At 49.7% G+C, this 57,671-nt stretch carries 59 protein-coding genes and 1 pseudogene (1 of these 60 running past the window's edge); 12 read left to right on the top strand and 48 right to left on the bottom strand.

Annotation, left to right across the window (positions count from 1 at the left end):
- From flhB to flgB, 37 genes are all read right to left on the bottom strand, one after another.
- On the bottom strand, positions 1-810 hold the 5' portion of the coding sequence (gene flhB / locus BLW68_RS00295) for a flagellar biosynthesis protein FlhB (RefSeq protein WP_092788989.1). Its footprint begins 342 nt before the window's first position; 810 of the gene's 1,152 nt are visible here — the first part of the coding sequence; its start codon is at positions 808-810; the stop codon falls past the left edge of the window.
- 3 nt (positions 811-813) lie between these two features.
- Positions 814-1,593, bottom strand: coding sequence for a flagellar biosynthetic protein FliR (gene fliR, locus BLW68_RS00290; RefSeq protein WP_092788987.1), 780 nt, complete (start codon positions 1,591-1,593; stop codon positions 814-816).
- Positions 1,590-1,859: a flagellar biosynthetic protein FliQ gene (locus tag BLW68_RS00285; protein ID WP_092788985.1), complete on the bottom strand. Its 270-nt coding sequence runs from the start codon at positions 1,857-1,859 to the stop codon at positions 1,590-1,592. Before BLW68_RS00285 ends, fliR begins: the two co-directional genes overlap by 4 nt.
- 13 nt (positions 1,860-1,872) lie before the next feature.
- Positions 1,873-2,622: a flagellar type III secretion system pore protein FliP gene (gene fliP, locus BLW68_RS00280; protein ID WP_092788983.1), complete on the bottom strand. Its 750-nt coding sequence runs from the start codon at positions 2,620-2,622 to the stop codon at positions 1,873-1,875.
- On the bottom strand, positions 2,615-2,977 hold the full coding sequence (locus BLW68_RS00275; protein ID WP_092788981.1) for a FliM/FliN family flagellar motor switch protein: 363 nt from the start codon (positions 2,975-2,977) through the stop codon (positions 2,615-2,617). The genes fliP and BLW68_RS00275 overlap by 8 nt, the downstream gene beginning before the upstream one ends.
- A complete protein-coding gene (locus BLW68_RS00270; protein ID WP_177172112.1) occupies positions 2,974-3,849 on the bottom strand; it encodes a FliM/FliN family flagellar motor switch protein in 876 nt (291 codons plus the stop codon). The genes BLW68_RS00275 and BLW68_RS00270 overlap by 4 nt, the downstream gene beginning before the upstream one ends.
- Position 3,850: 1 nt before the next feature.
- On the bottom strand, positions 3,851-4,270 hold the full coding sequence (locus tag BLW68_RS00265) for a PilZ domain-containing protein (protein WP_092788977.1): 420 nt from the start codon (positions 4,268-4,270) through the stop codon (positions 3,851-3,853).
- Positions 4,257-5,264, bottom strand: coding sequence for a flagellar motor protein MotB (locus BLW68_RS00260; protein WP_177172111.1), 1,008 nt, complete (start codon positions 5,262-5,264; stop codon positions 4,257-4,259). Before BLW68_RS00260 ends, BLW68_RS00265 begins: the two co-directional genes overlap by 14 nt.
- On the bottom strand, positions 5,264-6,121 hold the full coding sequence (gene motA, locus BLW68_RS00255) for a flagellar motor stator protein MotA (RefSeq protein WP_092788973.1): 858 nt from the start codon (positions 6,119-6,121) through the stop codon (positions 5,264-5,266). Before motA ends, BLW68_RS00260 begins: the two co-directional genes overlap by 1 nt.
- 19 nt (positions 6,122-6,140) lie before the next feature.
- Positions 6,141-6,860: a FliA/WhiG family RNA polymerase sigma factor gene (locus BLW68_RS00250; RefSeq protein WP_092788971.1), complete on the bottom strand. Its 720-nt coding sequence runs from the start codon at positions 6,858-6,860 to the stop codon at positions 6,141-6,143.
- 9 nt (positions 6,861-6,869) lie between these two features.
- The gene (locus BLW68_RS00245) at positions 6,870-7,295 is read right to left on the bottom strand and encodes a flagellar basal body-associated FliL family protein (RefSeq protein ID WP_092788969.1); all 426 of its coding nucleotides are present in this window, start codon (positions 7,293-7,295) and stop codon (positions 6,870-6,872) included.
- Positions 7,296-7,309: 14 nt separating this feature from the next.
- The gene (locus BLW68_RS00240; RefSeq protein ID WP_092788967.1) at positions 7,310-8,509 is read right to left on the bottom strand and encodes a flagellar hook-length control protein FliK; all 1,200 of its coding nucleotides are present in this window, start codon (positions 8,507-8,509) and stop codon (positions 7,310-7,312) included.
- On the bottom strand, positions 8,506-8,832 hold the full coding sequence (locus BLW68_RS00235) for a hypothetical protein (RefSeq protein WP_092788965.1): 327 nt from the start codon (positions 8,830-8,832) through the stop codon (positions 8,506-8,508). Before BLW68_RS00235 ends, BLW68_RS00240 begins: the two co-directional genes overlap by 4 nt.
- Before the next feature lie 254 nt (positions 8,833-9,086).
- Complete coding sequence (gene fliS, locus BLW68_RS00230) at positions 9,087-9,479, bottom strand: flagellar export chaperone FliS (RefSeq protein ID WP_092788963.1); 393 nt, start codon at positions 9,477-9,479, stop codon at positions 9,087-9,089.
- A 17-nt stretch (positions 9,480-9,496) separates the two neighbouring features.
- Positions 9,497-10,792, bottom strand: coding sequence for a flagellar filament capping protein FliD (gene fliD / locus BLW68_RS00225; protein ID WP_092788961.1), 1,296 nt, complete (start codon positions 10,790-10,792; stop codon positions 9,497-9,499).
- Between the two features lie 93 nt (positions 10,793-10,885).
- The gene (locus BLW68_RS00220) at positions 10,886-11,719 is read right to left on the bottom strand and encodes a flagellin N-terminal helical domain-containing protein (protein ID WP_092788959.1); all 834 of its coding nucleotides are present in this window, start codon (positions 11,717-11,719) and stop codon (positions 10,886-10,888) included.
- Positions 11,720-11,816: 97 nt separating this feature from the next.
- Positions 11,817-12,782 carry a vWA domain-containing protein gene (locus tag BLW68_RS00215; protein ID WP_092788957.1) on the bottom strand — a complete coding sequence of 322 codons (966 nt, stop codon included), beginning with the start codon at positions 12,780-12,782 and terminating at the stop codon, positions 11,817-11,819.
- Positions 12,782-13,840, bottom strand: a complete 1,059-nt coding sequence (locus BLW68_RS00210) for a VWA domain-containing protein (RefSeq protein ID WP_092788955.1) — start codon at positions 13,838-13,840, stop codon at positions 12,782-12,784. The genes BLW68_RS00215 and BLW68_RS00210 overlap by 1 nt, the downstream gene beginning before the upstream one ends.
- Before the next feature lie 10 nt (positions 13,841-13,850).
- A complete protein-coding gene (locus tag BLW68_RS00205) occupies positions 13,851-14,621 on the bottom strand; it encodes a MotA/TolQ/ExbB proton channel family protein (protein WP_092788953.1) in 771 nt (256 codons plus the stop codon).
- A gap of 157 nt (positions 14,622-14,778) precedes the next feature.
- Positions 14,779-16,758: a PEGA domain-containing protein gene (locus BLW68_RS00200; RefSeq protein ID WP_092788951.1), complete on the bottom strand. Its 1,980-nt coding sequence runs from the start codon at positions 16,756-16,758 to the stop codon at positions 14,779-14,781.
- A 12-nt stretch (positions 16,759-16,770) separates the two neighbouring features.
- Positions 16,771-18,213: a hypothetical protein gene (locus BLW68_RS00195; protein ID WP_092788949.1), complete on the bottom strand. Its 1,443-nt coding sequence runs from the start codon at positions 18,211-18,213 to the stop codon at positions 16,771-16,773.
- Positions 18,214-18,245: 32 nt separating this feature from the next.
- Positions 18,246-19,532: a hypothetical protein gene (locus tag BLW68_RS00190; protein WP_218141264.1), complete on the bottom strand. Its 1,287-nt coding sequence runs from the start codon at positions 19,530-19,532 to the stop codon at positions 18,246-18,248.
- A gap of 19 nt (positions 19,533-19,551) precedes the next feature.
- A complete protein-coding gene (locus tag BLW68_RS00185) occupies positions 19,552-20,103 on the bottom strand; it encodes a hypothetical protein (RefSeq protein WP_092788947.1) in 552 nt (183 codons plus the stop codon).
- A 139-nt stretch (positions 20,104-20,242) separates the two neighbouring features.
- Positions 20,243-20,509, bottom strand: a complete 267-nt coding sequence (locus BLW68_RS00180; protein ID WP_092788945.1) for a hypothetical protein — start codon at positions 20,507-20,509, stop codon at positions 20,243-20,245.
- The gene (locus BLW68_RS00175; protein ID WP_092788944.1) at positions 20,509-21,816 is read right to left on the bottom strand and encodes a motility associated factor glycosyltransferase family protein; all 1,308 of its coding nucleotides are present in this window, start codon (positions 21,814-21,816) and stop codon (positions 20,509-20,511) included. The genes BLW68_RS00180 and BLW68_RS00175 overlap by 1 nt, the downstream gene beginning before the upstream one ends.
- Positions 21,817-21,823: 7 nt before the next feature.
- Positions 21,824-22,849, bottom strand: a complete 1,026-nt coding sequence (locus tag BLW68_RS00170; RefSeq protein ID WP_092788942.1) for a hypothetical protein — start codon at positions 22,847-22,849, stop codon at positions 21,824-21,826.
- A 13-nt stretch (positions 22,850-22,862) separates the two neighbouring features.
- Positions 22,863-23,759, bottom strand: a complete 897-nt coding sequence (gene flgL / locus BLW68_RS00165) for a flagellar hook-associated protein FlgL (protein ID WP_092788940.1) — start codon at positions 23,757-23,759, stop codon at positions 22,863-22,865.
- 10 nt (positions 23,760-23,769) lie between these two features.
- On the bottom strand, positions 23,770-25,092 hold the full coding sequence (gene flgK / locus BLW68_RS00160; RefSeq protein WP_092788938.1) for a flagellar hook-associated protein FlgK: 1,323 nt from the start codon (positions 25,090-25,092) through the stop codon (positions 23,770-23,772).
- Positions 25,089-25,550, bottom strand: a complete 462-nt coding sequence (locus BLW68_RS00155; protein WP_092788937.1) for a rod-binding protein — start codon at positions 25,548-25,550, stop codon at positions 25,089-25,091. The genes flgK and BLW68_RS00155 overlap by 4 nt, the downstream gene beginning before the upstream one ends.
- Positions 25,551-26,645 carry a flagellar basal body P-ring protein FlgI gene (locus BLW68_RS00150; protein WP_092788935.1) on the bottom strand — a complete coding sequence of 365 codons (1,095 nt, stop codon included), beginning with the start codon at positions 26,643-26,645 and terminating at the stop codon, positions 25,551-25,553.
- Positions 26,646-26,655: 10 nt separating this feature from the next.
- Positions 26,656-27,321 carry a flagellar basal body L-ring protein FlgH gene (gene flgH / locus BLW68_RS00145; protein ID WP_092788933.1) on the bottom strand — a complete coding sequence of 222 codons (666 nt, stop codon included), beginning with the start codon at positions 27,319-27,321 and terminating at the stop codon, positions 26,656-26,658.
- 4 nt (positions 27,322-27,325) lie between these two features.
- Complete coding sequence (gene flgG, locus BLW68_RS00140) at positions 27,326-28,111, bottom strand: flagellar basal-body rod protein FlgG (protein ID WP_092788931.1); 786 nt, start codon at positions 28,109-28,111, stop codon at positions 27,326-27,328.
- A 12-nt stretch (positions 28,112-28,123) separates the two neighbouring features.
- Positions 28,124-28,858: a flagellar basal body rod protein FlgF gene (locus tag BLW68_RS00135; RefSeq protein ID WP_092788929.1), complete on the bottom strand. Its 735-nt coding sequence runs from the start codon at positions 28,856-28,858 to the stop codon at positions 28,124-28,126.
- A 12-nt stretch (positions 28,859-28,870) separates the two neighbouring features.
- Positions 28,871-30,214 carry a flagellar hook-basal body complex protein gene (locus BLW68_RS00130; RefSeq protein ID WP_092788927.1) on the bottom strand — a complete coding sequence of 448 codons (1,344 nt, stop codon included), beginning with the start codon at positions 30,212-30,214 and terminating at the stop codon, positions 28,871-28,873.
- A gap of 12 nt (positions 30,215-30,226) precedes the next feature.
- Positions 30,227-30,898: a flagellar hook assembly protein FlgD gene (locus BLW68_RS00125; protein ID WP_218141263.1), complete on the bottom strand. Its 672-nt coding sequence runs from the start codon at positions 30,896-30,898 to the stop codon at positions 30,227-30,229.
- A 12-nt stretch (positions 30,899-30,910) separates the two neighbouring features.
- Entirely contained in the window at positions 30,911-31,327 is a 417-nt protein-coding gene (gene flgC / locus BLW68_RS00120) for a flagellar basal body rod protein FlgC (protein WP_068227603.1), read from the bottom strand.
- 2 nt (positions 31,328-31,329) lie between these two features.
- The gene (gene flgB, locus BLW68_RS00115; protein WP_092788925.1) at positions 31,330-31,698 is read right to left on the bottom strand and encodes a flagellar basal body rod protein FlgB; all 369 of its coding nucleotides are present in this window, start codon (positions 31,696-31,698) and stop codon (positions 31,330-31,332) included.
- Between the two features lie 99 nt (positions 31,699-31,797).
- Between flgB and flgA the strand changes: the two genes are divergently transcribed.
- From flgA to BLW68_RS00080, 7 genes are all read left to right on the top strand, one after another.
- Entirely contained in the window at positions 31,798-32,568 is a 771-nt protein-coding gene (flgA, locus tag BLW68_RS00110; protein ID WP_177172110.1) for a flagellar basal body P-ring formation chaperone FlgA, read from the top strand.
- 63 nt (positions 32,569-32,631) lie between these two features.
- Positions 32,632-32,922: a flagellar biosynthesis anti-sigma factor FlgM gene (gene flgM, locus BLW68_RS00105; RefSeq protein ID WP_092788921.1), complete on the top strand. Its 291-nt coding sequence runs from the start codon at positions 32,632-32,634 to the stop codon at positions 32,920-32,922.
- On the top strand, positions 32,919-33,350 hold the full coding sequence (flgN, locus tag BLW68_RS00100) for a flagellar export chaperone FlgN (protein WP_092788919.1): 432 nt from the start codon (positions 32,919-32,921) through the stop codon (positions 33,348-33,350). The genes flgM and flgN overlap by 4 nt, the downstream gene beginning before the upstream one ends.
- Before the next feature lie 34 nt (positions 33,351-33,384).
- Positions 33,385-33,831, top strand: a complete 447-nt coding sequence (locus BLW68_RS00095) for a bactofilin family protein (RefSeq protein ID WP_092788918.1) — start codon at positions 33,385-33,387, stop codon at positions 33,829-33,831.
- Between the two features lie 44 nt (positions 33,832-33,875).
- Positions 33,876-35,075, top strand: coding sequence for a GGDEF domain-containing protein (locus BLW68_RS00090; RefSeq protein ID WP_092788916.1), 1,200 nt, complete (start codon positions 33,876-33,878; stop codon positions 35,073-35,075).
- 100 nt (positions 35,076-35,175) lie between these two features.
- Positions 35,176-35,793 carry a TetR family transcriptional regulator gene (locus BLW68_RS00085; protein WP_092788914.1) on the top strand — a complete coding sequence of 206 codons (618 nt, stop codon included), beginning with the start codon at positions 35,176-35,178 and terminating at the stop codon, positions 35,791-35,793.
- A 175-nt stretch (positions 35,794-35,968) separates the two neighbouring features.
- Positions 35,969-38,656 (top strand): Ig-like domain-containing protein, encoded by a 2,688-nt coding sequence (locus BLW68_RS00080; protein ID WP_092788912.1) that lies wholly within the window; start codon positions 35,969-35,971, stop codon positions 38,654-38,656.
- A gap of 100 nt (positions 38,657-38,756) precedes the next feature.
- Here BLW68_RS00080 and BLW68_RS00075 read toward each other — a convergent pair whose 3' ends face one another.
- The 5 genes from BLW68_RS00075 to BLW68_RS00055 all read right to left on the bottom strand — a co-directional run bounded on the left by BLW68_RS00075 (position 38,757) and on the right by BLW68_RS00055 (position 45,022).
- Positions 38,757-41,906: an efflux RND transporter permease subunit gene (locus tag BLW68_RS00075; protein ID WP_092788910.1), complete on the bottom strand. Its 3,150-nt coding sequence runs from the start codon at positions 41,904-41,906 to the stop codon at positions 38,757-38,759.
- A gap of 15 nt (positions 41,907-41,921) precedes the next feature.
- Positions 41,922-43,076, bottom strand: coding sequence for an efflux RND transporter periplasmic adaptor subunit (locus tag BLW68_RS00070; protein ID WP_092788908.1), 1,155 nt, complete (start codon positions 43,074-43,076; stop codon positions 41,922-41,924).
- A gap of 250 nt (positions 43,077-43,326) precedes the next feature.
- Positions 43,327-43,728, bottom strand: coding sequence for a hypothetical protein (locus BLW68_RS00065; RefSeq protein ID WP_092788906.1), 402 nt, complete (start codon positions 43,726-43,728; stop codon positions 43,327-43,329).
- Positions 43,729-44,058: 330 nt separating this feature from the next.
- Positions 44,059-44,541, bottom strand: a complete 483-nt coding sequence (locus BLW68_RS00060) for a YqhA family protein (RefSeq protein WP_092788904.1) — start codon at positions 44,539-44,541, stop codon at positions 44,059-44,061.
- A gap of 298 nt (positions 44,542-44,839) precedes the next feature.
- Positions 44,840-45,022: a hypothetical protein gene (locus BLW68_RS00055; RefSeq protein ID WP_092788902.1), complete on the bottom strand. Its 183-nt coding sequence runs from the start codon at positions 45,020-45,022 to the stop codon at positions 44,840-44,842.
- A 191-nt stretch (positions 45,023-45,213) separates the two neighbouring features.
- On the opposite strand from BLW68_RS00055, the gene BLW68_RS00050 reads away from it, so the two are divergent.
- The 3 genes from BLW68_RS00050 to BLW68_RS00040 all read left to right on the top strand — a co-directional run bounded on the left by BLW68_RS00050 (position 45,214) and on the right by BLW68_RS00040 (position 46,652).
- The gene (locus BLW68_RS00050; RefSeq protein ID WP_092788900.1) at positions 45,214-46,008 is read left to right on the top strand and encodes a hypothetical protein; all 795 of its coding nucleotides are present in this window, start codon (positions 45,214-45,216) and stop codon (positions 46,006-46,008) included.
- A 110-nt stretch (positions 46,009-46,118) separates the two neighbouring features.
- Positions 46,119-46,358 (top strand): type II toxin-antitoxin system ParD family antitoxin, encoded by a 240-nt coding sequence (locus BLW68_RS00045; protein WP_092788898.1) that lies wholly within the window; start codon positions 46,119-46,121, stop codon positions 46,356-46,358.
- 3 nt (positions 46,359-46,361) lie between these two features.
- Positions 46,362-46,652 carry a type II toxin-antitoxin system RelE/ParE family toxin gene (locus BLW68_RS00040; protein WP_092788896.1) on the top strand — a complete coding sequence of 97 codons (291 nt, stop codon included), beginning with the start codon at positions 46,362-46,364 and terminating at the stop codon, positions 46,650-46,652.
- Here the strand turns inward: BLW68_RS00040 and BLW68_RS00035 are convergent.
- From BLW68_RS00035 to BLW68_RS00015, 5 genes are all read right to left on the bottom strand, one after another.
- The gene (locus BLW68_RS00035; protein WP_092788894.1) at positions 46,638-47,264 is read right to left on the bottom strand and encodes a hydrolase TatD; all 627 of its coding nucleotides are present in this window, start codon (positions 47,262-47,264) and stop codon (positions 46,638-46,640) included. The two genes, BLW68_RS00040 and BLW68_RS00035, sit on opposite strands and share 15 nt — an antisense overlap.
- Before the next feature lie 130 nt (positions 47,265-47,394).
- Positions 47,395-49,419, bottom strand: coding sequence for a S9 family peptidase (locus tag BLW68_RS00030; RefSeq protein ID WP_092788892.1), 2,025 nt, complete (start codon positions 49,417-49,419; stop codon positions 47,395-47,397).
- A gap of 667 nt (positions 49,420-50,086) precedes the next feature.
- Positions 50,087-53,392 (bottom strand): DEAD/DEAH box helicase, encoded by a 3,306-nt coding sequence (locus BLW68_RS00025; RefSeq protein WP_092788891.1) that lies wholly within the window; start codon positions 53,390-53,392, stop codon positions 50,087-50,089.
- 408 nt (positions 53,393-53,800) lie between these two features.
- Entirely contained in the window at positions 53,801-54,547 is a 747-nt protein-coding gene (locus tag BLW68_RS00020) for a metallophosphoesterase (protein WP_092789847.1), read from the bottom strand.
- Positions 54,548-54,808: 261 nt separating this feature from the next.
- A complete protein-coding gene (locus BLW68_RS00015) occupies positions 54,809-56,389 on the bottom strand; it encodes a hypothetical protein (RefSeq protein WP_143039906.1) in 1,581 nt (526 codons plus the stop codon).
- A 241-nt stretch (positions 56,390-56,630) separates the two neighbouring features.
- Here BLW68_RS00015 and vapB point away from each other — a divergent pair, with 241 nt between their 5' ends.
- Entirely contained in the window at positions 56,631-56,885 is a 255-nt protein-coding gene (vapB, locus tag BLW68_RS00010; RefSeq protein WP_245728237.1) for a type II toxin-antitoxin system VapB family antitoxin, read from the top strand.
- A gap of 61 nt (positions 56,886-56,946) precedes the next feature.
- Positions 56,947-57,510: a 3'-5' exonuclease gene (locus BLW68_RS00005; protein ID WP_092788887.1), complete on the top strand. Its 564-nt coding sequence runs from the start codon at positions 56,947-56,949 to the stop codon at positions 57,508-57,510.
- A 31-nt stretch (positions 57,511-57,541) separates the two neighbouring features.
- Here BLW68_RS00005 and BLW68_RS20900 read toward each other — a convergent pair.
- Positions 57,542-57,671 (bottom strand): annotated as a pseudogene (locus tag BLW68_RS20900) (IS3 family transposase); the annotation flags it as partial.

Here is a 57,671-nt window from a genome sequence, read left to right as displayed (position 1 = left end):
GTTCATCACGATAACATCCGCTTTGGGCACCCGCTCTTCAATTTTGCGGTTCGCCATCTGAAACTGGATCTGGCGGATACGGCCTTTGATCTCCGGGCTGCCGTCAGAGGATTTACGCTCTTCTTTTACTTCCTGCTTGGTCATCTTGATCTTGGAGGAAATAGTGTACTGCTGATAGGGTACATCTATCGCCGCAACCAGCAGCAACAAAGTGACCGTAATCATCAGGCTCAGTGATAACAGGCCAAACCCTTCCTGCAATGCGGTTGTCAGATCCAGCCGCTGTAAAAACAGCAGACGGGTCCATAATTGGCTGAGAAAGCCATATAGACAACCGCCCAACAACAGTACTTTAATGATTGATTTGGCCAGCTCTACCAACGCGTTCATGCTGAACATCCGCGCCAAGCCGGTTAGCGGATTTAACTTATTAAACTTAGGCCCAAGCAGGCTGCCGGAAAAGATAAAGCCACCGGGCATGGCCCCAATAATCCACATCGCCAGAAACAACAACAATAAGAACGGCATCAGGGCACCAAGCATATCTAAAAACGCCTGGCCTATTGCCAAAGGCATCAACTTATTATTTGCCAGCATTTCCTTATTCAGCTGCATGCTGTTGTGCATTAGCTGCATAAACAATGTAAACAATAACTGAGCAAACCACAGTAAACCCGCTACCCCCAACATCAACAGCACAGCAGTGTTCAACTCTTTTGAGCGAGCAACCTGGCCATCTTTACGGGCTTTTTTCAGCCGTTTCTCGGTGGGTTGTTCGGTTTTTTCCTGGGCGCTGTTTTGTTCACTCATGGCTTACTCCATCAGTAAACGCATGCTGTCCAGCACATGGCTGGTCAGCGCAGAAAACTGCACACCGGTTTGGCTTAAAGTTAAAAATACACAAACAAACCCCAGCAGCAGCGTCATCGGAAAGCCCAGTACAAACAGATTTAATGATGGCGCAGAGCGCGTAGCCACACCAAAGGTCAGGTTAACCAGCAGCATGGCAATTACCGCCGGTAAGGCTACCAGCAAAGCCGCACCGAACATCCAACCAAACAACTGCAGCAACACGGTAATATTCAGCTGATACAGGCCGCTGCCCACCGGCCACAGGGTAAAACTGTCAATCAGTACTGCCAGCGTCAGTAAATGGCCATTTAAAGAGAAGAACAACAGGGCTGACATCACCCAGAACAAATGCCCCAGCAAAGAGGTAGAGTCACCGCTGCCGGGGTCCATCATCATCGCCATCGACAAACCCATCTGCATCGACAGCATCAGCCCGGTCAGGGCCAGCACTTCAAACAAAATACGCACGGCCAGCCCCATCATAATGCCAAAGCCAATTTGCTCGAAGGTGATAACAATCGCATCCAGCGAAAAGGGGTCAACCTGCGGCATGGCTGGCAATGTGGGGCCAACCAGAAAGCTTAAAAACATCGCCAGCAAAATACGCGCCCGCGGCGTAACAGCGGGGTTGTCAAATACCGGCATCGCCCACAAGAGTGCTGACAAGCGGACAAAAGGCCACCAAACGGTGCCAATCCAGCTCATCAGTTCGCCACTTGTCAGCGAAATTAACGAATTCACCCAAATACTCCGGGGATAATCTGTGCCAGATTAGCAAACCACGCCAGCAGGGTTTTAATCAGCCAGTGGCCGGCAAATACCACCATTAACAGCGTGAGTAGCATACGCGGTAAAAACGTCAGTGTTTGCTCCTGAATAGACGTCGCCGCCTGAAACACCGCTACAACAATACCCAGAATAAGCCCCGGCACAATCAGCACCAGCAGCATCTGAATAATGGTATACACTGCCTGAGCAATAAGCTCAGTAGCCTGTTCCGGACTCATAGCCTGGCTCCCGTCATGGCGCCGCTCCGAACGTGGCAGCTAAAGTACCGGCCACCATAGACCAGCCATCTGCCAGCACAAAAATCATTAACTTAAACGGCAGGCTGATAATAAGCGGTGACAGCATCATCATACCCATCGACATCAGCACACTGGCCACCACCAGGTCGATAATCAGAAACGGAATAAACAGCATAAAACCTATCTGAAACGCTGTGGTCAGTTCACTGAGCACAAAGGCTGGCATTAATACTTCCAGCGGCACATCTGCCGCAGCCATAGTGGTGGGTTCTTTGGCAATTAACAGCACCTGATGCAACTCGTTTTCACGTGTTTGCGCCAGCATAAACTGCCGTAGTGGTTGCTCTGCACGCGCCAGCGCCTGCTCCAGCGTCATTTCTTCTGCCTGATAGGGTTTAAAGGCATTTTGATACACGTCTTGCCACACCGGGCGCATAATCAGCAGTGTCAGCATCAAAGAAATACCAATCAGCACACGGTTAGGCGGGCTTTGCTGTAAACCCAGCGCCTGGCGTAATATGGCCAGCACAATCACAATACGGGTAAATGAAGTGAGTACCATCAGCATGCCGGGGATCAGGCTTAATGCGGTCATCAGCAGCATAATCTGCAGTTTTACGCTGTAATCCTGACCGCCATCGGTGTCGCGTACCGATAAAAGTGTTAAATCATTTGCCATTGCCGTACCGCTTAGCAGCATAGCTGCCAGCAGTATTAACAAGGTCAGCAGTGGCTTACTCATGATGCTCAGGTGCCGCCTTGCGGTTAACAAACTTAAGGCCATATTTGCCATCAACCATCACTACCTCGGCTTTGGCAAACAACACACCGTTTACTTTTACATCCAGCGCTTCGCCTACGGCTTTGTCCAGCGGCAGCACATCGCCGACACTGGCCCGGCTAAGCTCACCGAGTGTAACTTCGGCACTGGCAACTTCTAAAGTGACAGTCAGCGGCACATCACGGAACATCGACAAACCATCAGCCGGCACACTGGCACCGTCAGTACCCTGCTCGAAGATATCGTCCATTTCCATCATATCCAGCCCGGCCAAAGCCGCATCCAGACCTTTGCTGTTATTCAGGTTTTCGTTCATGCTTGTTTCTCTTTATTAACGATATCAGTAATCTGGAATACCAGGCTGTTGGCTTCTTCTGCCACTTTGCCCAGAAATAATGCTGTCTGGTTAAGCTGTAATGTCATAGCACTGCCAAATTCGATCGGCAGTACGGCACCATCCAGACAGGCCTGCAACTGGCGCAGGCTAACTTTCTTACGCACCATCTCAACCCGGCACTGCACCGGAACCTGTGGCCAGTGTGTTATATCTACCGCACTGGCACTGATAGCACTGTGGTATTGCGGGGCGATAAAGAACTCCAGCGGCAACCATAAGAACCAGCTAATCACATCGCTGCCAAGCAACAAGCGCACCTTTAGCGGCAGGTACTGAAACCGGGCCGGTTCCATTTGCTGTTTTACGGCACTGGCCGGTAATGCTGATTGCTCTTTGAACAATAACTGCTGCATAGCCTGTAACTGACGCTGGGCAATACGGCTGCAAATGCGCAGCTCTGAGGCGCTTAATTCGGTTTTTTCTTCTCCGGGCAGCACTTTGCTAAGCTGGCCGCCAAGCGATAAATCAGCCAGATGGTGTACGCTGATATAATCCAGCGCCAGATAACAATTGGTATCAGTTGGCACCAACACCGGACACTGTAATAACAGCCGCCCCGGCTCTGCCAGCCAGCTGTCAAGCGCACTACCCTGGCATAAAGTCAGTTCAATATTAAATTCGACATCGGTCAGCAATTTGCTCAGTTCTGTCTCTACCGCCTGCGCTAAATCAGGTAAGCGTTGTTTAGCCTGTTTGCTGGCTGCGCTGAAACGGCGTTGGTCCAGTGTCAGCGCAAATGGCTGGCACCGGGCGGCCTGGTCAGCCTGGACCAGCAAAGTGGGAGTTTTCATCTTATTCATCTGCAGTTACGTTATCCGTCGCACCGGCATCGCGTGATGCCCGGTAGGCTTTTTTACTTAAGCGGCGCAGTAAATTCAGCCGCTGTTCGCGCTTGGCGTCCAGCCAGCTGATACCAAGAAACACTAATTTGTCGCTGACCTGACGGCGGTATACCACCTCAGCTTTAATCTTAAACTGGTTGTCATATTCAACCATGACGATATCCGGTACCGTTTTTGCCAGCGGCGCCAGTAAACCGGCGCCCCCCAGACTCATGTCCTTTACCACTGCCTGACAGATCTGGCTGCCAAATAAGCCGCTCTGCCACAGCTTTACCGCTATACCTTTGGATTGAATAGCCACAGGCTGACTCTGGGCGCTAAAGTACCAGCGTAAATATTTGCGCGAAGCCTCAGGTTTAGTTGCTACCATCGGTTATCCTTATTCCTGAACGGCCAACGGGTTGATTGCGCTGTGCTTCTTGTGCTGCCTGTTGTACGGCGTTGTTCTGGTTATCGGGGGAGAACAACTGGTTTAATTCCGCTTCGGCGGCACTGGTTAAGATCAGCAATTCAATGCGCCGGTTAGCGCTGTCGCCCTGATCTTGCTCGTTTAGCGGCCGGGTAGCCGAAAATGCGGCCACCTGAGCTACCCGTTCAACCGGCATGCCACCGGCGGCCAACACCTGGCGGGCCTGCAAAGCACGGTCACCCGACAATTCCCAGTTACTGTACTGGCTGCCGCTAAAGGCGGTGTTGTCGGTATGGCCGGAAATAATCAGCTTGTTTTGTACTTTTTTAAACACCGGGCCCAGGCTGAGCAGCAAGTCTTCAAAAAACGGTGTCATACGCATCTGGCCGCGGATAAACATCTGCTGCTTTTTGTTATCGCGAATAATAACCCGCAAGCCCGACGGCACGATGTCCAGTTGGATATGCTCCTGCGCCATCAGCTCGGCTGCGACCTGTTCAAAGGCTTGCAGTAACAGGCTCAGTTCTGCCGGGCTGTCGAACTGGCCATCAATCAGTGAATTTAGCTTATCGCCCTTACCTGCCAGTGGCCTGTCGTCACCTGAGGGCACCTGCAGATACTCTGACATGCCAGGCAACGGGTTATCCGGCGGCAAAGTGTTGGCAGAATTCTGATCTACCACTGAGGGTGTGCCGCCTAAATCGACCGGAAACGGGCTATTACCCGGTTCAAACGGCGCCGGGCTGCCTTCGAAAATAGAATGGGTGCGCATATAGTTGGCAATTTCGGCGCGCTCTTTCATATTGGAGACTTCTAAAATCCACAACACCATAAAGAATGCCATCATCGCCAGCGTAAAATCGGCAAAGGCGACTTTCCAGGCACCGCCAGATTTGCTTTTAGCGGCGCTGCGCTGACTGCGCTTAATAATAACCGGCGAGCTGGAGCTGTTCATCAGGCGGCCTTATCGTTAATCCACTGTTCCATCGTGGTAAACGATGGCTTCTGCTCTTCGTTAATCATGCGGCGGCCAGAATCGGTTGCCACTATCGCCACATGGCCTTTGGCATGAGCCACCAAAATAGCGCGCACACACTCAAGCAGTGCAACCTGCTTTTTCACGTATTGCTCCATAGCAGAACTTAGCGGGGCCATCAGACAGTAGCAGCCAAAAATACCAATAAAGGTACCCACCAGTGCAGCCGCAACGTGATAACCAATGTTGCTAAGCGGGCCATCCAGATGCTGCATGGTAATAATAATACCGCCCACCGCGGCCAGAATACCAAAGCCCGGCATTGCTTCAGCAATAGTGGCCATCGCGGCCGAAGGCTTTAATTTTTGCTGTTCAATGGTATAAATTTCCTGCTCCAGCAGGCTGTCAAAGTCATGCGCGTTTAGTTTGCCCATGCTCATCAGACGCAGGTTGTCGCAGACAAACACCACCAGTGCTTCATGTTCCAGCACCAGTGGATAGGCAAGAAAAACCGAACTGGTCTGCGGGTTTTCGACATGCTCGTCCAGCTCACGTAAACCTTTACTTTTGGCCAGATCCAACAACGAATACATTAATAACAACAGCTCACGGTACAGCGCACTGCTGTCTTTGTGCTTTATAAACTGCGACTTTAACTGCGACCACATTTCTTTTAACACATAGCCGGAATTACCCACTACCAGAGCACCGAAACCGGCACCAAAAATAATAAGAAATTCAGCGGGTTGCCACAATGTTGCCACATTACCACCGGCGAACATATAACCACCGACAACGGCTCCCAGTACGATAATAAAACCTACTATTTTTTGCATTGTTCTGCTTCCTGTACCTTTACCATTGCGCCAGCTTTTTGCTGAGCATTTCCACCGATTGTTTATGTAACTGGCAAACCCTGGACTCGGTTAACTCCAATACCAGTGCAATCTCTTTCATATTCAACTCATGGCTGTAATACAGCTGTAGCAACAATTTATTGCGCTCAGGCAGCGATGCCATGGCCTTTGTCAGTGACAGCTTAAGCTCGAACTGGCTTAAACTGCTGCTGCCAAGCTGAGCCTCAGCCTGTTGCTCCAGCAATAAATCCAGGCTTTCCATCGCTTCGGCCTGGCCAACATATTGCAGTTCAAGCAAGGTTTTTTGATCAATATCCAGCGCCTGACACAGCTCCTCATCAGTGGGAACCCGCCCCAGTTGCCGGGTAAGTTCACGGTTTTTATCCCGCAACTGATGCGACTGCTGACGCAACTGACGCGGCCGCCAGTCGGTACGGCGAAACTCATCCAGCATGGCGCCCCGCACACGTTTGAAGGCGTAAGACTCAAACTGTTCGTCAACATCACGGCCATAACGGCGCAGTGCACTTAGCAGGCCCATCAGACCAATTTGCTGTAAGTCGTCTTTATCTACCATACTGCCAACCAGGCTGCGTAAATGCGCCGCTGCCCGTTTTACCAGATAGCCGTAACGGTTTAGCAAGGCACTTTCCTGCGCCGGGCTGAACTTAAAACTGCTCGGTTGTTCCGGATCAGACCATTGGGTTGTTGCCAGCATAAAACGGCCTTACTGAATAAACACGTTAGTAACCAGTACCTGTTCAATCTGATAACTGAACTTGTTCTGGCGCAGGGTCTGGTTAAATTTATCCAACAGCGTAGCTTGCACCTGTGGAATATCTTTAAAAGCGTCTTTCACGTCGGCATGGCTGATATTGCTAAAATGTGCCACCAGCGTATTACGTAGTAACGGCGAAGCATCAGACAACTGGGTCATTACCTGGCTGTCATGGCTAAGCAATGTCAGTTCAAGCACCAGATAACGCGAATGCTGTGCATTGTCGACACTGATAACAAAGCGGTCCAGCGGGTAAAACAGTGGCTTGCTCTGCTCTGCAATCTGGCTTTGCTGTTGCCCAGACCAAAAGTAAGCTGCACCACCACCAACGGCCAGCAGTAACACCGCTGCAATCACTAACACTAAAGCTTTCATGTCTTACTATTCTCCTATACCAGTCGGTTAAGCCAGCCAGTGGTTAGCTGCGCAGACGTTGAGCTGCTTAACTCTGTAACGTCGTCGGCAAAATGGGCAGCAATTTGCTCAGGCGCAGCATCTTGCTGGCCGCTCTGCTGTTGTGATTGTTGGCGTACATCGATATCAAGCAGTTGTTCGCTGCCCAGCCGCTGAGCCAGTTGCTGACGCAATTGATCTAAATTTTGCTGCATGGCTTCACGCATCTGATTATTGCTTGCATACAACTGCACTGTAGTGCGGTCGCCATCAACACTGACACTCAGCTCAATTAACCCCAGCTGCGGCGGATCCAACCGGATCTGTGCGCGCTGTATTTGCTGGCCCAGCTGTAAATTGATTTTGTCGGACAATAAATACACCAGCTTCTGGCCCCACTGGCTGCTTTGTAAGCCCAGTTGGTCAGCCTTCCACTGAAACGCCGGTTCTGCTGATGCTGTGCTGGCAGGGGGCTGCGCGGCCGCTATACCGCTAACTGCAGCAGCATCACTGTTATGCGGGCGTACCAGCTCAGTTGCCTGGCGGATAAAGTGCTGCAAAGACATTGGCGTAATGGGTAAGGCCGTATCTGCGCCTGGCAGCGACGCGCTTTTTATGTTGCTATAGGCACTGCTGCTATTTAGCACGGCAGCCTTATAGTCTGTGTCAGTGAAGCCTGCCAACCCCACAACAGTTTGCTGCATCGCTTCTGTGCGCAGTGAGTTTAGTACCGGCAGCGGCAAAAAATTAAGTGCAGATAATAGCGATGGGTTCAGCACTATATCGGCAGTATCTTCAGTCAGCACTGGCGTGTCAGCTATGATGTTTGCGTCTGTCTCAGCCACATTAGCTTGCAAGGTATCTGTTGGCGCACTGATGTCAGCCGCAGGGCTGGTTGTTGCCACAGCTGCCGCGATTATTTGCGACAGTATGCTGGCATCAATTTGCATTTCAACTGGCACCAGCGGCCTATCCGCAGTGTTCGTTCCTGTGGTATCTGTGCTGCCAGCCTGCGGTAGCTGTGCCATCAGCTCGGTATAGCCGTTTAGAGATGGCGCTGTGTCTGGCTGATTTAACATAAACACTGAGCTATCAGCCCCCTGCTCAGCGCTTTCACCAAGGCTGTGATTCGGTAACACCCCGGCAGCTGTGCCGCTGGCGTTAGCGCCTGGCTGGCCTACCTGTAACTGGCTCATAACCCTTCACCTTCGATGGTTTGTTTATATGCCAGCACACCCGGCCGGTTTTGATTAAATTGTTTCATCTGTGTCTCAGTGCGGTGCAGTTCTTCTTTAGCCAGCGTTAACACCTGCTGATAACTCTGCTGCAATACGCCAAGCTGGGTTGAAAATTGCTCGCGCGCTCCGGCAAGGTCTAACTGCTGGATCAACGCCATTAACTGGCGATCCAGATTGCGCAATAGCGGCCAATTTTGCGCCTTTGCTGCCAGCAGTAAATTCTGCTGCAGCTTTAATAGCTGTTTTGCCACATCAACTGCATGTAAATGGTTTAACGGCACATTCAGCCCCTGTTCAACTTTGCTAAGCAGAATGATTTAGCAACTGTCAGGCCACAATTCAAATTAATGATTTATAAGTGTTTTTAAGAAGGCGCTGATAAAAAGCGGAAGTAATACTTCCGCAGATCGGAAGCAAGCCACTACCGCTTGCCGCCAGCTTCCGGTAAAAGCGGGGCGAAAAAAAACCGCAGCCAAAGCAGCGGTTTTTCGATAACTCAAAGAGTGCAGCAGCGCCACAATACGCTATACATCTGTCAGGCAGCGCTTTGCGACAGGCCTTGCCAGCCTTCTTGCAGGTTGGTCATGATCACCCGCACGGTATCCAGTGAGGTTAAATCGTTTTTCAGGCTGGCATTAAGCAGTGCCTGGCCGCAGTGCTGATATAGCTTTTGCATATTAGCTGCCACTTCACCACCGTTTTGCTGGTCCAGCGATGCATCCAGCCCGCCAAGAATTTTTAGCATGCGCTCAATACCGGCGGCTTTTTTATCAAAACGTTTTGCCTGAATATGGCCTTCGGTGCGCGATAGTTCGTCAAGAAAACCATCAAATAACATCAGCACCAGCTTGTGAATATCAGCCCCGGCAGCTTTGCCCTCTACTGCCGTACTTTTATAAGCCTGATAACCATTGCCAAAATCTAACATAAGCTGTCTCTCACTAGTTAAAACTGCCCCATAGAGCTTTCAAGTTGCGCTATGGTAATTTGCATCTGGGTAAACTGACTCAGATAGCGCTTGAAGGTTAATTCCATGGAATAATCATGCCGCTTTTGTTTTTCGGTGATTAAATCCAGGCTGGCCTGCAGCGTTTTTTGCTTACCACCCAGTAAACCACCATAACTTTTGCTGTAGGGTTCTACCGTTTTTTCCAGCTTTGCCAGTACACCGGTATCTGAGGTTAGCATGGCTTCCAGTGCTGCCGGATCATCTGCCAGTGCTTTTTCAAACCGGTCGCTGTTAATACTCAACTTACCGTTGCGGTCAAATTCCAGGCCCACGCTGTACAGTGTTTTACCGCCAATTTCGCCCTGAAACGCCGCGCGAAGCTGGCTTTGTACACTGCGCGCCATACTGTCATTTTTCAGGTTGGTGTCGCCGGTAATACTGCTGACAATACCATTGTAGCCATCAATAAACTTTTGCAGGTTATCTTTAATCGCCTGCTGATCCTGGCCGATTTTGATATTTACCGGGCTATCACCGGCCGCTTGTGCTTTAACCAGATCAATAGTTACACCTTCAATCACATCGGTTAGGCTGTTGCTGGCGCTGGTCACGCTAATAGCAGTATCGCTACCTAAACGCACTATGGCGTCCTGAGCTTTTTTTAATTCCTGCTTTGCCGCCAGGGCCGCAGTAATATCAGCTCCTGCAGCATCTAACCCAGCGGTAAAGCCCAGCGTCAGCTCATTGGCTGCACCGCTTTCATCGCTGGAGATCACTAAAAAGGTTTCATTGCCGCTGCGCATTAACGTAGCGCTGACGCCGGGGTTATCGGCATGGCTGTTAATTGCCTTGGCCAGATCAGCCAGTTTGGCATTGGCAGGTAACCCAGCCATGTCGACAGAAAAACTGCTACCACCCAAATCAATATTAAACTCACCGTCTGTCGCCAGCGCGGCTGTAGGGTCAAATGACATGGCCAGTTGGTGGTTTTGCGCCAGTTGCTGAACAAAAATATCGTAACTGCCTGCCACGGCTTTACCACTGGCTTTAACGGCTAAAGTCGACTCGCTGCTGCTACTGGCAGTGTTGGCCAGCAGGCTGCTGTCAGCTTTGCGAAAATCTTTCAGCTGGGTTAAAAAGCTACCCATAGAGGTTTGTAATTTTTTAATGGCATTAAGCTGGGCGGTAAACTGTTTTGACTTAGCCGACAGTAAATTATCTTTACCGGCGCGGTCAATTTGCGTGTACTGGCGGGCCAGAGTCTGGGGATCAATACTTAAATAAGACGCCATAGTGTATACCTTCTGCCACCAACTAATGCCTGAAAAATACCCCGCCAGCTAAAGCCGGCAGGGTTATACCGCTATTGTTACACTGGCAGCGTATTAACGCAGCAGTGAACCAATCATTTGTGTTGTGCTGTTAGAGGCACTCAGTACAGAAATACCTGAGTTCATCAGTAACTGCTGTTTAGTCATATTTGAGGTTTCTTTGGCGAAATCTGCATCCATCAGCTGAGAAGCAGAAGCCGACGTGTTTTCAACCATATTGGTTAAGTTGTTGATAGTATGATCCAGACGATTCATAGTCGCACCCAGGCTAGCACGGGCTGCACCGACAGTGTCAATTATTGTATCAATTTCAGCCATAGTAGTTACTGAAGAAGCCTGATCCGCTAAACCGGTAAGTGCACCGATTGCAGTATCAACATCACCAATTTCAGCAGAAATATCAACGTTCATTACTTCCGCAGCTGAAGAACCGATTTGTAAGTCGATTGCTGCAGCAAACTTACCGCCGGTTAACAGCGTTGTACCTGAACCGTAAGAAGTATTGGTCATGATATTGGTTAACTCTTCTGACAGTGCATCAAACTCTGCGCTCATTGCAGTGTATTCAGAAGTGTTGTTCGTGCCGTTGGCGCCTTGCGTTGCCAGTTCTTTCATACGGTAAGCAATGTTGGTCATCTCTTCAAACGCGCCTTCAGCGGTTTGCAGCATAGAGTTAGCATTGTTAGCGTTATAAATAGCCGCTTCCTGGCCACGTACCTGGGCATTTAAGCGGTTAGCAATTTGTAAACCTGCTGCGTCATCTTTAGCAGAGTTAATGCGAAAGCCAGAACCTAAACGCTCTAACGCTACTGATAAATCGTTATTGGTCCGACTCAGTTGGTTTTGGATCGATTTTGACGCTGCATTGGATTGAATTGATAAAGCCATCGTGAAATCTCCTGTGATTGATGCTCAGAGAGTTAAAGCGACAGCGGTACAACGGAACTAAAATTTTTTTAAAAGAATTTTTGGTGCGCCGGTAAAACTAAAATGCCAGGCCGACAAAAGCGCCACGGTTGCGCTTAGCTACCGCCTGCATAAAAGCGGCAAATTGTGCGGCATCGCCACCAGCTGGCCGGTAAAAACCGATACCATGAATACGAAAACGCGGATTACCGGCCGGGTCGGCATTTTTGCTGGTAATAGTGCCAACAATAGCATCCAGGCTGGATGAGCGGTAATCATCACCAAATACATACAGGCTAACTTTGCCCTTTGTTTTGCTGTACAAGTCCAGCGCACGTAAAATACCCACTTCCGGCGCACTGCCACCGCCGGTAAAGCGTTTCATCCGATCCATGGCGCGCTGGCGCATGCTGGTTGAATCACTCAGCCATTGCCCTTCCTGGCCGGGATACAAAAAGGTGCCGTCGGCCGCGATCACCTGAAAACCTTTCATTTGCGGGTGATTAACTAAAATATCATTCACGACATTAATCACCTGCTGCCATTTATTGCCTGCCACCATAGAACCAGAGTTATCGATAACAAAGACTACATAATCGGCATCGGTCGGAATACCGCCCACTTCGTCTGACGGTTTATCGGTGGATTTAGGCACATTGAGCATCGCTGTGGCCTGGCGCAGTTCATTACGCAATGAGCTGGCCTGATCCTGCAATTGTTGTAATGTCTGCTGCGCACGGGGAATGGAAGACTCCAGCGATTTCAGCTGTTCAGTTACAGAGGCTGAACGGGCCTGAGCGGCAGCAAGTTGCTGCTGTTTGTCTGACACCGCGCCTTTTAGCAGCTCAACGTTAAGCTGGGCCGCTAATACCTGTTCGACCATAGTGCTTAAATTGTCAGGCCCAAGTTCAGTATCGCTTTCGCCGTTTTTAGCCAGCAATACCAGTAGCACCACTGCGCCAAAAGCACAGGAGATAATATCAAGAAACGACAGGGTAAAAATTTCCACCGGAGGCCGTTTGATCCTGCGCTTGCTCTGCCGCATTAAGGCCACTCCTTTGCCGGGGCTAAAAAGGTACCCTGTGTTACCTGAGACCAGCTCCAGTACATAGCCGACGCATAAGGATCACCTTCAATCGGCAGCAAAATCACATTCATCCGCAGCCCCTGGCCAGCGCGTTTAACGGTTTCAACCAACAGCTCCTGCCGGCATTGTGACGAAATTGACTTTTTACTGGTTAGCAAACCGCGGCAACGCACGCCAAGGCCGTCACCCAGTGTTGGTAAGCCATCGGTTATTAAATACACATCGGTGACCCCCGGATGTAACTCGCGCAGCTTTTGCAGGCCAATTTGCAAATTGGTACCGCCGCTGGGCACCAGTTTGCCAATATCGCGCACTATGGCGTTCATTGAGTCGGATACCTGAGCAGAGCTGGCCGGGCGTTGACCTAACATAATGGCGTCTTCAGAAAAAGCCACTACGGTTACTTTTGCGTTCTTTGGCAAACGGGCCAGCAGCCACTGCGCTGCGCGCCGGCTACGTTGCCATTTGGGTAGTGCCAGCTTCTGGTTGTCCGGTAATGCCATATAGCGCAGCACTTCAAGCAGGTTTTCACCCATCATCGACGCTGACTTATCCAGCAAAATGCCAATTTCCTGGCCTTCTACCTTCAGGCCGGTAATATAATTTTGCTGGCCGCTGCCGCTTAGCTGCACATTGGCATCAGGTACCGGTAACCGGGCTATGGCGGCCAGTTGTTTTTCCAGATCGGCTACTACCGCCAGCTCGGTGGAAATTTGTTGTAGTAGTTTGCTTTGGTCGCTGCTGGTATCGCTTTGCGACAGCTTAACATCCTGCTGGCTGGATGATTCCAGTGCAATTTTGTTGCTCAGCTCATCAATCGACTTCTGCAGTTGTTCGCGTTGCTGTTGGGCGGCGTTTAACTCCTGCTGCAGCTTATTAGTTTCGTCGGTAGGCTCCGGCACAAAGGCGTTAAAATCGACCAGAATTAAAATCAGAATAACAGCGCCCAGCCCGCATGCCATCACATCCAGAAATGACATATTAAAACCATCTTCAGCGCGCCGCTTTAGTTTCATAGCGTACTAATCAGTTATGCAAATGCGCTAACAGGTGTTTCTCACAGGACTGTTGTGTATTTAACACCATCGTATCCTGCCTGCCATTAAGGATGTGCATAAAATACATTAAAATCAGTGAAATAAATAACGCCACCAGCGTTGAGTTAAAGGCAACCCCCAGCGATGCTGTCATACCGGCGATGTCGCCGGCCAGCGCTTTATCTGCCTGCGCCAGTGCCTGGCCAATACCACGCACAGTACCGACAAAGCCGATACTGGGAATGGCCCAGATAATATAGCGCACCATACTGTTACCGCTTTCCAGCTGTGCAGCCAGGCTTTCTACTGAGGATTCAATAGCGTCGGCAGCGTGCTGCACATTGCGGGTATTTTTAAAACGCCGGATACAGTTGATCCAGGTCGCCATGGCCGGGTTATCTTTGTACGACGAGGCTTCCAGCTCTGACAGCGCCAGCTCGACATCCAGCGGCAGGCTTTTATCATAGTCACGCAGAAAGTCGCGGGTATACAGGGTTTCTTCATCTAACAGACGCCACAACTTGTATCCCATCAGAAACAAGCAAAACAGCAACAACGAAAAACACACCTGCTGCTCCATATCTTTTACAATAACCCAGACAGAAAACAAGCCGCTGCTGCCCTCGGCAGCCAGAATAGCCGCCGCAGTGGGCCGCACTATACCTTCATAAAACAAATGCACCAGAGTGAAGCACCCCGCCAGCACCAACACACTGGTAAGGATGCCGGGGTTCATGGCGGCAGAATCTTTGTTACGCATAAATGTGCAGCTCCGCTCGTCAGATATTAATAGGGAAATCCTGTGGCGCATCCAGTGACACAAAATAAGCCGCCGCGGATCCTGCCACTGCCAGTAGCACTAAGGCCAGTATGATGCGCTTTTTCATAGTTAACTCCTGCTATTGATACTATTAATACTATTGATAGCGGGCAATACGAAAACCAACATCGTCTTGCGGCCTGTTGCCTTCGTTACGGATACTGGCTCTGAGCTCCTTCAGGCGACCAGACTTATACGACGCCCCTTTTATCACATGCCCCTGGCCACTGGCAGCGCCGCGATAATCAGTATACTGCCTGGTAGTATCGGGTGCGGTTACCGCGTAAGCATCATGCACCCATTCGCGTACATTGCCGTCCAGATCATAAAAACCAGCCCGATCAGCGCGGAAGCTGCCTACCGGCGCTTTACCGGCAAAGCCATCGTTATAATCGCGGAAAAAGAAAGTTTGCTGGCCCTGTACCGACTTATCGGCAAAGTTACCCTGCTTATCGCGCAACCTATCTTCGCTGCCCCACACATAAGTCGTTCTGGCGGCGCGCCGGTTGTGCTTGGCAATAAACTCCCATTCGGCTTCGGTTAACAGCCGGTAGCCTGGGCTATCGGCGTTAATGCCCACCACCCTGTCGCCTTGCAGGTTATAAAACGCTGCCAGCCCTTCCTGCACGCTTAACCAGTTGCTGAATTTAACGGCGTCCAACCAGGATACCTGGGTTACTGGCAGGGCTGAGCCGCCGGTTTGCCCTTTAAAAGCACCATACTGTGCTTCTGTGATCTCATGGGCCGACACCCAGATATTACGGCTGAAATTAACATTAAGCGGGTGCTCATTGCGGCCCCGATCTGCCTCGTTGGCCGGTGAGCCCATGGTAAAAGCTTTAAGTTGTACTTCAATAAGATTAATGCCCAGTGTTTGGGCAAATAATGGTTTACCTTCACGGCGGCGGGCGTCGAATTCTGTCAGCATGTCGGCTTGTACGGTTTGCGTTTGCCGCTGGCTGGGCGTAACAGTTCGGCTGACGGTACGGTAACCGGTTTTACGAAATTCAACATTCTGCGCTAATGCCTGCAACGACAAGGTTAGCGGAGTTTGCCCTACCATCTTGCCATTAATCAGTACATCGGCCGTATGATTAGCACTAAAACGCACCTGGCCCATTTCTGCTTTCAGCTCAAAATTCAGTGTACGTTGCTCAGCCGGTTTTAGCGTAACGTTTTGCGATTGCGCCAGGTAACCGGCTTTTTCATAGCGCACGGTATAAGCTTTACCGGCATCAATACTGGCCGGGCTACTGGCCGGTTTACCATTTAAAAGCAGTACGCCGTCTTGTGGCGTAGTGGCTATGGTGAGTACAGCTTGCAGTGGCTGTAAAAAATAATCCCGTGCCGCTTTGGGCTGACGATAGCTTATGTCGATAGTATCCTGCACCGGCTCGTAGCCCTCCAGGTTAACCTGCACCTGATAGCTGCCACCGTTTTGCGGTAAAATTAACGGTGTTTTACCGACAACCTGACCATTTACCGTAACGCTTGCCCCTGCCGGGCGCGACGCCAGTGTCAGTTCCCCCTGCACCGGCGTTAATGTCAGCGTTTGGGCAATATCATCGGCAATAGCGGCTGTCAGTGTCAGGCTTTGCGGCTGAAAATACGGCTGTTCTGCACTAATTTGATACTCACCCGGCGCAAAACGGCCTGTAAGCATAGGGCCCTGGCTGTACAACTGGCCATTGACTGTCCAGCTGATATCCGCCACTGCTGGCACGGTGTCCAGCTTAATACTGGCAGGCATTGGCTGTAGCGTAACACTGAGGTTGCTTTGCTCACTGCTTAACACCAGCCGTTGCAACGGCTCAAATTTATCGGCACTGATCACAATTTCAGCGCGCGGGCCCAACATATAGAGTTTATTTTCAATAAAAAAGCCGCTGCCCGACGCTACCGCAAAACGCTGGGTTTGCGCGGCCTCTGCCGGGTGCACCGTTACGGTAAAACCTTTTAATAAAAACAGCCAGGCCAGATAGCTGGCCATAACCAGAGCCAACAGCACAATACTACTGAGCACGATCCATTTGCGCTTGCGTTTATCTGATGCGATAGACGTATCAATCCGACTCACTGCTTATTCCTCTCAGATCCGGGTTTTGCATTGTAGCTGTACAGCAGGCATAGCCGGGCTAACTTCAACGCTGATAATTTCAGTACGATAGCCTTTACAGCTGCCTTCAAACTGATAAGTGCCTGGTAGCAGGTTAATGGTTTTTTCTTTTACTTCACCGACATGGCCCACACCAAGCACCCGGATACTGGTGCGGCCATCGCTTTTTACCAGCACAGCCACCGGTTGCGCCTGGGCCTGCAGCAAGCTTTGTAACTGGTTAAGCTGCTGTGCCAGCTTGTCGCTTTGCGTTATTAACGGCTGGGCTGCCGCTATTGCTTCATTGGCGCGCTGGCGGATATTGGCATCAGTAAGGCGTTGTGGACTGGCTAAAAATGACTGCAACCGCTGCCCGGCCTGAATAATCTGATTAGCGTTTTGCAACGCCTGCTGCAACACCGGGTTATCGGCGTTTAACTTCAGGCCATTTTCTGCCAGCATTTTTACTGTCGGCCATTCATCAACCTCAATAAATACCTGAATTTGCTGCTCTGCCTGCGCGGCAGCACCGGCTTTTTCGGCGCTATCGAGCCGGCGCTGCAAATTCACTAATTCTGAGCGGCTGCTATCAATGCTGCGCGCCCGGGCTAATGCCTGGCGGGCAGTGGCGTAATCGGCCTGATCCAATGCGGCAACGGCCTGCGCCACAACATCAGCAAATGATTGTTGCTGCGCTTGCTGGTTTAACGCAGCCAAACGTTGCTGCGCCTGTTGCTCTGCCGGATCTAACCGGCGAATGCTCTCCAGCAATGTTTTTTGCTTACTGACATTGTTTTCCAGCTGCGCTACCCGTACCTGTTGCCACAGTTCCTGCACTTGCGTTGCCACATCCAGCCGCTGCTGCAACTGTAATGCCGGCGCATATAACGGGTTTACTGCCAGTGCCCGGCTGTTATTAAGTTGGGCCACTGGCAGATCGGTATTGGCAAAAGCGGCACTGGCCGTTTGATAAGCTGTTTCATAAGCCTGGGTATAGTTTTGTTGCAACGCGCTGCTTTGCTGCTGAATATCGCGCAGCAAGGTGCCGGTTTCGCTGTAAAGCTGCTGGCCATACAAGCGGTAAGCTTGCTGCATGTTTTGCACTAAGGTATTTACCGCAGCGCTTTGCCAGGCAACAAGATACGGATCAGCTGCCAGCTGATTAACCTGATTATTGGTGTCTGACAGCAGCTGCTGTAACGCTTTGCGGGCTTGTTCATCCGGTATGCCTGACGCAGCAGGCCCGGACGTTGCAGATAACGGAGCGCCCGGTGCAGCACCAGCGACCGGAGCCGAAGCCGAAGCGGCAAACCAGTTTAACGCCAGCCACACTACAACCAATAGCAATAACACGGCAAAAAAGCCGGTTATTACTTTGATATAAAACGCCTTTTGTGACTGTTTATCGTGGTTTATTACATCATCTAACGCTGCCACATCCGGTTCCTTGCCTGAAGCTTAAGACATCTTTACAGCTGCTGATTTGGTGTTGCTTCTATCTGATAAATCTCTAACAGCTTTTGTCTTAACTGGGTGTATTGCTCAGTAGCCGTACCTTTAAGCTCAATACTCTGCTCGTTCAGTTCCACCACCTGGGGTGTTACCTTAATATCCAGGCTTTGCCCCATTTCACTGAGCACATCGCGCTGTGCACTCAGCTCGCGGTTTGTTTGTATTGCCTGGCTAAGGCTGTAAATTGCTGCTGCCCCCGCAGCAATAGCACCTACTTCACCGATAGCAGAATTAGAGTTCTTCACCAGCATAATGCCCAGCACGGCACTGCCGGCAGCTACCAGTTGCTGGGTAGCGCGTTCGGCTTTTTTCTTCCTGATATCAGCAGCAATCGGCAGGGTTTCGCGCTGATATTTGCGATAGGCTTCGTCTGATTCGGCATAAAAGGCTTCATAGCTGTCTTGCAGTTGGTCAATAAACTGCTCATCTTTTGCCTGCAGTAGGTTTACCCGTTGCAGCATAGGATCGTTTGCGGCTGGTACGCCGTTCAGATCATATACGGTTTGCCGGGAGGTAAAGCCTTTTCTTTTGCTGACAATATAAGGTGCAAAGGCTTCCTGACTGTACATAGCGGCATAGCGCAAGTCAGACACCTGCTGAATTTTCTTTTTGTCTGCCTCTGATTTTTTAATCAGCAAGTCGTAAACGTAAGCGGCAATATCGTTAAATACCGGCGAGTAAGGGTTTTGATCTTTACGCAGCGCATCGCGGTAAAAGGCTTCACCTACCTGATGCTCAAAGGTCTTTTCTCCCCAGATATCGTTAGTAGCATCCATCACCCGTACGCTGATGCGCACCGTTTCGGTATCAGAATAATTTATTTTGCCAAGTACATACACATCGGCAGAAACTGACGCATCCGGCGTAACATTGATCGAACCAAATACTTTGGTCGCTGCCAGTGCTTTTTTGGTGTCAATGGCAAAGCGGTTTGCTTCCAGCCGCCGTACCTGTGGCCAGATATCTTCTTCAGCCACTTTTTTGTCATTAATATTGCCTTTGGCATCCAGCGGAATGCCCGGGTCAAATACCGGCACGGCCACATTCAGATAAATAGCCGACTGATACTTAAACTCACGCTCTGTCTTACCCAGCTCCGCTGTTTTTGGCTGGCCGCCAATAGCAGGGCCTACGCTGCTAACATTAGTCTGGGTAGACTGACAACCACTAATTGCCAGAGCCAGCAGGGCGCAGGCAGCCGCCAGCCAGTGTTTATGGTGTTGCAAAAGAGAACGAGGTTGCATTGCCAGCTCCATTTCTAAATTATTCACAGCCATATTGTGTCATCAAAGCGCTGAAATGTTTTTTCTCAGTGTCAGTCGTCGCGCCCGCCAGGCCTTGTTTCACCGTGTCACACACTGCAGAGTTACCTTGCTGGGCTTTGCCTTTTTGTGTTGCTTTTGACGGTGAGCTTTCAGACTCTTTAGCACTATCAGCATTTTGTGTCTGTTCAGTACCGTCTGACTGCGCGGCCTGTTCATTAGTGCCAGCGGCGGCATCAGCCACGCTGCCAGCTCCGGCGCCTGCGGCACTGATCCGCCCGGCACCGCTGTTTATTGCCTCAGCCATACATTTTTCACTTTGATTCAGATTGGCGGCAAAATCGGCGTCCATGCGCTCCAGTAGCTCGGCTTTGGTCAGCTCGCTGCCATCAATATCTTTAAAATTAATCATTGAGCAATCGCCATATGATGTTACAGCTCCGGCTGAAGGTGCTGGCGGCTGAGTTTGCTGGGCACAGGCTGGAAGTGTCAATGACATTAACGAGAAGCTGAACAACCATAATGGGCCGCGGAAAATAGTTTCGCTGGGCATCCTTTACTCCTTACCGGCAAGGCTGAATGTATCACATTGTCGGTTGCATCTCAGGCTGGCAGACAACAATACAAGACAGCAGGTTAGCTCTGTATTATTACCCTATATTAGGGTTAATTTTACTTGTTGACCAGCGAAATCAGGCTGAGGAGCCTGCCAGCAGTTCCTGCAGCTCGTACTCAAGATAATCTGCCAGACCTGACCAGTCGCGGTTTTGCTGGCACTGCAGCACTGCCGTTAACAATTGCTGTAACTGAGCGATCTGTTGTGGTGTGGCGCTGGCAAACAACGTAATAAGTTGCCCGGCAAGGTCTGCCAGTTCAAGTGCCGGTTGCGTGGTTATACCAAGCCGGAACTGCAGCGCCAGCGTTTTGGCGTGCTGCCCGCATTGAGCAACAGTGGGCATTAGGTTGTAAGCTCCGTATGGTATTGCGTGCCGGCAATTACCGCACCGGCTTTCGAGGTGTTAAAAAACCTGACTGCAGATTGTTTGCTGATATAACGCTCTAAGCCGGTCAGGTAAGTAAGCAAATTGCGTAAGGTGGGTACTTTTTCGCCAAAACCATTAATAACCTGTTCGGTTGCAGCCTGATACCCGGGCCCTAAAGCACCGTTTTGCCAGCTGGCATGAGTTTTATTATGGCTAAAGGCAAAGTCAGCACCAAACAACAGCACACGCTTTGCGCCCATTTTTACAGCCAAATCTACCGCGGGGTGTATTACACTGCCATGGCTGAATAACGCTGCGGCAGCTAATTGTTTGCGTACCGGGTCGAAAACCGCACCGTCGCTCAAGGCTACGTAACGTTTGCCTGGGAAATGTTGTAACAATTCGGGGTTCGCCAGCGGGAAATACACCAAACTACTGGCCGGTGTTAAGCTGCTGCAGGGCAAATGCTGTAATGTGATTTTATGGTCGCGGCTGACAATAATATCCGGCCGGATATCCTGCGACAGCAAAGCTGCTACTGCAGTATCTACGCAAATAAGCACAGGTGCATTATGCTGTTGCTGCGCTTGCTTGATAAAGCCGTAATGTTGCTCCAGCGAAGGGCCGGCACCGATCACATAAACGTCTTTCTCTGGCGCTAATGAGTTAAACAATGCCTGCACCGGCAGGTCGTGTTGCCAGAATGGCTGGTTTTGCTGCAAACGCGGCAAAAAAGCACTGATGTCCTGCTTTAAGCGCTGCGCGGCGTAACCGGCTTCCAGCTCGCTGTACAAGCGATCACGAATTTTCATACTGCCATCACTGGCCAATACTAACTCAGAGGGCAACACGGCAAATGGCAGCTGAATATCGCTCTGGCTGGCCGCCAGCTGTAACGTTACCCGGCTGTCACTGAGCCAGTGCCGCTGATCAAGTAATTGCAGCACCAGCGCAAAAATATATTCATTTAAGATACACACATTCAGCTGTTGCAGCCGTTCGCGGCTAAGCAACTGTTGCTGCATATCGCCAAGGCCGGTACCGTACAGGGTAATATGCGGATAATGTCGCGGCAATTTACTGATTTGTTGTAAGGCTTCCTGCTGCCGGTTATGACGGCTGGTTAGCTGAATACCGTTAATCAGCAGGGTATTATCCTGCCCTTCTATCAGTTGTACTGCCGGGCGGTGTTGTTCAGCGGCAGCCTGTTGTAAAACATCTGCCAGTGTGGGCCAGCGGCTGGCAATTACGCGCATATTTTGCGCAAAACAGTCGTTAATCATTACTCTGTCAACCCAAACCAAACTCAACCAGGCTACGGGTAATATTGGCTTGTGACATCACTACCGACACCGCACTTTTACTGCCACCTTGCATTGCAATACGCAGTTGCTGGCTTAGCGCATTCAGTTCAGTGTTATCATTCTGGCTTTGCGAAATAGCCACCAGTTGCGCCTGCAACGCGGCACGCTGTGCCTGTACCTTACCCAGCGCATCTTTTAATTGTTGCTGCGCCAGCTGAATTTGCTGGCTATAGGCCTGTACATTGTCGGCTGTTGTCGCCGCTTTACCCAACTGAGCCAGTGTGCTGTCGGCAGCCTGCAGTTTTACACTTACCGGATTACCTGCGGCAACACGCACGCCCTGGCCACTAATTAGCCAGGGCTCCTGCAATTTACGGGCATCGCGCGCTTCGGCAGAGAAATACAGCTGTTGCAGATTATCACTACCAACGCTGATTTGCTGACGGGCAAAGGCTTGCTGCACTGTGTGCAGATTTTGCTCTGCGCTTTGCCCAGCCGGTAAGCTGATACTGACAGCACTGCCGCTGCGGCCCAGCAAAATACTAACCTGCTCGTTTTGGCGCCGCTCTGACAGTAAATCTATGCTGTGGCTCAGGCTGGCTTTTACCGGTGCAGGTTGAGCACTGGCCGGGGTTAAATCGGCATTAAGGCCTGAACTACTGTGCGAGAGTTTTTGTTCCAGCTGGGCTAACTGCTGTTGTGCCTGCTGCTGTTGTTGCGCTGATAACTTGCTGTTACCCGGTGCATTCAGCTGCCGGCGCAGGTTTTCCAGCGACTGATATGCCTGGCGGATATTGCGCTCGGTTTGATCAGTCTGGCTAAGCTGTTTACTGACATCTGCTGCCAGCGCCCATTTGCTTAAAACCTGTATCTGCCGCGATTGCCGCGATGCCGGAACCGTGCGGCCAGCATCGTCAGCACTAACAGCCTTGATCACAGCAGCGCGATCAGCCGCATTTAACGGCGTTAGCGCACTGTTACTGACCTTATCAACCGCACCGGATAGCTGCATAGCTGCGCCTTACTTAAACATAGGAAAACAAGGTAAGCCTGGAGACGCTGGAATATACTTTCAGCGACGACTCATAAGACGCCATCGCCTGATTCATTTTGACGTAGGCTTCCGGGTAGTCTACTTCTTTAATGTCATCACGCAGTGTCTCGGTAAATAGTGCTATATCATCATTACCCAGTGCCATTTCGTCCAGCGAGGCTAAAGTCCCACCAATGCGGGTGATCTCACCGCTTACCGTAGCCAGAAAGCTACTGATATGGCCCAGCATATCGCGGGACTCGTCACCCACACCGCCAGCCGGCGCCGTGCTGATTAAATCCAGATAAGTTTGCATTTGATTTAAGAAATTTACGCCTGGGTCCAACGCGCTGCCAACAATATTGCCCGGCACACTGGAGTTATCTGACACCGCAATCTGACGCACGCGGTTGTCGCCGTTGTACTGATATACGCCCAGTGCATCGCGCTCAAACGGTTTAACGTCAGTTAAACTGCCTGAAAAGTAATAATTGCCGTTGCCATCTTTGGCATTAAGTAAATCGACAATAGCCGGCATTAACACCGCCAATTCCTGGCTAAAGGCTTCCAGCTCGGCCTGACCCATAGAACCGTCTGCCGCAGTGGTGACGATTTCCTGCACTGAAGACAGCGTATTTACAATGCTGCTTAACTGAGTTTCCTGCTGGCCCAGATTAAAATGCACAGCATTCATATTCGATTTGTACTGATCCAGTTTCGTCAGCTCGCTGTTTAATGTTAACAGCATCACCGAACCTAAGGGGTCATCTGACGGCTTTTGTATCCGCTGATTGGTGGCCAGCTGGGTAGATAACTTACTGTACTCGGCAGTAGACTGCTGAATATTGCGAATCGTGGTTAAATGATACTGATTGCTGCTAACGCGCATAGCCACTGCCTCAGAAGATATTAATCAGGGTTTTAAATAATTGATCAGCAGTGCTGATCACCCGGGCATTAGCGTCATATAGCTGCTGGTAATACATCAGGTTAGCGGCTTCTTCGTCCAGGTTTACGCCACTCACGCTGTCACGTGCAGCCACGGCGTTATTGTTCAGCACCTGGGCCGTTTTCACGCTGCTTTGCACCTGCTTGCTTTGAATAGCCAGATCACCGATTAACGTATCGTAACCTGCTGTGCCACCATTTAGTGACGCCACCAGATTAGCAATGTTGCCGTTGTCGCCACGGCCACCGGCCGGGTTGCCCAAACCGTCGTTACCGATAAAGGCCAGGCCATCCGGTTGCAAATCAGGGTTTACACTAATCGTGCCCAGTACATCAGCCGGGTTGTACAAAAACAACGGTTCACCCGGCTGGCCGTTTAAATCGAAGCCTTCTGACAGTGCCGTGTTCACGGAGTCGGCAATGTTCGTAACAATTTGTTCCAGTTGTAGTTTGCTCGGTTGCAGCACATTGACATCTACATTCAGTAAACCGCCGATGCGGCCACCGACAAACTCATTCAGGCCAAAGTTCTGGCCGTTAAAGCTAACATTAACCGCAGTGCCATTTACGCTGACCAGCGAAGATTTAGAGCCCACCACCAGCGGCGCACCGTTTTTACTGCTGATATTAATATTGCCATCGCCCGGATCGACAATATCTACGCCCATATAACCTGATAATTCGGTTACTAACACTTCACGGGCATCAGCCAGTTCAGCGGTAGGTTGCCCCAGCGCCTGCGCTTTGCTGATTTTGCTATTTAGTTCAGCAACTTGTTGTAATAACGAGCTGCTGTTGTCTGCCAGGTTGCTTAATTCTTTGCTGAGTTTGTCTTGCTGATCCGATAAGGCACCGTTAATTTGCGACAGGTCTTGTACCAGAGCCTGGGATGATGACAACACCTGCTGACGGTAAGCGTTAGAATCAGGCGCAGACATTGCCGCGTTAAAAGCAGCACTGATACCGGCAACGGCATCATTGAGGTTAAGCGATTCGGTGCCGAGAATTTGTTCCAGATACCCCAGATAGCTTTGAAAACCTTCGTAATAGCTTAAATCTGAACTGGTGCGCCAAATATCGTCATTAAGAAAATCATTGACGATGCGATCTACCTTAGTAACCTTAACGCCGTTTAAACCGCCGGCGGCAGTTTCCAGATACACCGTTTGCCGGCTATATCCTTTTACGGCAGCATTAGCCACGTTCTGGCCTACCACGTTTAGTGCATTGTTAGCCGCATTAAGGCCAGACACACCGTTTAAAAGCATACTCATAAGCTGGGTTTCCCGCCGCTGTCAGCCTGCCATAATGGCTGGCTAAATCCGCTGTTACTGTATTCCGGCGCAACCAGACTCAGCGCCGCCTTATCAGGTAAAGCGACGGCTTCGGCCAGTTGCTTAAATTTATTTTCGGTTTGCGCCAGGCCATCTCCCAACTGCCGCACTATGGCTTCAGCCAGACCAAGCTGCTGCTTGGCGGCCAGGTTCTGTGCCAGCTGGGCATCGTGCATATCGCGAAACGTTTGTGCCTCACTGCTGCCAAACAGGCCGTTGTCACCGGCAATAGCGTCGGTGCCGGCATGCATGTTTTTCAGCACCAGCTGTAAAAATATCGCTTCAAACTGCTCTGCCGCTTTACTCAGCCGGGCAGCCGGGTCCTGATTGCTATCTATGCCTGCGGCAGCGCGCGGATCTATCGCCAGACCCTGGCCAGTTAAGGAGGTTATATTCATTCAGATCACCAGCAAATCAGCGTCCAGTGCACCGGCATTATCCAGTGCAATCAGGATCGACATCAGTTCTGCCGGAGTTGCCCCCAGCGCGTTAATTGCCTGCACTATAGCGTCCAGCGAGCTACCTTCCGGCCACAGCATCATATTGGCAGTGCGCTCCTGCACATTCACTTCACTGTTTTGTACCGGCGTTGTCGTGCCACCACTAAAAGGTAATGGCTGGCTTACGCCCTGTTGCTCGCTGATAGTAATAGTTAAACTGCCATGGCTGACTGCCGCGCGTTTTACCCGCACGATATCGTTCATTACCACAGTGCCGGTGCGGCTGTTAAACACCACGCGTGGCCGCTGGCTGCCTTCTTCTACATCGATGTCCTGCAACATCGACATAAAGGTAATGCGGCTGTTGGCGTCTACCGGCGCGCTGACCACCAGCTTGCCTTTGTGCTCTGCTCTGGCCACGTCGGGCCCAAACACCTGATTAATGGCCGTAACAACATTGCGCGCGGTCTGATAATTGGGTTGCTTCAGGTTAAGCACGACCTGGGCGGCAGGGTCATATAATTGCTGCACGCTGCGCTCAACAATGGCGCCGGACGGAATAATACCGGCGGTGGGCACATTAACAGTAACCGACGAGCCATTCTGGCCGGTGGCATTTAAGCCACCCACCACCAGATTACCCTGCGCCAGTGCATATACTTTGCCATCAACCCCACGCAGCGGTGTCAGCATTAAGCTGCCACCATGCAGGCTTTTGGCATCACCCAGCGACATAATAGTTACGTCCATGGTTTGCCCGGGGCTGGCATTGGCGGGCAACGTAGCGGTAACAGCAACCGCCGCCACGTTTTTTGACTTCGGTAAGCTGCTTTCATCCAGCTGCACACCAAATTGTTTCAGCATATTATTTAATGACTGGGCGGCAAACCTGACTTGCGCCTTGTCACCTGAGCCCGGCAAACCTACCACCAGACCATAGCCCACCAGCTGGTTATCGCGCACGCCCTGAATATCGACCAGATCCAGCAGTGGCCTGGCTTGTAACAACAGGGGCCACAACAGCAACAGCACGGCACTTATACAATGTTTCATAACACCTCAGTTAAAACGGGTTAAGAAAGCGGTTAAACAAACGGGTAAACCAACCGGCCTGGCTGGCACTGGCTAAATCCCCTTTGCCGGAATAACTGATGCGGGCATCAGCAATACGCTGCGACGATATGCGGTTGGTAACATCAATATCTTCCGGCCGCACCAGCCCCTGCAGGCGGATATATTCATCGCCCTGGTTCAGCTTGATCCATTTTTCGCCACGGATTGCCAGAGCGCCGTTGGGCAATACATCGGTTACCCGCACAGTAATAGAGCCGCGCAGGAAGTTTTGCTGGCTGGCTGCACTTTCACCATCAAACTGTGAACGTGAATTCAGCTGCATCGCCAGCTCTGAGGTATTTAAGTTACCTATCAGCGGCACACCAACATTAATACCGGTGCTTTTATCTATACTGGCATCGGCACTTTTGCTCGACTGAGTACGCTCATTCAGCTCCACGGTCAGAATATCGCCTACCCTGTAGGCGCGTTTATCTTCGTACAGAGTGAACATATAGCGGTCGCTGTACAGGCTGCCATGTTGCTGGCCTGGCAGCGGTTCATCACCACTACGCTGTGCCACCACCTGTTCCCAGTCGGCTTCATGTACCAGCGGCGGCTGGCTGGCGCAGGCGCTTAGCAATAAGATGATGATTAAGGCGCTGCAGGTTTTCATAGGCTTACAGGCTCTGGTTAATAAAGCGCAGCATTTCATCGGCCGCCGACACTACTTTGGCGTTCATTTCATAGGCGCGCTGCACTGCTATCATGCTGACCATTTCATCAACCACGCTAACGTTAGAGCCTTCAATGGTGTGTTGTTGCAAAGCACCCAGTGCGTCTTCTCCCGGCACGCCTTCTACTGCTTCACCAGAGGCCGCAGTGGCGCGGAATAAATTGCCACCCAGCGCTTCCAAACCAGCGGGGTTAACAAAGTTAACCGTTAAAATCTGGCCCAGATCTACCGGATCAGCCTGGCCGGCAACTACAGCCGTAACAGTACCGTCGCGGCCTATGGTTACGCTGGTGGAGTTCTCTGGTATAGCAATATTTTGCAGCAGTGGCAGGCCGTTGGCGTTTACGATCAATGAATCGGCGTTCAGCTGAAACTGGCCGCTGCGGCTATACAGTATTTCACCGTCCGGGTTTTCAATCTGGAAAAAGCCCTGCCCGGCAATAGCGATATCCAGCGGGTTGTCGCTTTTCTCGAAGCTGCCTTCGGTAAAAATTTTCTGCGTGCCGTTAATACGCACACCGGTACCCACCTGAATACCTGACGGCACCTGGTTTAGCTCATCAGCCTGAGTGCCCGGCTGGCGTTGTACCTGGTAAAATAAATCTTCAAACACTACGCGGTCTTTCTTAAAGCCAGCGGTACTGACGTTAGCCAGGTTGTTGGAGATGGTTGTCATGCGCATATCCTGCGCGGCTAAACCGGTTTTACTAACCCATAAGGCAGAATTCATGTGCTGCTCCTGTTAACTGTTGCCACTAACCAGCTTGTTACCGGCCACTGCCAGTTCATCAGCGGTTTTCATCATGCGGATATTCATTTCAAACTGGCGGCTGATATTCATGGTGTTTACCATCTCTTCCACCGCATTAACATTGGCGCCTTCCAGCACGCCGGTACGCAGGGTAATAGCTAAATCTGCCGGCAGTTGTTCCTGCTGCTGCGGCCGCAACAGACCGTCCAGACCTTTTACCAGGGTGTCATCACCGACACTGACCATTTTTAACCGGCCTTCCTGCGCAATAACACCACCGCCTATTGGCAGCAGATTAATGGTGCCGTCTGCACTAATGTCGATATCACCAAACTCCGGCAGCACTATGTCGCCCTGCTCACCCTGCACGGCATAGCCGTTTAGCATTAAGCGGCCGTCGGCATCTACCTGCAGGTTACCGGCACGGGTATAGGCTTCGTTGCCGTTGGCATCGGCTATGGCCAAAAAGCCGCCATCGCTCAGTACAATATCCAGATCACGGCCGGTTTGTTGTACCGGGCCGTTGGCCAGGTTGGTAAACACCGGCAGTAACTGCGCCTGATAACGGGTGCGAAAACCGTCACCGGCAATCATCATTGCCTGCGCCTGCTCAATATCTGCTTTAAAACCCGGCGTATTAACATTGGCCAGATTGTTGGCACTAACGCGCAGGGCTGTCTGGTTAAGTTCGGCACCCGATACAGCGGTATAAATTAAGCGTTCCATAACGGCTTACCTTTAGGTGGCGTTAAACAGCACTTGCATCATCTGATCGGCAGTGCTGATGGTTTTGGCATTAGCCTGGTAGTTTTGCTGAAACGCCATTAAATCAACCAACTGCTCGCTGATATCGACGTTAGAGCCAACATAGGCACCCGATAACAAAGCACCAAAACTGCCGGCATCCGGTGTGCCATACAGGGCTGCGCCAGATTCATTAGTGGCATACCAAACGGTTTTATTACCGGTTTCCAAACCGTTAATATTGGCAAAGTTAGCCAACACTACCTGGCCTTGCAGCTTGGTTTCACCATTGGTAAAAGTGGCAAATACTTCGCCGGTTTCGGCTATTGCTACTCCGGCAAATTCACCGGCGGTAAAACCGTTAGCGTCGTTTTTATAAATATTAAAGCCGCTGCCAAATTGGGTGCTTTTGGCCAGATCAACAGTAAGAGCCATTGGGTCTGCGCCGGTAGGTGTGAAGTTAATCACTATCTCTCTTAAGTTGTATGGGTCCTGCACATTGTTATCAGGTTGTGCAGGTGGTGGCGGCACAGGGAAATTGGTTAAAGGCGCTAACTGGCCATCAGTACCAAAACTCATGTTTACTACAGCAATATCGTTAATAACATTGTTATCTTTATCTAAACCATTAATACCAACCGCAATATCAAGAGCGCCGTTATTTGCGCCTAACTGAGCAGCAGTTAGAGGATTACCGTCAACGTAATATGTCACCTGCCAATCATTGCCGCCAAGATGGTTAAAATATTGCGTGAGAGTATGGCTATTCCCCAACGAGTCAAAAAGCTCTGTTGATTGCGAGTAATTGTATGCGCCGCCGGCTGTAGGGTCGAATACACCACCGATAGGGATTATGTCACTTGCGCCACTCAGGTTCAGTGAAAAATCAACTCTGTCAGAAGCCTCGGCCGGAATATTCGCCGCTTCAATTTTTAAATCGGTTAGCACACCGGGTACCAGGTTGCCATTGGCATCGATACCATAGCCCTGCAACCGGTTGCCGCTGGTGTTAACAATATTCTGATCTTTATCCAGATCAAAGCGGCCGGCCTGGGTGTAAGCCATACGGCCGTTTTCAGCAACCACAAAAAAACCTTTACCGGTAATGGCTAAATCCAGCGCTGAACCGGTGTTTACCACCCCGCCTTCACGGGTAAAGTTTTCTTTAATATCACTAACATCTACCCCGCCACGCTGGCCGCCGTTATACACTGAGGCAAATTCAGCACTGCCACTTTTAAAACCGGCAGTACCAGAGTTGGCAATGTTATGGCTGGTAATTTCCAGCGCTTTTTGCGTGGTTTTTAACCCACTTAAACCGATATTAAACATAGACATAATACTGATTCCTTAACTGTTGCTGCCAAAGGCCAGCTGATTGGTATCTAACAGAGCGTGGTTACCCAGGCCGTTGACTTGCAAAATAATGTCGTCTTTATTGCTACCGACAGACACCCGCTCAACCTCGCCACTTAACAAAGTAGTCAGCGGTTTTGGCTGTCCGTTAATATAGGCATCGGCCTGCACGTAGTAACCACCGGCGGCCTGTTCATCAAAGGCAAACCGCAAGGTACCAATGCCACTGTACGGCAGCGTTTGCTGTTGCATTAATTTACCTTCAGCGTTATACAGCCGAAGCTCGATGCTGTCGGCTTCAACACCCAGATTAAGCGCACCTTTTACCTGGCCCGCCTGCTCCAGCACTATGGTTTCAGCAGCAACATCAACCTGAGTGCCGATTAATGCTGTTGCCTGTAATGCCTGCTGGCTGCTTTGCAGTGCCAAGTTTTTACCGGAATCTATTTTCAGGCTTTGCAGGCTTTCAACATTGGCAAACTCAGCCAGCTGGCTGACATATTGCGTGCCGTCCATCGGATCCAACGGGTTCTGGTGGCTGATTTGCGCTACCAGCAACTCCAGAAACATGGTGGATAACCCCTCTGCGCCGGTAGTACCGTTTTTTGCTATCGTACTGTCATTAGTGGTATTAGTACCGGCACCCAGGCCGCTGATTGCACTCACGCTATTACTCCTTTACTGGCCAAGGCGCAGCACACTTTGCTGCATACTGGATACCCGGCCCATAACTTCTACCGAGGTTTGATAACTACGCGATGCAGACATCATGTCAGCCATTTCTTCCAGCACATTAACGTTGGAATAAAACACATAGCCGTCCTGATTCGCCAACGGGTTATTCGGCTCATAGCGCTGCTCTACCGGCCGGCTGGACGTGGTAACCCCCAACATTTGTACTTCGGCAGACAAACTCTGGCTGTCAGCAGTTTGTTTATATAAGGCAGCAAATACCGGTTTTAACGCCCTGAATGCGCCGGCTTCAGTGGCAGAAGCGGTATCGGCATTGGCTAAATTTGAGGCAATGGTATCCAGGCGCATTACCTGAGCCCGCATTGCACTGCCACTGACGTCATAAATGCTGTTAAATGACATGCTTACTCTCCTTTAATCGCTTTTTGCAGGCCACTGATTTTCATATTCATAAAGGTGAGGCTGGTTTGAAAATCCATACTGTTGGCGGCGAAATTAGCCTGCTCAATATTCAGCTCGGCCGTGTTGCCATCAGCAGACGCCTGATACGGCGTGCGGTACAGTAACTGATGGCCGCTCTGTGCTACCTGATACGGCTTGTTCATGCCGTTGCTCATGTTGTAAGCCACATCCTGCATAATTTGCTTGTAGTTGATATCCCGTGCTTTAAAACCGGGCGTATCGACATTGGCCAGATTGCCTGCAATAATTTCAGCTCTGTCCAGGCGTAGTTGTAATGAAAACGGGTGTACACCAAGCGCTTTATCAAACATATTCAGGTTGCTCTCTTTACACAGGTTACCTTTGCTTACCCTGGGTTTTACAAGCTCTGTGCCACAATTAAAAAGCGATATGTATCAATGAATTGCTATATGAATACGCCAGAATCAGCGCCAAAAGCGGAAGTAACACTTCCGCAGCGGAAGCGGGTGGTTTTTCCTGCAGCCTGCGGCATAATGGCGCTGTTACTGCTAATTGTCTGGCCTGCGCAGGCCTTGCCTGGGCCTACGCCCGAGCAACAGCTTAAACAGCATATTCAGCAAGAGCTGCAACAGTACTTACGCCAGTTGGGGGTAAAAGCCCGCCAGCAGGATATTCAGCTTAATTTGCCCTCGGCGCTAAGTGACAGCCGCTGCGACAACCTTGATATCAGCCGCCGTCAGCAAACCGAGCCGCCGCTGGGCCGGGTGAGTTACAGCTTAAGTTGCACCTCGCCGCAGCGCTGGCAAAGCCGGGCTGTAGCGCAGGTAAAACTGTTTTTACCGCTGGTGGTGGCCAGCCGCACACTGGAGCGTGATGAAGTACTAACAGCTGATATGCTTAGCCTGCAGGAGTTGGATATCAGTAGCCTACGCCATGGCCTGGAGTTTGACCCCGGCACACTGCTGGGCATGACAGTAAAGCGTCGTATCAGTGCGGGCAGCCCGGTTAGCCGCCATTTATTACAGGCGGCTTATCTGGTGCAAAAAGGCGCGCAGATCACCGTGCAGTACCGCGGCGATGGCTTCGCTGTCGCCATCACCGCTATCGCGCTTAGTGATGGCCAGCTGGGCGAGCGGATCAGCGTGCAAAATGTCAGTTCCGGTAAAGTGATCGACGCTATCGTAACCGGAGAAAATAATGCTGAAACCACGCAGAAATAAATTAAAGTTTCGCTATTATCACGCCGCTTTATCTAATCAGAGCCAAATTGTGGAACTTACAGTATGCAAATAGATCCGAAAAACCCGCTGCAGATAAACCCGGTAAACCGGCTGGGGCAGGAAAAACACAGCACAGAGCAGGCAAAAACCCCGGTGGCAGGTAAAACTGAAGCTGGCGTCAGTCAGGTGAGCGCCTTCAGCCGTTCACTGGAACAAACGTTTCAGGGCCTGGCAGATAAAGACAGTGTAGATATGGCCAAAGTGCAGCAACTTAAACAGGCTATTGCCAACGGCGAGTTGCAACTGGATGAAGACACACTGGTTAGCGCTATGCTGGAAATGCACAAACGATGAGCGCCCAGCTGCTGAAACAATTTATCAGCAGCCTGCAACAGGATGTGCAGCGGCTGGATCAGCTGAATCAGTTGCTGGAACAACAGTATGAACTGATGAGCCAACGCGAAAGTGCCCAACTGCAGCAGTTGAACCAGCAGTCACTGCAACTGATGACAGCGCTCGAGCTTAGCCACAATGAACGCGATACTCTGCTACAACAGTTTGGTTTACAAAATAACCGCGACGGCATGCGCCAGTTGGTTAGCCGGTTACCGGCACCGGTGCAACACGGCACCCGCCAGTTACTGCAGGAACTGACGTTAAAAGCCCGCTTATGCCACGCCCAGAATGAAAAAAGCGGTAAATTACTGGCCAGCCAGCGCCAGCTAATGCAAAAACTCACCGGGATGCACAATCGCACCAGCTATCCCGCCATGCCGCTGTAACCGCAGCCAGCACTTGCTACAGGAAGCCAAGATTATGTTTTCAGCTAAAACTCCGCAAGACAAAGCCGTTACTAAACATGCCACCTTGCTTTCTCAGGGTTGTGAATTACAAGGTGATCTGGTGCTGGACTGCAATATGCAGATCGACGGCCAGTTGCTGGGTAATATCCGCAGTAGTCATGCAGTAACCATTAGCCAGCCAGGCCGGGTGCAAGGCAAAATCTACGCCAGTCACCTTATTATTAAAGGCCGTGCTGAGGGCGAGTTTTACGCCGAACAGGTAGAAATTCTGCAATCTGGCGTACTAAGTGGTACCATTTACAGCGATAATCTGAGCATTGAAACAGGTGGCCGTTTTGTTGGCGAAGTGCAGGCGGCAGACGCCGGCAAAAAAACCGGCAGCAATAAGTCGGTATTGCCGCTGCGCGATGCAAGAGGCAAAGTAATGGGTATGGCCACTGCTCAGCATGGCACCAATTAACGCCGCTTATTAATGCTGGCGATTAACTATCACTGAGGTTTTAGGTGCATTTGTTTGTTCTGTTACCGCTGCTGCTGATCCTGTTACTGCAATGGCAGTTTGCGCCGCTGGCCTCAGCCATTAGCGCCCAGTTTCCTCACATTGTTGCTGCCATGATATTGCTAACCGCCACGCTGGCCAGCCTGATGCGGCAATGGCACTGGTTATACAGCCTCAGCTTGCTTGGCAGCCATTATTATGTGGTGCAGCAAGCACTACAACGCCCGTTAACCGACCCTGCTACTGCGGCCCTTAGTTTTACCCTGCCGCTGTTGTTCACCGTACTGATGCTGTTACTGCAACTGCAGCAAAAACCACAATTACTTACCCCACGCGGAGTATTACTACTACTGCTGATGCTACTGGTACCACCGCTACTGCTATTGTTACCACTGGCCGATTGGCTGGCGTTGTTACCCCTGCCGGCAGCCTTTTTTCAGCCGGTATCAGCACAATTTTTGCTTAGTTGGGGCCAGTTATGGTGGGTGGCGGTTATCGCTGCCTGTTGGTTAGGGTTACTCAATTTTTACGCTGCCAACAGCCAGCGCTGGGGCCAGTTTGCTGCCTGGCTGGCAGTGATGCTGTTTTATCTGTTGATCCAGCAACCACAGATGTCGGGCTGGATGACACTGGCAGCCAGTTTAAGTTTGCTGCTTAGCCTGGCCAGCCAGATGCTGCAACTGGCCTATATTGACGAGCTAACCCAGTTACCGCAGCGGCGCGCCCTGCTAAACCATTTAAGCCGCCTTGGCCGGCGCAGCGCTGTTACTATGCTGGATGTTGATCACTTTAAAAAATTTAACGACACCTACGGCCACGATGTTGGCGATCAGGTATTAAAACTACTGGGTTCCTTACTTGGTAGCGAACGCGGCCTTAGTGCTTACCGCTACGGCGGCGAAGAGTTTACGCTGGTATTCCGTCACAATAATAAAGATACCCTGGCAGAAAAGCTGGAACAGGTACGCGCTAAAGTCGCAGAGTACCCACTGGTGATACGCCAGCAAACCCGGCCGCAAGACAGTAAGCAAGGCAAACAACAGCGCGGCAATACGCCGGGCAGTAAAACCGTACATGTCACCATCAGCTTAGGCTGCGCTATCCGCAACCCCGGCGAAACCACAGAACAACTGCTAAAACGCGCCGACGAAGCACTATACAGCGCCAAAAAAGCCGGCCGTAATAGAGTGGCGTTTGCACGCTAAGATCCGAAAGCCCTGTTACCACATTAGGTTAGGCCTTAACCGGCAAAATATGGTAAAATTGCAGCTGTATTAAGCAGATAACAGGGTTAAAAGACAACAAATGGCAAGACGTACCAAGGCCGAAGCCGAAAGCACCCGGGCAGCTATTTTAGATGCTGCAGAAGTGTTATTTTTTCAGCACGGTGTATCGCGTACAACGTTAGAGAAAATCGCCGTAGCCGCCAATGTAACCCGTGGCGCAATTTACTGGCATTTTCAGAACAAAGCCGATTTATTCAATGCCATGCTGGAACGGGTACGTTTACCGTTTCAAACTCTGCTAACAGAAATAGATAACAATCCTGGTGATAATCCTTTCAATCAAATCCGTGATTTAATGATTAACGGCCTGAAGCTTATTGCCTCAAGTGATCAACACCACCGGGTGCTGACAATTGTGTTTCACCGCTGTGAATACATTGATGAATTAAACCCGGCGGTAAATAAGCAGGACGAGCTGGATGAACAAGCCGTTGCTGTAATGCAGCGGGCTTTTGAACGCGCCGCTCAGGCAGATTTACTACGTGATGGTATCTGCCCCTATCTGGCGGCAACAGCTTTGCATATGTATATGGGCGGCATTATCAGTAACTTCTTACTGCGGCCGCAACAATGCGACTTACATCAACATGCCGGCGCACTGGTAGATGCCATGCTGCAGGGCCTGAAAAAACCTTGATTATTGATTAATTAAGTATTTTGACCTCTATTTACTTCATATTATCCGGTTGATAAGATTCTGTAGGTTTTGTGTCCACAGAACTAAACAAAGGATTGTCCTCCCGAATAAATTACGGCAACAGCGTTTTGCTGTGACTATCCCATTATTATTCCCTTTTCAGGAAGCACTATTAATGCATAAAACTTTTTGGGCCAGCTTACTGCTGGCTGTGCTGTCTGTGCAGGCAGATCAAGTTGTAACACCGCAGTATGTCAGCAGCAATTATCTGCCGTCAGAAGAATATCTAAGCCAGCCGATTAGCCTGCAAATTGATACTCAGTTGAAAGAGGGCATTTTGGCCTATGCAGATAAGATTGCACAGGGTGATAAAGTGACTGTAGTCAGCAGTGCGCTGGGTATTGCCATATATACAGTGAACAATGGCCAGTATCAGTTGGTGCACGAAGTATCTAATACTGAACTTGGTTTGGAGGCGGGTTTTTATATCAATGAGTTACAGGTATCCCCCACAGACAATTGGGTGTTAGGCAGGGCCTACGGTATTGCGATCTCGTTACCGTTAAATGAAGAATATCAGCCTGTTGTTACAGCTATTAGCAGAATTAATATTGACTACGGTAGTAGTATTATACTGCGTAACGGCTTGGCGGTAGTAAATAACGGTTACGAAGTTAACACTTACAGCGTCGCAGCAGACAATGGCCGCCTGACTCCTTTGACTACGTTGCAACTGCCGCAATATGCCGATCATATTGCGCTTAGTGGTAACACCCTGCTGGTTGCCAGTTCAAGTTGGCAAAACGCACATGAGAATCTGGCAGTTTATCGGTTGCAAAATGGTCAATGGCAATATGTCAGCGGGCATAACATGTCACACAATATCAATAGCGATCAATATGTTGGATACTTAACTGTAAACCCGAGCGGCCAAAGTATTGTCTATGGCGGTAACAACTTTAGTTATGTATTAAGCTATGACCCGGTAAATCTGCAACTGAGCGAGGTATTAAGTGGTAATAATCTGTTTAACAACTTTTTTTCTGAACTGAACTTTGTTGGCGATAACAATATATTGTTGAGGAATAACAACACTCTTGGGTTGTATAAAGCCAATAACTTACAGCAAGTAGCCAGCGTGAACTTAAACAACCTCACCACCGGGGTAAGAGCGGTTTTAGGCCGCGAGCAAACCGTTACGGTGTTAAATGACACCGGCTTACTACAGCTTAATACAAATACTTTGACAGTTTCTGCCAGCGTACGGCCAGGCGAACAGGATGTAGTGCTGGGATTCAGTGACCCTGCCAGTTTACTGGTACTGAATGATGACTACCTGCTAAAGCACGATAATCGGATGCTCAGACTGTACAAACTTAATGAGCAAGGTATGCCTGAACTAATGCAATCCAGCACTCAGTTGGAATTGCTTGGGCATGATAGTTACTATTATAGTAACAGCGCACACAATCTGGGTGATGGATTATTTGCGATATTCCAAAGTAACTACTACTCATTGCTAAAACTTGACTCTCAAAACCACAAATTGCAGTTGCTAAGCAGTGGCGTCCTGGCCGACCGTAACGGTTACCCGTTTTATATTAATTCACACAACTTGGTCAACGTGGGCCTATATCTGACTATCGCAAGAAACGACACACTGAGCCTGCTGCGACTTGAGCAAAATAACCAGTTCAGAATCGTCCACACTGTAGCCAACGGCGTATCAGGTGTGTCGGGTATTGCAGACATCCAGATGCTGATGGTGGTAGGAGATAATATTTATACTGTCGATCAGCAACAACAGATTATCAGCCATTTTGTTATTGCAAATAACACCTTACAACAAAAGCAACTTTTTACAGGTTTCTCTCTCCCTGCCCTGGACAGCTATTACGCTCGTAATAATCTGCTGACATTACAAAGCAATAATTATCTACAAAACTATCGCGTAGGTAATACCGGAGAGCTGACATTACTATCGAATCAATATCTGCAAGCAAACTTCCAGCGCTGGGTGCCAGTCGGTGATCGCTTTGTCGCGGCATCTAACTGGAATGGGTTCCAAATTCTTGAACAAGACAACACCAGCGGACTATGGAACAGCAGCCTGAGCCTGAGCCGCTGGCAACTACAGCAGGATTATCAGATTGGCTACTCAGCTTTGGTGCCATTAGCGGGCAATGTGGGTATCTATGACGTTGAGCAACGTCGTTTGAGCCGCTTTGCTCACAATAGCGCACCTTTTGTAAAGACTCCGGAACAACTGCAGCTGTCGCTTAACCAGGGTAAAAACTACCAGATAGCACTTAGCTCTGTGATCAGCGATGAAGAAGATACTGCGCTTACCTTCAGCCTGCAAAATGCTGCTGCAGCGTTCAGTCTGAGTGCCGATGGCAGCCTGAGCTTTAATGGGCAGGCTAACGAGTCCGGTAATTTCGACGTATTGGCGGCAGATGCTGCGGGGCTGGTATCACGTGTTAACTTCCAGTATCAGCTAAACCTGGCTCCGGTGGTAAAAGCCTCCTTACCTGTTTTCCCGGCAGTAGAAGGATCAGATATCCAGATTGAGCTGGCACAATATTTTACTGATCCTGAAGGGCTTGCTCTGCAGTTTGCTTTCGCCTCCCCCCAAACGGGACTTACCTTATCCAGTACCGGGCTGCTAACGGGTAAGCTTAACAGCGCAGCTGAGTTCAGTTTAAGCTTCACAGTTACCGACTCTGCTGGAGCAGTTGCCAACCACACGGCGAAGATTGTAGTCGCCGCGAAACCACAGGAAAGTTCAGGTGGCAGTTTACATTGGCTGCTGATAAGCCTGTTAGCATGTACTGCATGGTGTCGGATTAACCGCCGTCGTTAAACCAGGCTGGTAACAATAAAAAAACCGGCAGTTCAGCGTGGGACCGAAAAGCCGGTAAAGGTACAAACCTAACAGGGCAGCTTTGCTGCCCTGTGTTCATTTAAGACTGCTTCACAACCTCAGAATTGCCGTGCTCGGCATCATCCTGCTGCGTGGTTTTAGCCTTTGCTGCAAACACCCGCATTATCACCAGATAAAACACCGGCACCAGAAACACGGCCAGTACTGTTGCTGAGATCATGCCGCCCAGTACACCGGTACCAATGGCATTACGGCTGGCAGAGCCAGCACCACTGCTGATCACCAACGGTAGTACACCTAATGAAAACGCCATTGACGTCATAATAATGGGCCGTAAACGTAAACGCACTGCCTCTAATATGGCGTCTACCAGCGCTTTACCCTGCTGTTGCAGTTCGCGGGCAAACTCGACAATTAAAATGGCGTTTTTCGACGCCAGCCCCATGGTGGTCAGTAAGCCCACCTGGAAGTACACGTCGTTACCCAGGCCGCGCATATAAGCGGCGGTCAGTGCGCCAACAATACCCAGCGGCACTACCAGTATTACTGCAAAAGGTACGCTCCAGCTTTCATACAATGCCGCCAGACACAAAAACACCACCAGAATAGATAAGGCGTACAATGCCGGTGCCTGTGAGCCAGACAGTTTTTCCTGATACGAGGTTGCCGTCCATTCAAAACCAATACCATCTGGTAACTGGCCAATTAAGCGCTTCATGGTAGCCATCGCATCACCCGAACTGGAGCCTGGTGCCGGTTCACCCTGAATTTCCATTGCCGATACACCGTTATAGCGCTCTAAGCGCTGCGGGCCGTATACCCAGTCGCTGCTGGCAAAAGAAGCAAAGCTCACCATTTCGCCGTTGCTGTTACGCACATGCCAGCGTTTGATATCTTCCGGTGTCATACGAAACTCAGGCTCAGCCTGCACATACACTTTTTTCACCCGGCCACGGTCAACAAAATCATTAACATAGGTAGAACCCCAGCCAATTGACAGCGTTTGGTTGATATCGCTAAGCGATACACCCAGCGCCTGTGCTTTTAGCTGATCCACGTTAATTTGTAACTGCGGGGCATCTTCCATACCGTTTGGCCGCACACCTACCAGGCCTTGCTCTTGCGCTGCCATACCCAGTAACTGATTACGCGCATTCAATAATGCCTGGTGCCCTACGCCACCACGGTCTTGCAAAAACAGCGAGAAACCCGTTGCCCGGCCCAGCTCTGCAATAGGTGGCAGGTTAAAGGCAAATATCTGTGCCTCTTTCACTGTACCAAAAAAGCCCCAGGCACGGCCGATAACCGCCTGCACGCTATCTTGCGGGCCACGATCACCCCAGTCAGCCAACCGCACAAACGCCAGGCCCATATTCTGGCCCCGGCCGGCAAAGCTAAAACCCGATACCGTAAACACCGATTGCACCGCAGCTTCAGAGCCATAGTGCTCGGCCACTTTATCCATAATGGCTTCAGTACGCTCCTGGCTGGCACCGGTAGGTAATTGGATCATGGTTAAAAATACGCCCTGATCTTCTTCCGGCAAAAATGAGGTGGGCAAGCGCATAAACATCAGCGCCATAACAGCCACAATAGCGCCATACACCAGCATCGACCGCTTAGGCCGTGCCAGCATGCCGGCAACACCACGCTGATAATTACGGTTGGTGCTGTCAAAACCACGGTTAAACCAGCCAAAGAAACCGCCCTTGGCCTGATGATCGCCCTTAATGGGCTTTAACATGGTGGCACACAGTGCCGGAGTAAAAATTAATGCCACCAGCACCGACAACGCCATGGCTGTTACAATGGTAATAGAAAACTGCTGATAAATAGCCCCGGTAGCACCGCCAAAGAACGCCATAGGCACAAATACCGCCGATAGCACCAGGCCTATCCCCACCAAAGCACCGGTGATCTGGCCCATTGATTTACGCGTGGCTTCTACCGGGCCCAGGCCTTCTTCGCTCATTACCCGTTCAACGTTTTCCACCACCACGATGGCATCATCTACCAGCAGACCGATGGCCAGTACCATACCGAACATGGTTAAGGTATTAATGGTAAAGCCAAAAGCTGACATCACACCAAAGGTACCCAGCAACACTACCGGTACTGCCAGCGTAGGAATTAACGTAGCGCGGAAGTTCTGTAAAAACAGATACATCACCAAAAACACCAGAATAATAGCTTCAATCAGTGTTTGCACAACCGAGCTGATAGATACTTCAACAAAAGGCGTAGTGTCATAGGGGATCACGGTGGATAAACCGGCCGGGAAGTAAGGCTCCAGCTCAGCCAGCTTGGCTTTTACAGCACTGGCGGTATCCAGAGCGTTGGCACCGGTGGCCAGTTCAATCGCTAAACCGGTAGCCATTTTGCCGTTATAACGGGCAATAACAGAGTAATCTTCACCACCCAGCTCAATACGGGCCACATCCGACAGTTTTACCATTGAACCATCAGCATTAACCCGTAGTAAAATCTGGCCGAATTCTTCAGCCGACGTCAGCCGGGTTTGCGCCAGAATAGCGGCATTAAACTGCTGGCCCGGTAACGCTGGTGCGCCGCCTAACTGGCCGGCTGTTACCTGGTTATTTTGCACCTGAATAGCTGAGGTGACATCGGCCGGTGTCAGCTGATACTGGTTTAGCTTGTCAGCATCCAACCATACCCGCATGGCATACTGGCTACCAAACACCTGTACGTTACCTACGCCCAGGGTACGGCTTAGCGGGTCTCTTACGTTGGCTACCACAAAGTCGGATATATCATCACGCGCCATGCTGCCATCTTCAGAGATAAAGCCCACTACCATCAAAAAGCCGCCGTTAGACTTGGCTACGCGCACGCCGTTTTGCTGCACTTCCTGCGGTAATAATGGTAACGCCTGCTGCAGTTTGTTTTGCACCTGCACCTGGGCAATATCCGGATCGGTACCGGTTTCAAAGGTCAGCGTCAGGCTGACATTACCGGATGAGTCGGTATTGGCTGACATATACATCAGGTTGTCCAGGCCGTTCATCGCCTGCTCAATAACCTGGGTTACCGCATCTTCTGCCGTTTGCGCCGCAGCGCCACGGTATGAAGCACTGATGCTGATTGCCGGGGGGGCTACGCGTGGGTATTGCTCTACCGGCAGTTGTTTAATCGACAACATCCCGGCCAACATAATTACTATTGCAATTACCCAGGCAAAAATAGGCCTGTTAATAAAGAAATTTGCCATCTGCTACTCCTGAATTTACTGCGCAGCAGTATTAGCGGCGTCGTTTTTAGTAGCAGCTTGCGCTGTAACCACTTTAACCGTGGCACCCGGCTGCACTTTTTGCAGGCCTGCCACAATCACTTTTTCACCGGCTTTAAGGCCCGACAGCACCTGCCAGCTTTGCTCAACAGTACGGCCGGTTTCAATCACCCGGGCTTCTACTTTGTTTTCACTGTTTACCAGCATTACCGACGCCTGGCCTTTTGGCGTGCGGCTAACCGCCGCTTGCGGCACTAACAACGCATTGTCGTCATTACCATGGTGCAGGCGCGCCCGCACAAACATGCCTGGCAGTAAATCGCCGCTTTCATTCGGAAACACCGCCCGCAGCGTTACCATACCGGTGCTGGGGTCTACATTCACTTCAGAAAACTGCAGGCTGCCTTTGTGCGCATATTCACTGCCATCATCCAGTAATAAATCTACGCTGACTTTTTCGCTATTGTCGCCGCTGTGTTGGCGTTTTAACCGCAACAACTCACTGCTCGATTGGGTTAAATCAACATAAATCGGGTCTAACTGGCGAATGGTAGCCATTACCTGAGTTTGGTTTGCTGTTAACAGCGCGCCTTCAGTAACAGCAGAGCGGCCAATCTGGCCGGCAATCGGCGCGGTGATTTCGGTGTAATTCAGGTTAATCTGCGCAGTTTGCAGCGCTGCTTCACTGCTGGCTACTGCGGCATCAGCCTGCATCAATGTGGCCTGGGCATCATCAAAATCCTGCTGGCTTACTGCTTTGCCACCGAGCAAACCTTTAAAACGGTCGGCTTTAAGCTTGGCATTGTGCTGCACGGCTTTGCTGCTGGTAAGGTTGGCTTTGGCATTGGCCAGTGCTGCCTGGTAAGGCGCGGCATCAATTTTATAAAGTACCTGGCCCGCTTCAACCAGCTGGCCTTCAGTAAATAAACGCTGTTTTAAAATCCCGTTTACCTGCGGGCGGATCTCAGCCTGACGATAATCCGTAGTGCGGCCCGGTAATTCAGTAGTTAACGCCACAGACGACTGGCTTATTGTGACCACCTCAACCTCGGGCGTGGCTGCCCCCTGTGCTCCGGCTTGCTCCGGTTCGCTACAGGCTACCAATAACACGGCCAGCACTGATGCACTTAACAGCTTCATATTTACACGCATACAAACTCCTGTGAGACACTGCCCCAATACGCTGTGCACAGCATAGGCAGAATAAGACTGGCAATATACATACAGGCCTGTATGTAATCAAGCGTGAACTAATCGCTGCGCGACCAACGGTGCAAAAACGCTGACCAACAGCAAAAATGTTCAGGATAGTAATGTCCAGTATAGTCTCGTCAGAGCAAAGCAGCAGTGGCGCCGGGCTGGCCTAGCGCCGGCTGCTGTAGTGCCTGTTTTATAGTACTTATTACTGTGTAAGCGGCTCAGCGTCTTCCGGGGAGGGTGCTACAGCCGGCTTACTGTCCGATGGCTGGGTGTCTGATACCCAGTTGGCCAACCAGGGCTGAATAGTGGCATTTGCTAATACGGCTGTGGTTTCAGAATATGCCGGCCGCGGGTAAGATTTCTGGTCCAGTGCCTGCACCATATAAGATGACGCAAAAAATACACAAGCGCCCAGACCAACTGCAGCTAAGGCATTTTTATAATCATCGTTGTCGCGGGTAATAAAGAACAACATCAACATGGCACAACAGGCCGCCATGTAAACTGCGACATAATTAAAAACATTATTACCGACAACAACACCAACGGTATAAATGCTCAGATACACCAGCACCGGTGCAGCCAACATAAATGTAGATTTCATATACCTGTACATGGTGCAAGCTCCTGTCGTTAAGGGTTAGTTGATATCTGCAACCTTATTCAACTTTATGCCAGCAAAAAACAAACCAACCATACAATATTGTTTTTATTAAAGTATTTAAAAAGCTCCTTATTTTGCTTCTGTAGTTTTTACACAAATAGTGGATTTTTTTCCTGCCATGCAGCGTTGCTACTGGTAAAAAAACAGCACGGAGGGACCGGCCGCCTTAAACCCCCAAAACTATTAAAAAGTTAAGCTACACGCCAAAGCCGTGGGGTTAGTTTGTTTATATGTGGCAAAACTCAAATGACGGCTGATAGCGGTGCCAACCTAATGTTCTTTCATACTAACCGTGGCGTACACCCCCGCGACGATCACCACCGCAGCTGCCAGGCCAAAATACAGCGTTTCCAGCGTCGCCCCAACTTCCACAGCCTGCTCTAAAAACAACACTACCAGAATCACCATCGCCACCTGTATTAAGGTGACTTTTAAATCATGAAAATTATTAATTTGTAGTGACGTTAAAAAGCTATTCGGCAGCAGCGGCTGATTGGCGATAAACAAGCGGTACAGCGCCACAGCAATAATCTGAAAGGTAACCGCAATCAGCAGCGTATCTAGTATTTTTAACAGTTTTACTGCCAGGCGTTTACCACCATCGGCAGATTGCGGCATGCTACTAACGGTATCCAGCACCACATGAAACACAATATTGACACTGGCAGCGTATAACAACACAGCAGCAACAGCACACACCAGCACCGTAACCAATACCAAAAAGCGGCTGCTTTTAAAAATATGTTCTACCATCAAGGTACACCTGCAAAACCCGTTTTAGCTTGCTTGTAGATTACACTACGCAGCGTCAGGATCTAGTCCTTTAAAACAGGAAAAAACGCATGTACTATCAAAGCGTTTATCAAAAAATAATAGCCGGGCAAATGTCATCTGAAACAATAGATTATTACAACCAGAATGCAGCTGACTTTGTTTTAGCAACTGATCAGATTGATATGACTGCGCTGTATGGCTTTGATGAGTTGCGCTTAACCTATATGCTCTCTCAACTGCCTGAACTGTGTGCACTTAAAAGCTGGAGAAGCTGTGATCAACGACCGGATCGGACGAATGTTAAAGCCTCATTAAACTCAATGCGATTCTCGCCAATCACACCACATTCAATCAAATCCATCACCGCCAACAACATACACACTTTATGCGGTTTATTATGCCCTTGCAGGTGCATGGTATTTAATTCACGGAATTTACGCAGATAAGTTTCCAACGCCATCCGTAACCGCCTAGTTTGCCTTACTTTTCTAACTACCAGTGTGCCAGGGAGCGCGGGTGCAACCAAGCAGTTCTTTAAACCTGGACGTGAATATTAACAACCAAACCAGCGCCTCCTTATGCTATCTTGCTGCCAGCTGATATCTAGCGCACAGCGGTTGTGCTTATAATTTTCGAACTTCAGAGGACGCGATGGCCGCAGCTACGGATTACCATTTGCTGGTACCCACCCGTAGCAACCACTTTAATACCTGCTTTTATTGCGGCTGTATTGCCGCTAAGCACGACTATGCGCCGCCGCAACAGTATCTGGAGTTTTACCTGGCCACGCGCGAGGCCAGTGAGTTTTTAAAAATTCCGGTTTGTAATGAATGCCATGAGCTGGTTAAACCCTGCAAAGCCGGCACTTTGGATGAGCGGCACAAATTTGCCAAAACCAAACTGGCTAAAAAGTATGCCAAGGCGCTGAGCATTTATGACATGTGGACAGTGGATGAGTTAGCGGCGTTAGATTTTAGCCTGCGTCACAGTATTGAAGCGGGGTTAAAACTGGGCGCGGAAACCACCGAGCGGCTTAACTTTTTTGGTTTTGACTATGAAGCCGGTGGTATTAGCCAGCAGGTGCACGATAGCACCCCGTTGCAGTTTGACGTGTTTGGCGAGTGCTTTGATAGCTTTCGTGAAGCACTGGATTTTGCCAGTAAAGCTTACCGCATCCCGAAAAACGCCTTAAAAGAAGCTTTTGCCGATAACGGCAACAGCTTTGAGCAGGCGATCCAGGCCATTCATCAGCAAGTGGCAGAAAAAGAATTTAACCAGCAGCTAAAACAGCAATGCGCCGCCTTTGCCAAACAGCATAAACAAGCGGTGATTTTTGTGCATAAACAAGTCGAGCGTTACCTGAGTGAAAACGCCGATATGACGATAACCGAAGCGCTGCAGCACTTATATGACACCAGAGTAAAGCCGGCAGCAGCCAGGCGTTAAATTTAACTTAAGCCATAGTTGTGCCTGGTTGGCCTAAGACTGATGAGCAAACTTGACAAAGTTTGCCATAACAGCACAATTAGCTTAACGGCAGTAACTGAGACAAGCCAATGGCAACCATGAACGTATCACTACCCGATGGCATGAAGCATTGGGTAGAACAACAAGCACAAACCGGACGTTACAGCAATGCCAGCGACTACGTGCGGGACCTTATTCGGCGAGATCAGGAACGGACAGCCAAAGCCGCCCACCTGCAGCAGTTAGTTGATGAAGGCATTAACAGTGGCCGGGGACACCGCACTATGGCGCAGCTGGAAGCAGCGGCCATGGCGAAACTGGCGCAATAACGCATGGCTTATATTCTTAGCAACAAAGCTGAAGAAGATATAATTGCTATTTTTGTTGCCGGTGCAGAACAGTTTGGCCTGGCTCAGGCGCAGCGTTACCACCAGCAATTAACCACTACTTTTGAGTTTTTGTCTGACAACCCGCAAGCCGCGCCTGTGCGTGAAGAACTTATCCCACCTGTGCGGCTGCATCCTGTCGGTTCACACCTGGTTATTTACCAACTTGAAGATGACAACAGTATTTTTATTGTTCGCGTGCGCCACGCGCATGAAGATTGGTTAAACAATAGCTAGTGGCTTTACCACAAAAGCTCTGGCGCCTAAATCAAGCGCCAGCGCGCGCAATTCGCTTTGTTGTGCTACCGGCGCATAGGCAAAGCAGCTAACCTGTAACCCCGCCTCACTGGCGGTGTGAATAAACTGGCACACTTCGCTAAAACCCAATTGTGTTGGTTTAACCGCTTGCTGATAGGCCGGCGGATTAGTGGCCGGCAGGTAAACTTCCAACTTTTCTACTTCCAGCTCAATTAACTGCTGGCATAACGCCGCGGCCTCGCTTGGTGCCACCAGACCATAAGTAATTAACGTAACCGGCACGCCATGGCGCTGCCGTTTAAAGGCTGGTAATACCTGCGACAACAGTTCCATGTGCAACAGCGGATCGCCAATACCGGCAAAAACCAGCCCCTGTAATTCAAATTCGGTAGAGGCCTGCTGCTCGTAACCGGCCTGATAAGCTTGCTCTGTGGCATCCAGTAATTGCTGCGCGCCAGGCTCTGCTGCCAGTTGCGCCAGCAGCTGGGTATTACCCGCCAGTTGCAGCAAGGATTGCGCCGCCGGCAAGCTATTGCCGCTTTGCAGCGTTAAACGCTGATGATCAAAATAATGGTAAGGGGATGATGACATTGCGATGCTCCACAAAAAGCCTGAGCAGAAAGTAACATAAGCCGGTTTGGCTGTCTTGTTGTAGCCGTAATGATTCTTTTGCAAATACTTGACGTAAAAACGGCGCCCGCAGGCGCCGTGATATTAAGCCTTAGCGGGCGCCGGGTTCGGCGAACTTGGTCATCCAGTCTTTTACCTGGTTATACCAATAAATGGAGTTATTCGGTTTTAAGATCCAGTGGTTTTCGTCGGGGAAGTAAATCATCCGCGATTCTACGCCACGGCTTTGCAACGTACGGAACAACTCAAACCCCTGGCCTACCGGTACACGGTAATCCAGCTGGCCGTGGATCACTAAGGTTGGCGTGTTAAATTTGTCGGCATGGTAGTGCGGCGATATGTTTTTGTAGATGTCAGGGTTTTCCCAGTAGCCGCCAAAACGGGTGGAATGCACGGCAAAATCGGCCGCCATTTGCGAGTACATATTGTATACCGCAGCATGAATAAGCAGCGCTTTAAACGGGTGCTCGGTACCCAGCAGTACTGAGGTTAAGTAACCGCCGTAGCTGGCACCACCGGCTACCATGCGATCGGTATCAATCCAGCTTTGGTTTTCAAACCATTTGGTTGCTGCCTGAATATCGGCTAACGGTTTGGTGCGCCAGTCGGGGTTTATCGCATCGGCAAAGTCTTGGCCAAAACCGCTTGAACCATGAAAATTCGGCCAGGCAGTAACATAACCCCAGGAGGCAAAGGTCTGGGCATTCCAGCGGTAGCTGAAGTTGTCGCCGGTAGCGTTGTGCGGCCCGCCATGGATCAGTAAAAACAGCGGGTATTTTTTGCTTTTATCAAAGCCAGCCGGGTAATGCACCCACATTTGAATGTCTTTACCTTCAGCACCTTTATAGGTTACCGACTCATAACTACCCAGTTCGGTGTTACGCAGAATATCGTCGTTAAAGCTATCCAGCCGGGTGGTTTTGCCGTTACGGGTATCTACCGTTACCAGCCGCGCCGGGTACATAAAGCTGTCGTTGGTAGCAACCAGAGTATTGCCGCCCGCTAAAACCGGTTGGCCAAAGCTGGTGGCCTGGGTAATAGCACGGGTTTTACCGCTTTTAGCATCTATATGGTACAGGCGCTGGGTGGCCGCATCATCAATACTGCTATAAAAACCGCGGCTGTCGGCTGTCCAGACAAAATTACTGACTGAACGGTCCCAGTTGCCGGCTAACTCACGGCTGGTTTTCCTGGCCAGATCATAAATAGTTAATTTAGCGGTATCGGCATAAAAACCGTGAATACGCTGGCGGGTAAAGGCCAGGCTTTTGCCGTCCGGGCTGAAACTGGGGTTAGCATCCGGCGCCTGGTTGTCGGTAGTCAAATTTTCAGCGCTGTCGCCACCAATGCGGGCCAGAAAAATATCAATTTTGGCATCTACCTGGTTATCCCAACCGTTGGCAGTAAAAGCAATATACTGCTCTTTGCTGTCAATATCGTAGCTGGACGCACTTTGGCTGGCGCGCGGTAATTCATAACCCAGTGGCTGGGTAACGGGCTGCACCTCACCGCCGCTGGCCGCTATACGAAATACATGTGCCTGGCGGTTTTCGTCTATCCAGTGGTCAAACTGCGAGTAAGGCAGCGCATTCCACTGCCGGGCCGACACTTTTTTATCTTTGTCGGCTTTTAGCTGTTCGCTCATGTCGTCCCAGCTTTTACCCGGCCAGACACGGCTGATAAAATACAGGTGTTTACCCACCCATTTAATACCATGCACACCCGTTGGCACTTGCGTTAAGCGCTGCGCTTCGCCGGGCTTACCCATTGGCAGCAGATAAATTTGCCCGGCGTCGTCTTTGTCACGCTGGCTGATAAAGGCTAAGGTTTTGCCGTCAGGCGAAAAAGTGGCTTCGCTGGCACGCAGGCCTTCGGCGCTAAGTGGTGTTTGCTGTTTGCCATCGGCACTAAACAGCCACAACTGGGTATGCGCCTTGTCGGCTTTAACGTCATATTTGGTAACCGGTGCAACAATATAAGTGCCATCGTTTGATGCCACGGGCGAGCCTATGCGCTGCAGTTGCCACAAGCGCTCTACGCTCAGGCTGTTGTCGTCCTGTGCCAACGCCATAAGTGGCAGCAGGCACAGCACCAGCATAAGGTGCAGTTTTCTCATCGGTGAAACTCCCTGGTTGTTATTAGTATGATACCGGGGACGATACTAGCATAAGGCAGCAGCCTGTCAGCTAAGCGTAAGACAAACGGCGGCTTTAAAGCTGTTAGTGGTGTGAGTGCACCCGCCGCGATTACTCGGGCTATCCTGCCCTCGCCCTTCGGGCCAGCAGAGCTGTTCAAAAACGCTCCTGACGTTATTACTCGTATCATCCTGATACTCGCCCCGATGGGGCCAGCTAAAGCTGTTCCAATATGCTCCAGGCACATTGGTGGTCGAACGACGCGTTCTCATCGGGCAAGGTGTCAAATGTCGTTTTAAGCATAAAGTGAACTTTTAGGTTTATTAAATATCAATCACTTATTTGTTTTTTAACCATAAAATGAACTCTTGTTTTTTAATCATAAAATGAACTTTCTGAATTGCATAAAGACCTCGAAAGTAATTTTATGATCATTTCTGTCATTAGATTACAGAAATCCTCTTTATGCTTAAACTATTGAGGAGCTTACTGCTCTGAGTTATCGCTCGTTAATGAGAACCAATTTTTGATGATGACTGCCAGTTTTCAGTTAGATAGACAGTTAATTGTTTTATGCTGAGAGTAATGCTGAGCGCAATCTCCCAGCCCTATTAGGAGCATCAGGGCCAAAACCTTGGCTCAACAGTGTCATTGATTGATGTCAGCCAACCCAGCGGTTTGTTTTTGAGATAATGGCAAGCTATCCATCGTTCGCTCAGGAAGTGTCAATAATGGCAATAAGTCCATGACATCGCAAAACAACGCCCGGTTCTTCCAGTCGTTTCTATCACCAATCACATAGAAGCGTCGCTTGGCACGCGTTACAGCCACGTTCAGGAGATTCGGTTCTGATACCGCCCAGTCACGCGCTCCTGAGCCCTCAGTATTACCACCCAATACCATGATGACAACAGATGCCTCTTTGCCTTGCATGGTATGGATTGTGCCTGATACCATCTTGCTGCCCAGCATCCGCTTAAGGTTCTGCTGAACTGCTCTGAAGGGCGTAATGACAGAAATATCGGCAGCCTGCACACCATCTTCATGTAACAAAGCAAGCAGCGTCTGAAGGGCTTTGCCTTCAACTGGCACCCAGTTACCTTCAGATCTCCCACTGGCCTGCACCCATCCAGATTGAAGACTAGCAGGTGTCTCTTTATCAGGTCGCGGTGCAATAGTTCCATACACCATCGCTCCATCGTAAGCGATGCGATTGGCAAGTGCATACATAGGTTTGTCACAGCGGCGGTGTACGACGAGTGGTAAACCTACCCAACTCTTATCTTCAGCAGGTCCTGCCATTCGTCCCCAACGGGTTGCCTCATCAGCTAACGTTTGCGCAGATTGCCGATTGGGTAGCCAATGGGTATCTACCTGATAACGTGTACGCATATGTTCGAGTACTGCATCGGAGACCGTGACAATAGGCTTGAGTTGTAGGGGGTCACCCACCAGCAGAGCCCGTTGGGACCTCCATAATGCGCCAACCGCTGCTTGGGGTGGAGCTTGTCCTGCTTCATCAACCAGCAACCAGCCTATCTCGCTGGCCCCTAATGAGCCGAATGAACGAGCAAACGACGCGAAGGTAGTACTCAACACTGGCACTACCATGAACAGCGATGCCCAAGCCGAACGAATGGCATCGTGCGAAATACCCTGATAGCGGGTTCCAGTCAAGATCCCATTGATAAGAAACAGGTTGGAGCGTATTCGGTGTGCTTCCAATTCAAAGAATGTCCGATGGAGCTTGAGAGCCTCTATAAATACTCGCGCGCGCGCCTGGCGCCAACCTTCGATATGCCATGGCTCGGCCAGTTCGATGGCATCGCCTCGGCCAATGACTCCCTCGTGTAACCAAGCCAGGAGATGTTCGGCTTTGCCGTAACCCGCCACGTTGATAGCATCGTTAGTGAGGGCTTGGCATTGGATATTTAGGCGTTGAAGCTCATATTCCGTATCGGCAGTTTTTTTTTCCAGACTATCCTTAGATACCCCCAGTTGGTTGACGAGGCGTGCGATCCTGCTGAATTCAGATTTTGCTATGTTATGTAAGTCTTCGAGTCGTTCCCGCTTAGCATCCCAGTCTCTTTGTATTGCCCAGAAACTGAATACTTTCGCCCAAAATCCTGGTTTCCAGGCTTGATGCATTTCAAGAGCATCCAAACTTTGTTTGAGTGCCATATTTGCGGGGCGGCTTTCCTCGAAATCCAAGCGATAAAGCTGAGCGTTCACGTCGGTAAGCTCTGTTTTGAGTACTCCGAGGGCCTTTGATTGCTCTGTTACCATCTTTTTAGTCTTGCTGATGGCTTGGACTAGTTTACGGATGCGACTGGCTGCCTCACTCGTTTTGTGTACCTCAGCTTTAGCGGCCTCGTAATCAGCAATCGCTTGCTTCCACATCGCTTGGCGTTGTTCCGGGGACCGATCTTTGTTTACCTCAGCACATGCATTCAGAAATCCGAAAAAGCCTTTCTGCTCTTCTTCCTTGCCTGCCGACCTCTTAGTCTGGTCCTCGTGTGCTACAGGATTATTCTCTGCCATGGCAGACGCTGAAAACGATGAGTCCACAATATCTCCAAACTCATCGTCTTCTTCGGCTTCCAGGTTTACCTGATCATCGTTAGTGGAAGGACTCTGTCCAAAGAAATAGCGCTGCACAAATTTGGTTCGCCGCGCCTTACTACCCAACGCTCCTGAAATTAACCCCCACGCAGGTTTCCCACTAACCAGTTCACCGAGATCAGAGAAATACTCCGACTCAGGCAGCCAGCTCTCATCGATCTTGTCGCGCTGGGGTAATTCGAGTGTAACATTTTCCACTGCGCCGTTATTGGACGAAGCCACGACGATCTCAAAACCATACAGGTCGGGATTGAGTTTAAAGCAGACCTGCTGCTTACCGTTGTCGTTAGCCGTTTCTAGCCCATTAAAGACGAATGCATCAGAAGCACGACGCAACTTGGAAAGCACATCGGCCCGACTGGTCACAATAGCGGCAATCAAGTCGCGCAGCAGTGTCGTCTTACCAGTACCTGGAGGGCCGTTAATGCCTATTAGCCCTTGGGATTTCCCAATGGTGGCCAGAATTGTATTTACTGCTAGTTGCTGGGAATGCACAAGCCCCATATGGCCATCAGAGGGCCAACAACCCATGGCATAGGCATCGGGCATCAAGTGGTCGATCAGTGATAACGATACATTGTCATCGTCTACGTGCAGACGTTGCAGCATATCGTGTTTGCGCAGATATTGATCTAGCGGTACGCTTTGCACGTTATTACCGAGACTGTCGGCAACAGCGGCAAGATCGTCTAGCAGGAAGCTATTGAGTGGATCGTCTTCCGATTCTGGTTTACTGGGATTGAGTGGTTGGGAGCGAAAACGAAACACTTTATCATTCATTTCACCAAAGAAACCCTCAAGACCCAGGTATTGCAGGATCCATGCTGTTAGCTCATGCAGCGCCTCACCGGACACTTGCCCCTCAAACAGCACTTTCGCTTTTTCGCCAGCGGCCCTTTGATCATCCTCGAAACCTCGGGTCCAATCCTTCCTCGCCAGTACACGCCCCAGAAACCATGATTCGCTGGAGAGAACGAAACTATCATCAACAAAATGACCTGCCATGTCGAATTTTGCTGCAAATAGCGCCGATTCTCTGAACTGGGGTTCTCGATAGCCTTGGTCAGCACCATAAACCTCGTTGAGATGTTCAGCAACACGTCGGCTGTCATAAATATGGGCGAAGAGCGTGTGGCTCCAGACTCGACCCTCGGGTAGGTGTTGCTTTGAAACAATACTTGCGGTTGACCACGGAGGGACGGGATGCCCAATTCGCGTGTCATGAATGTATGCATCGTAAAGTTTTCTTCGCTTCTTCAACTTAGGGGCTGATTGCGGCTGCAGCAACTCTATAGTGTGCCAATAGCGGACAATTTTCTCTTGCTCAGTCAAAGCTCTTCCTTGCGATAAATAATTTTCAAACAGGACAAAGATTATTAGGGCACTGATCTAAAGTGTAGTGACTCAGAATTAGTTTAGGAAATGTCTCTGTTCATCTTGTAACTCCTAGCCGGGTGCCAGATTTAAATACGCTTTGACAATATCTCCACGTTGAAACACTCTCATAGGATTTCTTCCCCTATTGATTGCGCCTCAGGTTCTGCTCCTGCACTGTTTTTTATATCTGGAGTTCGACCAAAATACTTAGCCTTTGACTGTCGATCTCGGTAACGTTCAGCTTCTACTTATTTTTTTCTGACCAAGGAGGTTGCCAATTTGGTTCGGCAAGTAATTCGTCATTGTCCAATGAGCCATATTGTTAAATGCTTGATACGGCTCCAGAGTTATATTCGCACATCGTCAGATAGATATCAGTAATTCCGAATTAAATCTTTCATTAAGATGGTGAATGTATCCCCTGGGATTGCATTGCACGTTACATGGTCCAATGTTGTAATTAGCGCTCTCATGAACATGGCCATGAAACCAAAAGTCTGGCTGGTGGTTGTGAATGAAGGCCTCCAAGTCAGATGCGTATGCGGGCGCAATTTTATCCTCCCGATCACGCTCTGGGATTGAGTGTATGCTGGGCGCATGGTGAGTGACAACGACATTGGTTTTACAATCGGACGATTTCAAACTTTCTTCAAGCCAACGTCTCGATTGAAGGTGAATGATGGACACATCAACAGCGCGTAATTTGCTGTAACTGGGTTCCCGTCGTATCTTGCGATAGTCATTCATCATCTGCTGGCAAGCATAGCCAGACAGCTCTGGGGTGCCAAACAAGTTGAAGTCTGTCCACATCGTTGCCCCGTGAAAACGTACACCATCAAGGGCAATACTGTCTTTTTCCAGTACGAAGATGTTGGTATTCTGGGCTTTAAGCTTCATCTTAGCGACGAGCCCCGGATACTTATGTGAGTAGTACTCATGGTTGCCAAGAACGTAAATCACCGGGCAATCAAACGCCTGGGCATTGATCCAGTCAATCCCTTTGGTTCCGACATAAATATCCCCAGCGAGGATGACAACGTCAGCACCTGCTGCTGATGCTTTAAAATCGGCAAACTCGATATGTATATCGCTGAGTAGCCGGATATGCATGGGGAGGCCTTTGGAGATGAACACTAAGAAGTCATTCTGTAGGAATGGGGAGAATAAGTCTACCGCATCCAATGATTAGGTGATTAGTGCTGCTTTACTGATGGCAGAGCTCTATGAGGGCTTGAAATCTATCGTCCTGATAGGTAATGAGAAAACCTTTGAATCATTTCTCAACAGGCATGCTCCATCTCTGGCAAAGGTTATTAGGAAGCTGGTCTAAAGGCTACTGGATATATTGCTAAAAGCTCATATGTTGAGCATCTAGAGCAGAAACCATTTACGGCTTTTATCAAAAGACCACTCTAAAGTGGAGTCCTTTACTGCGTTGATCGTAAAGCTTAATTTCCCCTTTTCCTTTCCATCCAGAAGGCAAAATAAAGCCATTGAATAGCGATGAACTACCGCATGCATTGGTGGTGCAACAACCATGTTTCCTAATACATTTGTCGCATTTTCACTAGGTCCCTCTTCACATCTGAGCCACCCTTCACCAGCTCTTTCCCAGTAGTCAATGGAGGTTTCCATGCCTTCGTCTAAATCACCCTCGCAAAACTGATTGCCTTCATTAACAGGAAACGAACCTCCTTTGAGAATGCTGTAATAGCGTTTTATTTGTTCATATTCTCTATCGCTCACTGCGTATTCCTTAAAAATCAAAGATTCAGGGAAATTTTCCGCAATGGCTCTGCAATAGTCGATAATGCTGATGCTCTCCAGAAATCCGTTTTTAAAACCCGTATGGTTATACTTGATTGAGTCAAAGATAATCGGCTGACCTTGATGATGAAACTCAATGACAAGCCTTGCATCGGGGTGCTTCTCTAGAAAAGTTTTTGCTTTTAGTAATTTGGGGAAATAAGCGAGCTTGTCTAACCTTTTTCCTAGCCATGGTTCAATAGAATATTTGGCGTTAAGACGAGTCCCTTCATCCTGCGTTGCAGTGGCTTTCAGCGTAAATAATCCAGATAATCCACTTCCGTTAATTGAAACTCCTTTCGAACCAGATGTCATATTTGAATGAAAATAAGCTAGTTCACAGTCGTCGCCAGACCTATCGGATCTAAATAGAATATATGTTTCTATTTTTTCAGGCTTTCCTCTAAAAAACAAAGAGCCTCTGCCAGGAGGTAAAATGTCAAAAAGCTTTGAGCCTTCAAACTTAAAACTATCGCCATCTAGTTGTACTGATTCTCCAAACTCTTGGAATCTCCTGAGGCTGTCCAAGGAATCAGTATTTCGAACCAGCAGATTAATCGTTGGACGATAACCCGGTTTAGCTTCTATACGATGAATGGTATGAGAGGCTGAAGCTTTATCAACAGTGATCAGAAATCGTTCATCCAGTTCTGATAAGTTCTTTTCATATCCCTCAATAACCTTGGATATCGAATCTCCAGCAATAACAGAACCTTTGGCTTGCTCTAAAACTCCCTGCCCATAGGCTGCTCTAACCTCTTTGTCTCGTTCATGTTCTGTGATCGATTTCTGCCCAACGCGCTTTAACGAATACTCTTCAGCTTCCCGCTTCCAAGTTTGCAGTAATTCAACAGAAAAACGCCTTTCATCCACGTCAATTAAACGCGAGCAAGTTTGACATAACCAAATACCATTATCGTAAGATGTTCTCTGCTCTTCAGACATATTTGGATTATATCTGGGACCACCAGGAGAAGCAGCACATATGTGAGCAGCAACACCAATGCTCACAGTCTTTTCCTTAAGTGAACTAGAACCTGCAGTATGCACGTGACAATCAGGTTTACAGCAAACATCTCCAGCTCTATTTTTAAGCAGGAGTATTGTTTTTCTTGGAAAGTCATGGCGCTTTAAAGATTTTGACAACCTATTAGTCTCCTTCTATTCACTGTAACGGCTTAAAATATCCATTGGTCGTGTTACAGATAACGTTTAAAGGGCATTGAGGCAACTGGCTAGAATCACCTCTTGAGTTTGCGTACCAGTGCCCACTAATGTTACAGCGAATTCGGCTATTCTGGCATAATTTCAACTCTGAGTAATCGGAACAACAATCGTAAGGCCGAGCTTGACACCGTTTGGCTCCCGGCTAACCTGAGTAGTAAAAGTGAGTGATTATAAAGAAGGTGTGCTTTTGAAAACGGCTAAGCTATTTACTTACGGTGGAAGCCAGGCAGTATGCATTCCCCAAGAGTATGAGTTTACGGATGTAACTGAGGTTCATATTTTTCGTGAAGGTGATGCGCTGTATATAAAGCCAGCTAAAAAGACTTGGTCGAGCTTAGCTGAGTTTGACGCCGCCGATGCAGACTTTTTGCTTGATCGTGTTGATGTGGTTGATGATTTGCGCGGGCTACAGTAAAACCGTCAATTACTTGCAATAGAGGCAAGGTAAGTTTCGCTTTTAGCCAAAGGTACACTAGATGAAAAAATGCTTGTTAGTCGTTGATCTTGAGGCTACATGCTGGGATGGAAACGTAGAAGGGTTAGATCGTAAACAAACAGTGGATGATATGGAAATTATCGAATTTGGCTGTGTTATCGCAGCATATGACGGCACAGTCATCGATTCACACTCTTTTATGGTACGTCCACAGGTTCATCCAAAATTAAGTAGGTTCTGCAGCCAGCTGACAAGTATCACGCAACAAGCTGTAGATTCGGCACCTGTATATACGGAAGTCGTTGAGTTAATTAATGCATGGAGCTCAAAATTTGAATTAGCCGCTTGGGGCTCATGGGGGGATTATGATCGGAATCAAATCCAGGCCGAGCGACATCGTTATCAGATAACGCCAGACTTTTTTGAGCTTGTGCATATCAACTTGAAACAGAGGTGGCGCGAGGGTAAGGTCTCAAATCGCCGCTCAGGCCTTTCGAACGCTCTGAAACACCACGGGTTGTGTTTCGAAGGCACTCACCACAGAGGGATTGATGATGCCCGGAACATTGCCCGGTTATTACCTTTTACCAAGTTCGATACTTAAAAGACTGAGAAAAGCTGGAGTTCTGTAGTGGTCAACTAATTTTGGCCACATCTTTATAGCCAAGCCAATATCTGCGCTCGGTTTCGTTTGGGGCCAAACCACCGTTATAGTGATGTGGCCTGAGCTGGCTGTAATAGCCCAGCATATACTCCAGTATTTCA

Source organism: Rheinheimera pacifica, from assembly GCF_900108485.1.
In the GTDB taxonomy this organism is placed as follows: domain Bacteria; phylum Pseudomonadota; class Gammaproteobacteria; order Enterobacterales; family Alteromonadaceae; genus Alishewanella; species Alishewanella pacifica.
The sequence above is the reverse complement of the archived record's forward strand: the minus strand, read 5'-3'. Positions and strand labels throughout refer to the sequence as shown.

Coding starts and splice junctions, on each gene's coding strand:
- BLW68_RS00260 (WP_177172111.1), bottom strand. CDS start 5,264: ATGAACAGCTCCAGCTCGCCGGTTATTATTAAGCGCAGTCAGCGCAGC.
- BLW68_RS00060 (WP_092788904.1), bottom strand. CDS start 44,541: ATGGTAGAACATATTTTTAAAAGCAGCCGCTTTTTGGTATTGGTTACG.
- BLW68_RS00285 (WP_092788985.1), bottom strand. CDS start 1,859: ATGAGTCCGGAACAGGCTACTGAGCTTATTGCTCAGGCAGTGTATACC.
- BLW68_RS00040 (WP_092788896.1), top strand. CDS start 46,362: ATGGCTTATATTCTTAGCAACAAAGCTGAAGAAGATATAATTGCTATT.
- BLW68_RS00050 (WP_092788900.1), top strand. CDS start 45,214: ATGGCCGCAGCTACGGATTACCATTTGCTGGTACCCACCCGTAGCAAC.
- flgM (WP_092788921.1), top strand. CDS start 32,632: ATGCAAATAGATCCGAAAAACCCGCTGCAGATAAACCCGGTAAACCGG.
- fliP (WP_092788983.1), bottom strand. CDS start 2,622: ATGAGTAAGCCACTGCTGACCTTGTTAATACTGCTGGCAGCTATGCTG.
- BLW68_RS00130 (WP_092788927.1), bottom strand. CDS start 30,214: ATGTCTATGTTTAATATCGGTTTAAGTGGGTTAAAAACCACGCAAAAA.
- BLW68_RS00270 (WP_177172112.1), bottom strand. CDS start 3,849: ATGAAAACTCCCACTTTGCTGGTCCAGGCTGACCAGGCCGCCCGGTGC.
- BLW68_RS00185 (WP_092788947.1), bottom strand. CDS start 20,103: ATGCCCAGCGAAACTATTTTCCGCGGCCCATTATGGTTGTTCAGCTTC.
- BLW68_RS00210 (WP_092788955.1), bottom strand. CDS start 13,840: ATGAAACTAAAGCGGCGCGCTGAAGATGGTTTTAATATGTCATTTCTG.
- flgB (WP_092788925.1), bottom strand. CDS start 31,698: ATGTTTGATAAAGCGCTTGGTGTACACCCGTTTTCATTACAACTACGC.
- flgL (WP_092788940.1), bottom strand. CDS start 23,759: ATGCGCGTTAGCAGCAATCAGTATCATTTAACCACGATTCGCAATATT.
- BLW68_RS00085 (WP_092788914.1), top strand. CDS start 35,176: ATGGCAAGACGTACCAAGGCCGAAGCCGAAAGCACCCGGGCAGCTATT.
- BLW68_RS00180 (WP_092788945.1), bottom strand. CDS start 20,509: ATGCCCACTGTTGCTCAATGCGGGCAGCACGCCAAAACGCTGGCGCTG.
- BLW68_RS00065 (WP_092788906.1), bottom strand. CDS start 43,728: ATGAAATCTACATTTATGTTGGCTGCACCGGTGCTGGTGTATCTGAGC.
- BLW68_RS00075 (WP_092788910.1), bottom strand. CDS start 41,906: ATGGCAAATTTCTTTATTAACAGGCCTATTTTTGCCTGGGTAATTGCA.
- BLW68_RS00205 (WP_092788953.1), bottom strand. CDS start 14,621: ATGCGTAACAAAGATTCTGCCGCCATGAACCCCGGCATCCTTACCAGT.
- BLW68_RS00020 (WP_092789847.1), bottom strand. CDS start 54,547: ATGCATATCCGGCTACTCAGCGATATACATATCGAGTTTGCCGATTTT.
- fliS (WP_092788963.1), bottom strand. CDS start 9,479: ATGTTAGATTTTGGCAATGGTTATCAGGCTTATAAAAGTACGGCAGTA.
- BLW68_RS00245 (WP_092788969.1), bottom strand. CDS start 7,295: ATGAAAGCTTTAGTGTTAGTGATTGCAGCGGTGTTACTGCTGGCCGTT.
- flgN (WP_092788919.1), top strand. CDS start 32,919: ATGAGCGCCCAGCTGCTGAAACAATTTATCAGCAGCCTGCAACAGGAT.
- flgA (WP_177172110.1), top strand. CDS start 31,798: ATGAATACGCCAGAATCAGCGCCAAAAGCGGAAGTAACACTTCCGCAG.
- BLW68_RS00045 (WP_092788898.1), top strand. CDS start 46,119: ATGGCAACCATGAACGTATCACTACCCGATGGCATGAAGCATTGGGTA.
- fliD (WP_092788961.1), bottom strand. CDS start 10,792: ATGGCGTCTTATTTAAGTATTGATCCCCAGACTCTGGCCCGCCAGTAC.
- BLW68_RS00175 (WP_092788944.1), bottom strand. CDS start 21,816: ATGATTAACGACTGTTTTGCGCAAAATATGCGCGTAATTGCCAGCCGC.
- BLW68_RS00135 (WP_092788929.1), bottom strand. CDS start 28,858: ATGGAACGCTTAATTTATACCGCTGTATCGGGTGCCGAACTTAACCAG.
- BLW68_RS00150 (WP_092788935.1), bottom strand. CDS start 26,645: ATGAAACATTGTATAAGTGCCGTGCTGTTGCTGTTGTGGCCCCTGTTG.
- BLW68_RS00250 (WP_092788971.1), bottom strand. CDS start 6,860: ATGCTGGCAACAACCCAATGGTCTGATCCGGAACAACCGAGCAGTTTT.
- flgK (WP_092788938.1), bottom strand. CDS start 25,092: ATGAGTATGCTTTTAAACGGTGTGTCTGGCCTTAATGCGGCTAACAAT.
- flgC (WP_068227603.1), bottom strand. CDS start 31,327: ATGTCATTTAACAGCATTTATGACGTCAGTGGCAGTGCAATGCGGGCT.
- motA (WP_092788973.1), bottom strand. CDS start 6,121: ATGCAAAAAATAGTAGGTTTTATTATCGTACTGGGAGCCGTTGTCGGT.
- BLW68_RS00220 (WP_092788959.1), bottom strand. CDS start 11,719: ATGGCTTTATCAATTCAATCCAATGCAGCGTCAAAATCGATCCAAAAC.
- BLW68_RS00170 (WP_092788942.1), bottom strand. CDS start 22,849: ATGCAGCTATCCGGTGCGGTTGATAAGGTCAGTAACAGTGCGCTAACG.
- flgH (WP_092788933.1), bottom strand. CDS start 27,321: ATGAAAACCTGCAGCGCCTTAATCATCATCTTATTGCTAAGCGCCTGC.
- flgG (WP_092788931.1), bottom strand. CDS start 28,111: ATGAATTCTGCCTTATGGGTTAGTAAAACCGGTTTAGCCGCGCAGGAT.
- BLW68_RS00215 (WP_092788957.1), bottom strand. CDS start 12,782: ATGCGGCAGAGCAAGCGCAGGATCAAACGGCCTCCGGTGGAAATTTTT.
- BLW68_RS00265 (WP_092788977.1), bottom strand. CDS start 4,270: ATGGTAGCAACTAAACCTGAGGCTTCGCGCAAATATTTACGCTGGTAC.
- BLW68_RS00155 (WP_092788937.1), bottom strand. CDS start 25,550: ATGAATATAACCTCCTTAACTGGCCAGGGTCTGGCGATAGATCCGCGC.
- BLW68_RS00030 (WP_092788892.1), bottom strand. CDS start 49,419: ATGAGAAAACTGCACCTTATGCTGGTGCTGTGCCTGCTGCCACTTATG.
- BLW68_RS00080 (WP_092788912.1), top strand. CDS start 35,969: ATGCATAAAACTTTTTGGGCCAGCTTACTGCTGGCTGTGCTGTCTGTG.
- BLW68_RS00275 (WP_092788981.1), bottom strand. CDS start 2,977: ATGAACGAAAACCTGAATAACAGCAAAGGTCTGGATGCGGCTTTGGCC.
- BLW68_RS00005 (WP_092788887.1), top strand. CDS start 56,947: ATGAAAAAATGCTTGTTAGTCGTTGATCTTGAGGCTACATGCTGGGAT.
- BLW68_RS00035 (WP_092788894.1), bottom strand. CDS start 47,264: ATGTCATCATCCCCTTACCATTATTTTGATCATCAGCGTTTAACGCTG.
- BLW68_RS00070 (WP_092788908.1), bottom strand. CDS start 43,076: ATGCGTGTAAATATGAAGCTGTTAAGTGCATCAGTGCTGGCCGTGTTA.
- BLW68_RS00095 (WP_092788918.1), top strand. CDS start 33,385: ATGTTTTCAGCTAAAACTCCGCAAGACAAAGCCGTTACTAAACATGCC.
- BLW68_RS00240 (WP_092788967.1), bottom strand. CDS start 8,509: ATGAGCCAGTTACAGGTAGGCCAGCCAGGCGCTAACGCCAGCGGCACA.
- BLW68_RS00055 (WP_092788902.1), bottom strand. CDS start 45,022: ATGGCGTTGGAAACTTATCTGCGTAAATTCCGTGAATTAAATACCATG.
- BLW68_RS00190 (WP_218141264.1), bottom strand. CDS start 19,532: ATGCAACCTCGTTCTCTTTTGCAACACCATAAACACTGGCTGGCGGCT.